This is a genomic window from Pseudarthrobacter sp. C4D7 (genome assembly GCF_013359725.1).
Taxonomy (GTDB): domain Bacteria; phylum Actinomycetota; class Actinomycetes; order Actinomycetales; family Micrococcaceae; genus Arthrobacter.
Genome location: NZ_JABFMW010000004.1, coordinates 112,874 through 169,642, shown reverse-complemented (window position 1 = coordinate 169,642; position 56,769 = coordinate 112,874). Strand labels below are relative to the sequence as shown.

Below are 56,769 nucleotides of genomic sequence, written 5' to 3'. Positions count from 1 at the left end.
TCTCACTGGCACTGGCCGCCGTCGTGGTCGCCCTGGGCGTACTCCGCTACCGGCGGAAGGATGCCGCAGGCGCCGGACAGGCCGCCGCAGCAGCCGAGGCTGCACCGGCTTCAGCGGAGCAGACGCAGCGCTAGACTCGGGACCATGCCTTTGCCTTCCTCTGCCGCAGACCACATCCAGGATCTTGGCGCGTATGTCAGCGCATCGCCGTCGAGCTTCCACGCTGCGCATGAGGGGGGCAGGCGGCTGGAGGAGGCCGGATTCGTCCGCCTGGATGAGCTGCAGCCGTGGGAGGGCGGCGCTGGATCGTTCTTCGTGATCCGCGACGGTGCACTGATCGCGTGGGTGGTCCCGGAAGGAGCAGGGCCGGCCACGGGGTTCAACATCCTGGGGGCGCACACCGATTCGCCGTCGTTCAAGCTGAAGCCCAAGCCCACCACCGGTGCCCATGGCTGGCTGCAGGCCGGGGTGGAAATTTACGGCGGACCACTGCTCAACTCCTGGCTGGACCGCGAGCTCCGGCTCGCGGGCCGGCTGGTGATGCTCGACGGCACGGAGCACCTCACAGCCACGGGCCCGCTGCTGCGCTTCGCGCAGTTGGCCATCCACCTGGACCGTGCGGTGAACGAGGGCCTGGCCCTGGACAAACAACGCCACATGAATCCCGTGTGGGGCCTGGGAAATCCCACGGACTCGGACCTGCTGGGCGTGCTGGCGGCCTCGGTAGCCGGCGCAAGCGTCGACACGGGGCAGATTGGCGGGTACGACGTCGTCATTGCGGACACGCAGGCACCGGCAGTTTTCGGGGGCAAGGGGGAGTTCTTCGCATCCGGGCGGCTGGACAACCTTTCGGCCACGCATGCAGGCCTGGCGGCTTTGGCGGCCCACGCCCAGTCCGGGTCTCAGGGCGGCCCCATCGCAGTCCTCGCCGCTTTTGACCACGAGGAAATCGGGTCCAACTCCCGCTCCGGTGCGTGCGGACCCATCCTCGAAGACGTGCTGGTGCGCATCTCCGACGGCCTCGGCGCCACGGTGAGCCAGCGCCGGCAGGCCCTGGCGGCGTCGTTCTGCCTTTCCGCCGATGCCGGCCACGCCGTGCACCCGAACTACCCCGAGCGGCATGATCCCGCCAACCACCCGGTGCTGAACGGCGGCCCGCTGCTGAAGATCAATGCCAACCAGCGCTACGCCACGGACGCCTTCGGTGCGGCGTTCTGGGCGCGGCTCTGCGGTGAGGCCGGGGTGCCGTACCAGGAGTTCGTCTCCAACAACGTGGTGCCCTGCGGCTCCACCATCGGCCCGCTCACTGCCACCCGGCTGGGCATCCGCACCGTGGACGTAGGCGTGCCGCTGCTGTCCATGCACTCCGCCCGCGAACTGTGCGGCGTGGAGGATCCCCGGCGCCTTGCCGCCGTCACGGAGCTGTTCTTCCGGACTGCGGCATAGTTCCCCTGCTCGCCGGCCACCACAAAGCACCGTGCGGATATCCACATAGTCCTTGCCGCCGTATGGTTCGGCTCCCAAGACCCACCTAGCGTTGGACTGGAGATGCCAGCGGGGTGATTGAGCCAGGTTCCGGCTCCGTCACGTCCTCCTGCCGGCGTCGCTTTGCCAGGTAAGCGACAGCAGGGCCGCCAAGCCGGCCCGCAGGCGTGCCGGGGGAGTGCAGACCCCCTTCATGCCGCTTCGCGAGTGGGCCGCGAACATGGAGCCGGAATGACATCTGCACGAGGAGACCTTCGCCGCCGTATCCACGGGCTGGGGACGGTGGATCGGGTCGCCCCCAAAAGCGTTGCCCACAGAGCGGAACGGCGGCCATCCGCTGCCTCCCGCTCCACGGGTTCCGCCCCCGCCCGGATCCAGGGCATGAAGGTGAACCTCGGTGGGGTCGCCGTTGACCTGATGGGCCGCGACGAGGCCGTGGCGAGCATCATGCAGCGCGCTGTCTCCGGCGGTCCAAAGCCACTGGGTGTGCTGTCCGCAAACCTGGACCACCTGAACCACTTCGGTGCCGGTGGCCGGTGGGAGAACACCCTGGACATCGCCGCCGTCGAATGGATGACGCTGCTGGACGGTGCGCCATTGGTAGCCAAAGCCGCCGAACTCACGGGTCAACGCTGGCCGCGCCTGGCGGGAAGCGACCTGATCGGGCAGATTCTCGACACCGCGGCAGTGCGGGGGCTTTCTGTAGGATTCCTGGGCGGAAGCGAGGAAGCCCAGCGCATGGCCGCGGACCGGCTTGGAACCGAAAAGCCGCTGCTGCGTGTAGCCGGTTGGTGGGCACCAGCCCGGCACGTCCTGACGGACCCGCGGGCATCGCGGCGCCTGTGCCGTGAGATCAGTGCTGCGGGTGCGGACATCCTGTTGGTTTGCATGGGCAAGCCCCGGCAGGAACTCTGGATAGCGGAGTACGGCCATCTCACGGGTGCCAAGGTCCTGCTGGCCTTCGGCGCCGTGGTGGACTTCCTGGCCGGGAACGTCCGGCGCGCGCCGGCGCAAGTGAGCTCCATGGGACTCGAATGGGCCTGGCGCTTGGCCATCGAGCCGCGGAGGCTTGCCAGGCGGTACCTGCTGGAAGGACCCGAATCCTACCTACGGCTCCGCCGGCACAGCGCAACACCCGTGCCCGGCGTGCTATCAGTGCCCAACGCCCCGGCCGGGACTGCCCGGGCCCGCAAGCCCAGGCCCCTGGGCTTTACCCCCGTCGACAGGCATGCCGACGTTGCGGCGCTGGTGGTCACGTACAACAACGGCGCCGATGTATGCCGATTGCTTGAAAGCCTCCTGCAGGAAACAAAAGACCAATCGATCAAAGTGGTCGTGGCCGACAACTCGCCCACCCCTGACACCTTGGCCTGCCTGCAGAAGTACCCGGAGATCATGGCCTTCGCCACGGGGGGAAATCTGGGCTATGCCGGCGGTATCAACGCTGCCTATGCAAAAGCCGGCCCTGCTGACACCTACTTGGTGCTCAACCCGGACCTGCGTGTTCAGCATGGGGCCGTCCAGGCTCTCCGTGCGTCCATGGCGAGGACAGGCGCAGCTGTTGTTGTCCCCCTTCTGCAGGACGAGGATGGGACGCTGTACCCGTCCCTGCGCCGCGAGCCAACCATCCTGCGCGCACTCGGCGACGCCGCCCTGGGCAGCAAATTCCCAAGCCGCCCCGGGTGGCTCTCGGAAATGGATTTCGACGCTGAGAGCTACGCCCATCCGCACAAGGTGGAATGGGCCACCGGCGCTGCCCTGCTGGTCCGGGCTGACGTGGCAGCGCAGGTGGGCAGCTGGGATGAGAGCTACTTCCTGTATTCCGAAGAGACGGACTACCTGCACCGGGTCCGCGACATGAAGGCCGCCATCTGGTTCGAGCCCCTGGCCGCCATGACGCACTGCCGTGGAGGGTCGGGAAGCTCACCGGCGCTTGATGCGTTGATGACCGCAAACCGGATCCGCTACGCCCGCAAGTTCCACAACGTCAGCTATGCGCGGGCCTTCCGGGCGGCTGTCCTGCTGTCCGCGCTGCTGCGGGCGCCCCTTGCCGGACACCGGGGAATCCTGGGGCTTGTTGCCTGGGAGTCCCGCTGGGCGGACCTTCCCCATGCCGTTGCATACCCGACGTCGACTGGCGTTGATGCGGACTTCCCGGCCGGGGCAGTCATTATCCCTGCACACAATGAAGCATCGGTTCTCGGCAGAACCCTCGCGGCTCTCGAGTTACCCCTGGCCACCGGCCGCGTCGAGGTGATTGTGGCGTGCAACGGCTGCAGCGACGGCACCGAGGCAGTTGCACGGTCCACCCCGGGCGTGCAGGTCCTACACGTGGGGGAGGCGTCCAAGGTTGCGGCCCTCAACGCTGCGGACAGGGCAGCCACCCGCTGGCCCCGCATATATGTGGACGCGGATATTGAGGTACCGGCGGAGGCGCTGCGGGCCACCATGGAAGCACTCTCGGCCACACCGGGAGTGCTCTGTGCCCGGCCGGCCTTTGTCTACGACACGTTCGGAGCCTCCTGGCCGGTCCGTGCCTACTACCGTGCCCGGAACCGTCTTCCCCAGGCATCAGGATCGATGTGGGGCGCCGGCGTTTACGGACTCAATGAAGAGGGCCATGAGCGCCTGGGGGCATTCCCTCCAGTAACCGCAGACGACTGCTACATCGACCAGCTCTTCAGCACGTCCGAAAAGCTGGTGGTGGAGTGCGTTCCGGTTATTGTCCGAACACCGCGTTCCACCCAGCTGCTTCTTTCAACGCTCCGCAGGGTGTACCGGGGAAACAGCGAACTGCGGAGCATGGGCGGCGCCCGGACGGGGCGGACGCTGCGTGAACTTTTTGCCGCCGTCGAAGGACCGGCTACCGCCTTGGACGCCCTGGTGTATGCAGCTTTCGCTGTAGCCGGCCGCGTGGCACGGAAACGTCGTCCGGGGAGCGCGTGGGAGCGCGACGAAAGCAGCCGGATCCCGGAACTGTAAAAGCGTGGAGGGGATCCCACATCCCCTTTGCCGCCTGCAGGCCTATGCATCCAACAGGGACTTTTTACCGCGTGGTTTGTTGCGGGCTTTCAGCTTTGCTTTGCCGGTCATGAGGGCTGCCCCACTGGCCAGTGCAAGGGCAAGGACAGTGAGGGCACCCACGGCGGCGGGCCGGTTCGTGCCGTGATAGCTGGTGGTGGGTACGGACGGTGAAAGCTCAGTGGAAATCCGGGCTGTCGGAATGACCCCCAGTGCTCTCTGCTCCTGCCCTGCGGACAAAGTGATGCTGTCCGCCAGTTGCATGGCCCTCTGCGTCGCAGTTGCTTCGTCTTCCGACACGACTTCAATGGACACTACGGCCCTCTTGAAGGAACGCTGCCACTGACTTCCCGCGTTGGGCTGGTAGACGCGATACCCCTCCCGGATTCCTGCTGCGAAAAGACTGGCTCCGTTCAGCTCGATGTCCGGTTCAGCGCTTTTAGTGATGGCCCGTCGTTGAATCACAGCCGCGAACTGCACGACATCCTGGGAATCGGAGCGCAGTGGATTGCCTGCAGCAGCCCCCGCGGGCGGCAGGAAAACCACATCCACACGGGACCAGTAGACGCCCTTGCTCTGGCCGGCCGCAATGATGATCGGCACCATAAGAGCCAGTATGACCAGGGCCGCGGGCCACCGACGAAGCACCGCCCCTCGGGGTGCAGGTTTCATGAAGCGGCTAGCCATGACCTGCCTCCACATCAACATCTTTGAGCCGCCAGAAGGCACCGCACAGGCCGAGAACCAGGAACAACACGCCGGCTGCTTGGGGGAATGACAATGCATCGAAGAAGCCCGTCAGCACTGCTCCCGCTACGACGCTGGCCGCCAGTCCGGGACCGAGGCTCCGGAAGAGTGGCTGTGTAGAGCGCCTTCCTGCCTTGATTGCCACAACGACTGCGGTAGCCGCCACGCCGGCGAAGGCCGCCAGCCCCAGCGCGCCGGTTTCCACCAGCGTGAGCAGGTACTGGTTGTCGAGGATCCGGTACGCAGGCAGGAAGGTGCCAAAGCCGCGGCCAAACACCGGATTGAGCTGCCAAAATGACCAGACAACTGTGTAGCTGTCCGTTCTCGAGTCCACACCCGGATCATGCTCGCCGAACAGATTCAACAGCGTGCCCATCATGCCCGGAACCATGATCCACACGACTCCCAGAAGCCCCAGGGCTGCAACCGCAGCCTTTCGACGAACATCCGCCGTCCAAAAGGGCACAAGAACCACGGTGGCAACGGCCACCCCGACAATTGCCGACCTTGAAACGGAGAGCGCTGCCGCAGTGGCAATGGCGGCCACCGGGAACCAGCGCATGAGTGCGTTCTGCTTCCTGTCGTGGAGGGCCAGGCTGACGGCGATGGGAAAGAACATAGAGAGCACGTAGGCGTACTCCAGGGGATTCCGGGCCGTTGAGGAGGGCCGGTTGAAGCCTCCCCGTTCCTGGAGGGCGCCGAAGTCGCTGACTGCCAGCCCGGGAAGGGAAATACCTTCCACAAAAGACTGTCCTGTGACGAACTGGACAACCCCCAGGGTCGCGTACATCCCGCACAGGAGGCAGCACCAGCGGAGCAGTTGGATCAAACGGCGCCTGCTCGGGATGCCGTCAGCCGCGACCGCCAGGATACCCATGAACGAAGCAGCCCTCAGCAACCCCAGGTTGAGCCCATTGCTTTCGGGGTCTGAGAGGGCACGCAGTGATCCAGCGGCGTAGCTTGCCAGGATGCAGAGCAGGAGAATGACTATGGCGGTCCGCACTGGCTGGGCCGGGGCGGGGAAAAGCCGGGCTTCCCGCTGAGCCGCATACCATCCCCACCACGGCAGGAAGAGCAGCGCGAGAAGCATCGCCGGAACGCCTGCCCCACCAAGGGGCTCGATGGTCCGGTTGGACGGAATGGCAAGCAGAACCAGGAGCAGCAGCGCCAGGGCATCCACGGCATCCCAGCTGCCATCTGCCCGCTTGCGCAAAGGGCGGCGTAATCGCGTCCCTGCAACGGCTGTGCCGCTTGAGATACGTTCAGGGCTTTGCGGCATCCACGTGTTCCCGCCCGTGTGCAGGGTCCTCATCCGTCAACCGGGAGTTGCTGTTGGTCCCGGCCCCGGATCCGGCCCGTGTTGGTCCATGGGTCCTGTTGCGCCTGCCGGCGGCACCCGCGCCAACATGCCGAGGACCTTCAACGACAAAATCCTCCTTCCGTGGAGAGGCCGGCTTCACCGAGGGTTCGCCGACGTTGGGAGGAACGCCGTCGCGGCGCCGGCGGAGAAGGACCTTATCCAGTTGGCCGGTCAAAATGACTGTTCCAGCGATTCCCACTGCAGCCAGGGCCAGGAGGGTCCGGCTTCTGCCGCTGCCGTTGGCCACCGCTTCATCATCTTGCGAAAGCGGGAGCGAGGTCATCCGTGAAGCGGCGCTCAGGTTGAGTGCGTCCTGCAGCGACGTGAGGTTCTCCGGCACCGAGCCGAGGACCTGGCGGAGCACGCTGAGGGTTTCAGTGGCATTGGGTCCGCTGACGGAAATTCGGACAATCGGACCATTCGTGGAGGGTTCCCGTACGGCGGTGTATTCGGTGTCGGGAAAATTGTCCGAGACTTTGTGCTGGACTTCGGGCGAATTCAACTTCACGATCAGCACACCGAGTGCCTGTTCCAGTCCACCCATGTACAGGAACGGGTTGTCTCCCGAAATGACAGCAGTTGCCGGGGGCACCAGGGCAACGCTGCCGGAGGCCTCGTATTTGACGGGAGACTGGCCGTAGGCTAGTCCCGCTATGGCAGCTGTTATCAAAATCCCTGCCGCTACGATGTACCACCGACGCCTAAGGCTGTCGTACAGGTCACGCAAGAACATGGTTTACTCCTTCCTATTTACGACTGACCAGGGCATTGGCCTGTGCACGAACGAGGGTTTTGACACGGTCCAGGCCATCTTTACCGGCCAGCAAGATGATGGTGTCCCGCGTCGCCGACCGCGCGGCGTCCCGGGCTCCGCGGTAGAGGCCAGCGGAGGCTTCCCGCAGCAGCGCGGCTTTCGAGGGGTTTTCGACACCAGCCAGCAGGGAGCCAAAACGCAGGATGTGTTCAGTTCCCACAGCGATTCGTCGTCCGCGGACGCGGTTGCTGACGTTCGTTCCGTGTATGACCTGCAACCAAGCGGCCGGCCCACCGATTTCCGCCACGGACATGGAGAGGCCCAACCGGTTGTGCCAGTCTGCCCAGCACGTTTGGGGATCATCCCAGGACTCCCTGACGGAGCAGAATGCGTTTGCAGCGTCCTTGCGGGCGTAAACCCTTTCGCCGTGGCGGATCAGGCCTTGGGTGAAGTAGACAGCCGATCTTGAATGGCTGTTAGGGAGGTTTTGCAGGCGCTCGACGAAGTCTGCCGCGAGTCCATCATCGTTGTCGAGATTTGTCGTGATGAGGGTCTTGCCGGCGGCGCCCGTGACGGCTTCCAAATCCTGTACACGATCCGCCGCCGAAACTGCGGTTCGGAATACAGGAGTGAAAATCCGCGGCGAGTTGAGGTCATTGAGCCGGTCGAGCAGCCAGTCCGGGCTTTCGGGATCAAGGTAGATAATCCAGTGAAAATCCTGGCGTGTCTGGTCGCGGACCGATGGCAAACAGAATTCCTCAAACAGATCCAATCTGCGTGAAAGCCATCCATCCTGGGCGCGAACGTAGCTTTCCGTGCCTAAAGACGGAAGGTTGAAACGGGTAAGCAGTACGTGATCGATTGACCGGCTCATAGCTTCACCTTGTAGATGTGGTAGGTCGATTCTTTAGGGAACGAATCAGAGAACTTGCCCTGGCTGTCGACGCTTATGGACCGGTTTTCGAAGAGCACTTCCGCGGACGACGTCTTGATTGATCCGGGCAGGGTGAGCGTCCGGTCGCCGGGACGGGAGCCTGCTTCAATCATTGCGAACACGTACGCATATCCCTCATGGACCTTGAGCATTGTGTCCATGCCGTCGCCAAAGCGGTATTCAAAGGACTGGGTATTGATTACTGGCGCCAGCTCGCGGATGTGTGCATTGATGGTGCGCATCGCTTCCATCTGGGCTGCACCGCAGAAGCCTGGAGACACCTGGGCCGCACGAAGTGCGCTTCCCGCCAGGCAGGGCCCGTTAAGGCTCTGGTTGAAATAGACGATTCCCCGCGCCTCGTGAATAACAGAGTTCATGACGGCGCCTTGGAGTTGGTCGGCCGCAATATTTGCAACATGGCTGCCCCCGCCAGGGCCGCCGTTGAGGTTCTCGACGAACTGCCACAAAGGCTGGAGTTTCCCGTCTGCAGCGTCCTGGAGACGCAGGGCGTCGAGGGTCTTTCCGTAGCTTGAGGCGCTCCGGCAACTTTCCCGGCTGATGGGAACAATATTTGTGTTGACGTAGGTGGCGGGATTACAGGTAGGAACCGTGTACCAGTACATATCGACGGAAACCGCGTCGGTGAATTCGTTGACGAATGCCTGCGCATCAGCAGCCTTCATATTGTTTCCAATCACCATATTGGTGAAGTTTGCGTAGCTGAAAAGCCCCGGGGGTACCTCCGCACGCAGTTGGGCGAGGTGTTTCCGGCCCTCTTCCGGGGTGAACCGTCCGTCAACCTCATCATCGAGAATTGCACCCACCCAGTTCCTGCTGGACGACGTAAAGGAGTCATTCAGCTTTCCGCCAATCCAGAAGACGCCATTGCGGTCGAAGATGGAATAGGGGGTGCTGCTATCCATGCCAATGTACGTATTGATGCCGTGATCTTTGTCGAAACGGACTTCATCATCGGTGCTGATGCCGTTGTACCAAATTGCTATCGGAAAAAATGCAGGATCATCCCAGCCGGCCGCATCAGCCTTGGCGAATGACTTCCAGTAGCCGGGACCGCCTTCCCAGGGAATGGTCTTCAGATTGAGTGGTTCCCCGGCGGCGGGGAGTGCATCTGCGCTCGGGGTGCAAGCGGAGCAGCACATGCCGATCAGCGCGAAGATGACCGCCGCAGCCCTAATTGCTTTGATTCCCATGCTCACCGGTCCCTTCAAAACTCCGGATCAGTTGCGCGGCGCGCTCGTCCCACGTGTGGCGCGCGGCAAAGGCCCGGTACTTTCCGGGGGAGAACCCGCGCGGATCGGAGCGGAGAATCCGATGCACCTGCTCAACGAAGTGTGAAGGTCCGCTGGAAATGGACACCAGGTCGGTATCCAGCCACCGCACCGAGGGAAGGTCAGTGGCCACAACGGGCAGTCCCGAGGCCAGGTAGTCGAGGGTCTTGAGCGGAAACGCGGCCCGGTTGAAGGGAGTATCACGGTACGGCGTGAGTCCGACCCGGGCTGAGCGCAGGTGCGCCTGGGTGTCGGCGTACGGCAGTTTGCCCAACCAGGACACATTGTCCGCAGCCAGGAATGCGTCCAATCGCGTCCTGGTCTCCGGGTCCCGCTCAGTGCGGGGACCGATGACGGTCAGGTGGATGCCGGATGCCTGCAAGGCCTCCAATACCGGCAGGTCCAGACGCTCGTTCAACTGACCTACCAGGACGGCTTCTGATGCCTTGGTTCCGGGCTCTTCGCCTGGAACCGGAAGTTCACATCCATTGGGGAGGACGGCGGTCTTTTGCACCGTGGATGGCAGCAGCGCGTCGAGACGGCTGGCCAGGGCGGGTGACACTGCCATTGTTGACTGGGCTGCCTTGAGATTGCACTCAAGCGTCTGCTGGACCAGGCCGCGGTCCAACCCCATCAGGGGGGCCCCGGATACCCAGTCATCCGTGGCGTACAGGACTTTGGTGCCTGGGAGGCCGGTTGGGAAATGCGCCAATGGCGACAGCACCAGGGTTGCGACTGGGGTGAGCCGGAGTTTCGCAATGGTGCGCCGGATGGCTGTATTGACAAGGAACCTCGCGGCCGGTGCCAGTTGCCTTCGTGTGAATCCCGGGACTGTCATGACCCGCAGACGGGTGATGCCAGGATCGACCAGGGAAAGGTCCGTGGGTTTCCGAAGGAGATCCGGCCCGCGCAGGGCGAGGTGGAGTGGCAGCGGGGGGTCGACCCAGAGGACAGGGATCGATTTCGACAGCGACCTGGCCAGGTGATGATCAGTTCCCCTGACATCCTCCCAACGGCTGCCGGCCAGGAGAACAATGGTTCGCGCGGGTGCCATCACGCGTTCCCCCTGGCGGTATGACCGGGACTGGAGGGTGCTGCCAGCACCTTGTCCATTGCGTTGAAGTCGTCCCGGGCAACAGGGCCGAAAAGTCGCCGTGCCTGCTGGGAAAATTGATGGGCGATGTAGCGGCGGGCAGCGTCTGCGTCATTCCGCAACGCCGACCCGGGCTGCCGTGCCGCTATGGCCCTGCCGTAGAACTCCTCCTGGAGTTCCGCAGCCCTGCCCAGTGAAAACCGGTCGGAGACTGTCTTGAGGCAAAAGGTTCCCAGTGCCGCCCGCCTTCCCGGCTCTGACTGCAGGGCGGTCAGGAGTCCAGCCAGCTTTGAGGAGGCACCCAGCGGGTTGTCACCGATGCCGTACCAGCCTTGCCGGAGGAAGAAAGGCAGCGTTTCCGGGGTGACCAACTCCCAGAAGCCACGCTCACCCTGCACAATGGTAGGTTTTCCAAAAGCCATGGCCCGAAGGGCTGAACTTCCCATGCCAATGACCGCATCCGCGCAGGCGTATGCCGGCCGGGGGTCCGCAAGCTGCCCGGTCAATATGACAGCCTCGCGGCCCAGGCCGGCGTTGGCCACGGCCGCGGCTGATGCGACTTCACGGCGGGCTGGGCCGTCGCCGGCGATAAGCAGTTGGACCCGCAGTGCGGGATCTACCTGCCGCACTGTGTCGATTGCAGAGAGGATGCCCTCCAGCTTGAGCTCGGCGGCCAACCGCGTAACGGTGACCACCACGAACGAGCGGTCCTCCAGGCCCCACGTGCGCCTGAAGGCAGTTGCGCCTACGTCAACCGCAGGGTTGTTTTCCGCCAGGTCGACAGGTGGTTCCATCAGTTCAACCGCTGTACGTCCGAAGCCGCGTTCCCTGCAGAGGATTTCCTCCGTGCCTACCAGCAACGGCACATGTTTGGGAATGAAGGGAGCAACGGCCATGGACATCACCGTGGACACGGCTACTGCCCGCGAGCGTCGCGCGGCGAGCAGGCATTCCAGGGCCGGCGGCCATTCATAGCCGTGCAGGACGTCAATGCTGCGTTCTTTCACCAACCTGATGAGGGTCCCCACAATTCTCGGAGTGGGCCGGTGCGAGGGGCGCGGTGCAGCCACGAACTCCAGCCCAAGCTGGGCAATCCTCCCGTTCAGGGCCCCTGGTTGACCGAAAATGACCACCTCGTGTCCGCGGCGTTGAACGCCGGCTGCAATTTCGATGGCGTTGGTCTGGCTGCCGCCGATGCCAAGATCGTGGGGAAATACGAGGATTTTCATGACGCTGCCGCAGTTCTCAGCGGGGCGGAACCTACGCTGCGAAGATCCCGTACAAGGTCGCGGCGCCGATACAGCAGCCATAGTGTCCCGCCGCCAGCCGCCGTTCCGCCGGCAACGAGGGCGAGCACCGGATTTGGTTGCAGGGACGCCGCCAGCCACGCGAGTCCACCAACTGCCAGCCCCACCGTTGCCGGGACGAGCATTCCCCTGAATATGGCGCCCGTGTCCAGGCCGGCTTTGTGCAACTTCCGCAGGTACGAGGGAAGCACGATGAAGCCGGTCACCAGCGCCTGTGCCGCTGCCACTCCGGGGACACCAAAGAGCTTTGATCCCGCGATCAGGGCTGGAACAAGGACCAGCAGGCTTCCGGCCTGGATGTAGAACACCGTGCCTGACTGGCCCAGTACTACAAGGAAGTCATAGGCAAGATCGCAGAAGATCTTTGTGAAGGCGGCCAGGATCAACCAGGAAAGGACTTCTGCCGACGGCAGCCAGGCCCGTCCGTAAAGCAACAGGACCAGCGGCTGGGCGCAGCCCACCAGGAAGAGCATGGCGGGAAGGGCGGCGCATGTGATCACGGAGAAAATTGCCCCTGGAAGGGCGTTCATCCGGCCGCGGTCATGTTGGAGGGATGAAAAGGCGGCCGGTGCGACCCGTCGCAGCGGCTGGGCGAGGATACTGACCGGCCAGCTTGAGAGGTTGAAGGCCAGGACGTAGAAGCCGAGGGCCGTGGAGCCCAGGACTGCCCCGGTGGTCAGCTGGTCCGCGTAGCCCAGGGCAAAGAAGATAATGCTCGTGCCCGCCAGTGGCAGCCCGAACCGCAGCAGTGGCATGACCAGGTCCCGGTCCAGGCCCAACCGGTAGGGGAGCGGTGACGCCCGGAGGAACATCGCGGCGGCGAGCAGGCTGCCGGCCACTCGTCCCAGGGCCAGCGCCATCGCCCCCATACCGGTAAGGGCCAGGACCAGGGAGAGCAGGGCGCCCACCCAGACATTGACCTGGTCGATCCCCAGCCTGGTCTTCTCGCGGAAGTCCCGCTGGAGCAATGCGGCCGGGGACGCCACCACGCCGTTGATCAGGACGCTGAGGATCAACACCCTGATGACATCTGTGGCCTGTGGATCTCCCACGGCGGAGGTAAACAGCGGAGCAGCAACTATGGCCGCCCCGCAGAAGACGGTACTTCCCACCACCGAAATGGTGTTGACGGTAGGCACGATCCGGGCAGGATCCCCGGGCCACCTGACGATGGCCAGTGACACGCCGAGTTCGTTGAAGCTCAACACCGCCATGAGCGCCACCAGTGCCACCGCGAAGGTACCGAACGACTCCGGTCCCAGCACGCGGGCCAGGACGATGCCGATCCCCAGCGTCCCCAGCCGGGAGAGGACGGTGTTCAGCAGGCTCCAGCCGAAGGCACTGGAAGCTCCGGGGCGGGACGCAGTTTCTGTCATGCCGCCCCCACTGCACCTGCAAGCACATCGACCACCCGTTCCTGCTGCTCCGCAGTGATGTGCGGAAACAGCGGCAGGGACAGGATGCGCCGCGCGGCTTCTTCGGCCACGGGGAACGAACCGGAAGCGCCGGCGGCGTAGGCCCCACTCATGTGCACAGGGACGGGGTAGTGGATTCCGGCCTGTATTCCGGCGGCATGCAGGGCCTGGAGGACCGCATCCCGGCGCGGAACCCGCACCACGTACAGGTGCCACACGTCCACGTTTCCGGGCGCCTCCTGCGGGATCTCAACGCCCGGGACGTCGGCCAGCAGCGCGGCGTACCGCTCCGCTGCCGCGCGCCGTCGCAGGTTCCACGCGTGAAGCCTGCCAAGTTTCGCCTTGAGGACCACAGCCTGGACCGTGTCCAGGCGGGAATTGAACCCAATGGCCTCGTGCCGGTATTTTTCCGAGCTGCCGTGCGCTCCCAGCAGCCGAACGCGGGCTGCAAGCGCGGGATCGTTGGTCAGGACCGCTCCGGCGTCCCCGGCGGCGCCAAGGTTCTTTCCAGGGTAGAAGCTGGTCCCCGCCGCTGTACCCAACGTGCCGGCATGCGCACCAAAGCGCGTTGCACCCTGCGACTGTGCAGCATCTTCAATGATTGCGGCACCGCTGGACTGCGCAATGGGCACCAGCCGCTCCACGAAGGCCGTCTGCCCGAACAAGTGGACCGGCACGATGGCCTGCGTTCGTGCCGTGACGGCGGCGGCCACGGCGTCCGGATCGATCAGCAGGTAGCGGGGGTCGACGTCGACTGGTACCGGGACTGCCCCGATCCGGCTGACTGCCTCTGCGGTCGCGATAAAGGTGTTCGCGGGGATGATCACTTCCCCGCCGTGGTGGACACCCCCGGCTCGCAGGGCAAGTTCCAGGGCGTCCGTCCCGTTGGCAACGCCCACGCAGTGCCCGGCGCCCACGAAAGAGGCGTATGCAGCCTCAAAATCTGCAACCGCCGGGCCGCCAATGAAGGAGGCTGTAGAGAAGACGTCTGCCAGTTCGGCCATGACTCCCTCATGGACCTCCGCCTGCTGCGCGGCGAGGTCCACCAACGGGATGGCCTGCAGATCGACACCGGCACTCATGACATCCCCCTGAACGTGGAGTTCGCCCCGCTGATTTCGTGCGCCGGCACACCCACCCACGTCTGTCCATCGGGAACGTCGTTGAGGACCGCCGCGCCCATCCCCACCGTGGCGTAGGCCCCCACGGACGTCCGTTCGCGCACGCTGGCGTTCATGCCCACATACGCTCCCCGGCCAACCCGGACTCCGCCGCCCAGGGATACTCCCGCAGCGAATGTGGCGAAGTCCGCCACGTCGTCGTCGTGCGTGAAGGTCACCGAGGGCATAGCGACCACATGGGCGCCCAGCGTCACGGACGCGGTCATTGTGACGTTACGCAGCAGGATGCTGCCCCTGCCGACGCGGCAGCCCTCCGGGTACTGGACGGAGGGATCCACCGCGATGGCATATCGGGACTCGGTGAGTCCCATCGCAGTCAACCGCTCCACCACGGCTTCACGGACCCGGCCGGACCCGATGCATACCAGGACGAACGCGTGCGTGTACTTCGCCGCGTCATCGATGGTTCCCAGGACGGGTGCCCCGTCCACGGTGACGCCCGCCATCTCCGTGTTGTCATCAAGCAGTCCGACGACGTCGTACTGGCCGCTGCTGCGGACCATCGCCAGGACTTCGCGGGCCAGGCCGCTGGCAGCGATCAGGATCAGCTCACTCATGTGCGCATCCCGGCAGCTGCAGCCCGGATGGTGCTGATGATCCTGGCCAGCCCCTCGTCATCCAGTTCGTGGTAGACGGGGAGGATCAGCGTCCTGTCATTGAGCCGTTCAGTCTGCTGCAGCAGTGCCCGGCCGGCGTTGTGCCACCGGTACGCCGGCTGGCGATGCGCCGCCATGATCCCCCGTCTTGCCGAGATACCGGCTTCCGCCAGGAGCTCCATCAGGCCGTCCCGGGTGGTGCCAAAGCTGGGGAGGACCTCCACCCAGAACGACTGGAAATTGGTGGTGCCGTACGGTGGGTCGGACACCAGCCGCAGGCCCGGCACCCTGGCCAGGCCGGCAACATACTGCGCGGCGATGTCCCGCCGCCGTGCCAGGACTTCCGGTAACCGGCCCAGCTGGACAATTCCGACGGCGGCCTGCAGGTCCGTCATCCGGTAGTTGAAACCCACCTCCAGGTAGGACTCCGGCGGGGCGAGCAGGGAACCGTGCCGGTCCGCCGCGGATACGCTCATCGAATGCTCGCGCAGGGTCCTGGCCCTTGCCGCCCAGTCAGCCCGGTTGGTGGTGAGCATGCCGCCTTCACCGGTGGTCAGGATCTTGCGCGGGTGGAAGGACCACACGGCGACGTCCGCGCCCGCACCCACCGGACGTCCCTTGTAGGTGGAGCCCACGGCACAAGCAGCATCTTCGATGACGGTGATTTCGTGGCGGTCGCACAGCTCGCGGATGGGGTCGATGTCCAGCGGCACGCCGCCCTGGTCCACCACGATCACGGCACGGGTGTCCAGGGTAAGCGCGGCGTGGATGGTTTCCGCGGTCACGTTTCCGGTAGCCGGGTCCACGTCGCAGAACACCGGGCGTGCGCCCACGTACGTGACGGCGTTGGCGGTGGCGATGAACGACAGGGACGGAACAACCACGTCGTCCCCCGGGCCTATTCCAGCGACCACCAGGGCAAGGTGCAGGGCCGTTGTGCAGCTCGACGTGGCAACCGCGTGGCGGACTCCCTGGAACGCGGCGAAGCGTGACTCGAATTCCTTGACCTTCGGTCCCTGTGCCACCCAGCCGGAGGCCACCACTTCAGCCAGGGCACGGGCTTCCTCCTCGCCAAGCCAGGGCTTCATGACGTTGATCCGGGCGAGAACGGGTTCAGCAGTCATCACGCACCAACCTTCCGGGCAGCGCCGATCTCCCCGCGGAGCGGCAGCCACCAGCTGACGAGCTGCCGCAAGCCCTCTTCCAGGTCCACTTCGGCCTTGAAGCCAAGATCGCGTGCGGCTGCCGAGGTGTCAGCCAGCCGGCGCACCACTCCGTTCACCTGTCGCGCGGGCCCGTGCTCCACGGTGAGGCTGGACCCCATGACCCGAAGCAGTGCCTGCGCCATCTCCAGCAGGCTGGTTTCCGTCCCGCTGGCCACGTTGTACGTCCCTTCCACGACGTCACTGCCGGCGGCCAGCACATTTGCGCGTGCCACGTCGGCGGTATGGATGAAGTCCATCGTCTGGAGGCCGTCGCCGAAGATCAGCGGCGGCTCCCCGTCCATGATCCGTTCCATCCACCGCACAAGGACTTCCGTGTAGAGGCCGTGGACGTCCATCCGCGGCCCATACACGTTGAAGTAGCGGAGCATCACATAGTCCAGGCCTGTCATGGCCCGGAAGCTCCGGGCCATGCCCTCATTGAAGGATTTGGCCGCCCCGTAGAAGGTGTCGTTGTTGGCATGATGGTGCCGCTCCGTGGTGGGGAATTCTTCAGCCATCCCATAGACGGAGGCGCTGGACGCGGCGACGACCTTGGCCACCTTGTGCTCCGCGGCCGCCTCCAGGACATTGAAGCTTCCGTCCACCAGCACCTCCAGGGCCAGCCGCGGCTCCTCGGCACACTGCGTGATGCGGATGGCTGCCTGATGGAACACCAGGTCCTTGCCGCGCGTGAGGTCATGCACCAGGTCACGGTCCTGGATGCTGCCCTCCACCAGCCCTACCCGGCCGGATGCCAGGGCGCCGGCCAGGTTGTCCCGCCTGCCGCGGACCAGGTTGTCCAGGACATCGATCCTGCCCACACCGGCGTCCAGGAGCGCGTCCACCAGCGTGGAGCCGATGGTGCCCGCCCCGCCGGTGACCAGGACGCTCGCTCCCTCGAGCCGGCTCACAGGGCTTCCTCCAATTCAGCGCCGGGTCCGCCCAATGCTGCGCCCGTCGCCGCGAAGGGGGATCCGGCCACGGGCTCGGGCCGCCCGTCCTGGGTCAGGCTGCGGGTCACCGCTTCCAGGACGGACAGCACGCGCAGCCCGGATGCGCCGCCTGTCCTGGCGTCCCGGCCGTTGCGGATGCAGGATGCCAGCTCAGCCACTACCTGGCTGAGGGCCTCGCGTTCGGGCAGCGCCGGAGACCAGGTATCACCGAGGCGGTAGGAAACGGCGGTTGAGGCCCTTTCCCCGGCCGATTTCGGTTGCCGGTCCAGGCTCACCCCCCGGTCATAGACGCTGAGCCGCTGCTGCGGGTTAAGGTCATCCCACACCAGTGTCCGCAGGGATCCGCCGATCACCATCTGGCGGATCTTGGTGGGGCTCAGCCAGTTCACGTGCACGTGGGCGGTGGCATCGTTGGGAAGCCGGAAATTCAGGTGCCCCACGCAGTCCCGCCCGGTACCCAGCGGGTCTGCGCCGAAGGCGGACACGGCGGCCGGATTGAGTCCCCCGGGGAGCACAAAATCCAGGATGGACAAATCGTGCGGTGCAAGGTCCCAGAAGACATCCACGTCGGGCTGCACGAGCCCCAGGTTGATCCGGGTGGAATCCACGAACAGTATTTCGCCGAGGGAGCCGGACTGGACCAGTTCCTGCATTTTCAGGACAGCCGGGGTGTAACAGTAAGTATGGTCGGCCATCAGGACCAGCCCGTTCGCATGGGCTTCGGACACCATCTCCAGCCCGTGCTTCCGGCTGTCTGCCAGCGGCTTCTCCACCAGCACATGCTTTCCCGCACGCAGCGCCGTCATGACGGTTCCGTGGTGGGTGCGTGCCGGCGTCGCGATGGCCACCGCGTCCACCTCGAACGTGTCCAGGAGCTCATCCAGGGACTCCACGCAGGGGATGTCCCCAATGGTGGCGGCAAGCTTCCGCGCCCGCTCCACGTCCAGGTCGCAGATGGCCACCAGTTCCCAGTCCGGGCTCGCCTGGAGATTGCGCGCCAGGTTGGGTCCCCAATAGCCGGCACCCACGACGGCGATGCGCAGTTTCGGCGCTGGTTGTGGACGGGCGTCGTGGAATGGATTGCTGAAGGATCTCATGTCAGTTTCTTCCCATTTTGTGGATGTACTAGTAAGCGCCCGATGGCCGGAGTACGGCCCGGAACGTCCGCCAAAGAATCAGCAGGTCGCCCGCGAGGGACCAGTTTTCGACGTAGTAGAGGTCCAGCCGGACCGCTTCCTCCCAGGCAAGGTCGGAGCGGCCGTTGATCTGCCAGAGTCCGGTGATGCCCGGCTTGATCAGGAGCCGGCGGCGGGTATGGCGTTCATAACCGTTGACCTCGCGGTCCAGCGGCGGCCGTGGCCCCACCATGCTCATGTCGCCCAGCACCACATTCCAGAGCTGGGGAAGTTCGTCCAGTGAGTACTTGCGCATCCACCGGCCGCAGCGTGTGACCCTGGGGTCATCCTTCATTTTGAAAAGCACCCCGGCGCCCTGGTTCTGCTGGTCCAGCGCGGCCAGCTTCGCCTCGGCGTCGACCACCATGGAGCGGAACTTAAACATCCCGAAGACCTGGCCGTCCTTGCCGATCCGGTCCTGGCGGAAGAACACGGGACCGGGGCTGTCCCGCCGGACGATCACGGCGAGCAGCAGGAGCAGCGGCGAGAGCATCACGAGGGCTGCCAGGGCAGCGGTGACATCCATCACCCGTTTCAAGGCGTGCTTGGCTCCGGAGTACTGCGGGATATCCACGTGCATGAGCGGGAGGCCGTCAACGGGCCGCCAGTGGACGCGCGGACCGGCAACATTGGTCAGTGTCGCCGCGAGAATCAGCTCCGTTGATGATTCTTCGAGCTTCCAGCCGAGTTCCCGGATGAACTTGTTCCCGCCAGGGAGCGGGCCGGCGATAATCACCGAGTCCGCCTGGACCAGGCGAACGGTCCGGGCAATGGCATCGGTGGAGGAGAGAACGGGAACTGTTTCGTCTTCCACCCGCAGGCCGGAACCCCGCCGCGCCCCTGGAAGGCAGGCCCCCAGGATCTCGTAGACCGCTCCTGATTTCCGGACCTGCCGCACTACGTAGCGGACATCCTCCGGTTCGCCCACCACAACGGCACGCGAAAGGTGCCGTCCCTTTGCTTTTTCGGCGGTGAGCCGGCGGCGGAATGCGTGGCGGTTCACCGTCAGGGCTACCAGCCCCAACGGGAGGGACACGGTGACGAACGCGCTGGCGCCGTGGATGGAGAACACCACGGCAGCCAGGGCCATGATGCCGAAGACGTGCAGCGTTGCCGACGCCACCCGCTTGTACTCGTCGGCCCCGATGCCAAGGACCTTCAGGTCCCTGCTGTGGTAGAGCTCCAGCGCGCACAGCCACGCAGCAGTCAACGCCGCGGCGGCCACCGCCGCTCCGCCGTCCCTGGGGCCTTCAGGGGAAAACTCCGCTTCCGAAAGAACGAACCCGGCGTACGCGGCCGCCATCACCACAGCAGCGTCCGTGCACCTCAGGAGATTGAGGTGCGTGGAAATCCAGGCTGCCGTGGCCTTCCTGGTCCTGGCCTTTACAGCCAGGGAGGTGCGGGCCGCTGGCGGCAGGGTAAAGCGGGTTCCTGCGCTTTCTCCTGCCGCCAGCTGCCCTGTTGCCGCCTGCTGTGCAGCAGCGGGCGGAACAGGCCAGGCGAATGCAGCACGCCGGTTACGGACTACTGGAATTTCAGCCATGGTGCCCCTTTCCGGCGTCACCGCCCGTCCTCTGGCCGTGAAGCAAAACTAGCCGCGGAGAGGCGGGTTTAGGCGGGATCGGGAAGGCCTTTGTGGGTCCCGCGGGGGAAGGATGTGGAAACTGCGGACACCGCAGAACCGGGGGGTATCCGCTACAGGACTGGCAGGACGTACGGCTCCGTTGCCGGCGTCCCCTTGTCCGTGGCCAAAGCCGTCAGCTGTGCCCGGGATTCAACACCGAGCTTGCGGTAGATCGCTGTGAGGCGCACTTCGACCGTACGCACGGACACATACAACGTCCCGGCGATCTCCTTGTTCCGCATGCCCCGTGCCACCATCTTCGCCAGGACCCGCTCATGGTCTGCGAGCATCAGCATGGCAGGGTTTCCCTGCGGATGGACGGGCTCGGCACGGTTGTCCAGCAGGAGGGCGTCCACATGCTGGGTCCATGCGTCGGCGCCGGCCTCATCGAACATCACCTTCGCCCGGAGGAACGCATCGCGTGCCTCGCGGTGCCGGCCAAAGGCATGCAGCCGCTCCGCGTAGCACATCAGTGTCCTGGCCCGCTCCAGCGTGTGCCCGTTCCTGGCTTCCAGCGCCTGGCAGAACAGCTGGAGCGACCGTTCACCGTCGGCCAGCATGGCGCGGCTGCGGGCCACCACCATCATCAGCCAGGGTGAGCGCAGTCCCACCGAGCGGCTCTCCAGGCGCAGCAGTGCCTGGGTGGCTTCCCGATGCCGGTTCAGGCGTACCAGGACCTCCACCAGGTCAGCCTCACAGCGCAGGAGGGTGGGGCTGCCAAACTTCATGCCGATCTCCGCGGCCCGGGACAGCTGGGCCACTGCCTCTGCCAGGTCGCCACGCAGAAGCGCGAAATGGCCCTGGCAGGCAGCCAGTTGGGCGGTGATGGCCGGGTGGCTGTCCGGCCCTGCATAGCGTTGGGCCTCCGCGGTGCAGGCCCGCGCCCGTGCCGCATCGCCCAGCGCGTAGGCCCGCCATACGCGGAAGAAGTACCGCACTCCGCGGTGGTATTTGATTTCGGGTTCGGACAGCTCAAGGTCATCGATAAGCTTCACGGCGGCGCGCACATTTCCTGCGCGGATTTCGTTGTCGACCGCCATGAGGGCGGCGGTCTCCCGCCAGTTGATGTGGGCCGGCTCGGCCGAGTTCCGCAGCATGGCCAGCCCTTCGCGCGCAGCCTCGTAGTGCTCCGCGTAGGTGAGGGCCCTGCCCTGCACCAGGAGGCCGGCGGCCTGCGCAGCCCCGGTCTGGTCGTATTTCCGCCCCAGGTTTGCCGTGTCGCCGCTGACGGATTCGATCAGCATCTTGGCCCGCTCGGCTATTGCCAGGCACTGGGCGGACGCGGAATCCTGGAATCCCCTGGCGAAGTGGAGCAGCTCGGCCGCTTCTTTCGGCTCCCAGCGCTCGGCAAAATAGAGGGCGCCGATGGCCAGGAGGCTGGCGGCATACGCGGGGTCATGCTGCCCGAACTCCTTGACCAGGCGCAGCACCATGCTTGAACGGACCGCGGCGCCCTGGGTGAACTGGATTTCGAAGGACAACCCGGTCAGCCGCAGGATCAGGGCGGGATTGCGCGTTACCCGCTGCGCCCATTCGAGGTAGCGGCGCGCATACACAAACTCGCCGCGGTTGAACAGCAGTTCCGCCACGCTGGTGAGCCGGGCCGCCGTTTCCGCCTCCCAGGGATTGACCGTGAGGGCGCGCTCAATGTACTCAACGGCAAAAGAAACCTCGCCTCCCCGGATCAGGTCCACGGCGTGGCGGAGCAGCTGGAAGGGCGTTTGGCGTTCCAGGGCCGTAAAACTCAGATGCCAGCGCCGGGCATAGGGGTCCGTGTCGGATGCTGCTTCTGCGAGGGCACGGTGGTTGGCGGTGCGGACCGCCGGTGTCATGGCGGTGAAAACATAACCGCGGAGCAGCTGGTCGCCAATGCCCAGGTGCGGTCCGGTCCGCTTCACCAGGCCTGCGCTAAGGAGCTCATCCACACTGGTCCACACATCGCGGTCGATTTTTTCGATGGTGGAGATGTCGCTGCGGCAGGAGAGCGCCAGCAGGTCCAGCACGCTGCGTGCGGCCGGCGTCAGGGAGCCCACCAGGGATGCATATTCCGCGTCGAAGCTCCCACTGGAAGGAAGCGGAACGGGCAGGGCGTACTTGCCTTCGGCGTGACGCTCAATGAGCCGGTCGTAAAGTTCGACGGCGGCCAACGGGTTGCCCGCGGTGGCTGCGGCCACCGCGTGGGCGGCCGCCGTCGTTGTCCGTTTCGTTGGCACGCTCTCCAGCATGCGTACGGTGTCGCTGTAGCCCAGCGGAGCGAGCAGCAGACCGGGAAGGCCGCTGAAGGGGCTCTCCGGGAGGTCTTCCCGCAAGCTGACGAACAGGACGATGTCCGTGCCGGCAAGGCGCCGCGCCAGGAAACCGATAACCGCCTGGCTGCCGGGATCCAACTGGTCCGCGTCGTCAACCACGATGATGGTCCGGGATGACGAGCGCTGGTGCAGGCCGTCCAGAAGCATGCTGGACACGGCGGGGATACTGAGCGCGCCAGCTGTGTCCCGGAGGAGCTCATCCGCTATCCGGTTCAGGACAGGATCGTCCATGCCGTTCAGGAAGGCAGTCAACCCGGACAGGGGCCAGTCCGATTCCGCGGCGCTGGCCGTCAGGAAAACGGTGCGGTAGTCAGTCATGGTGGGAATTTCGGACAAGAGCGCCGATTTTCCGGTGCCCTTGCGGCCGATGACCGCTAAAGTGCTTTCTTTGGGCCCGCGAATTACGGAATTGACGCGGTCCAGTTCTCTCTTGCGGCCAACAAGCGCCATGGCATTCCCCATTCTTTAAAGAAGGAGACCGCTTCCGGCATAACAAACTTCCAACGCGTCGGCACCCGCTCCCCAGCGCTGGTCCGGCCGACACATAGCGAATATAACGCCCCTATAAACAACGGAACCACAGGGTTAGCGCTGGATTGGATCAAGATTTGACCATGCGTGCTTTGAAGTGCGGGTGGCGGGTAGGGGCGGGCTTTCCCTGTCAGCAGCGTCCACTCACCGTTATGCTCGAAAAGGGGCCCGGTTCGAGGATGGAATGGGTCATGGCATCTCGCGGCTTGCGCATCAGCTTTGCAGTCCTGTGGGCCCTGCTGTGCACGGGCCTGGTTTCCTGCCAGCAGCAGCCCTCTCCGGACCGCGGCACGGTGCACTTCACGGCGTCCGGTGACATCGGCATGGGGGACGGTGCGAGGTCGGTTCTCGACGTGGTGTCCCGCCTCGATCCGGACTTCAATATTGCGCTGGGTGACCTGTCCTACAAGGCGGGGGCCGAGAAGGATTTCTGCCGCATGGTCAACCGGAAACTCGGTGCGGAATTTCCTTTCGAGTTGATCACGGGAAACCACGAGAGTGACGGCCACGACGGCCTGATCGACACCTTCGCCGGTTGCCTGCCGAACAGGCTTCCCGGCCTCCACGGCACGTACGGGGTGCAGTGGTACGTGGATGTGCCACAGGAACAGCCTCTGGCACGGATCATCCTGATATCGCCGGGCCTCAAGTTCCAGGACGGCAACGAGTTGGACTATTCGCGCGGCAGTGACCGCTGGAAGTGGACCAAAGCCGCCGTCGTGGGTGCACGGGACGCCGGCATCCCCTGGACCCTGGTGGCCATGCACGCCCCTTGTTTTAGCCTTGGCAAGTATGACTGTGTTGCGGGCCCGGACATCACCAACCTCCTGGTCGGCGAAAGGGTGGACCTGGTCCTTACCGCCCACGAGCATGTGTACCAGCGCACCCACCAGTTGGTGCTGGGCGGGGGATGCCCATGGATTGAGCCGGGCAGCACGCAGGAATCCTGCCTGGCCGGAGCCCGGGACCAGCTGCTCCAGGGCGACGGAACAATCTTTGCCGGCGTCGGCACGGGCGGACTGGGGGGACACCAGGTCAATGCCGGGGATCCCGAAGCTGGCTATTTCGCTTCCTGGTCCGGGGCCAACAAGGATCCCGCCCTGGGAACCCTTGACGTCCAGGTGACCGGTGACCGCCTGGACGCACGGTTCGTACCTGCCGCAGGCTATTCCTTCACGGACAGGTTCATCATTGCCAGGCAATGATGCCCCGTTAAGTGGGAGTGGTTCCGGCCTGCCGTAACGGCTGGCCGGAACCACTCCCTGTTCAGTTGTCTATTCAGTTGTAGATCCCGCTAGGCCGCCGGTTTCAGGGCGGCCCGCCAGGCTGCTACCGCCCGCGCGGCACTCAAGGTCCAGGTAGCAGTCCCGCTGGCGCCCGCCGTCGCCTGCGGCTTGTCCGCCTGCTCGGCGATTTGCCCCGCAGCTGCCTCCCAGCGTTCGGTCCAGCCCGAGGGGGCAGTGACCACCGGGGCGCTGCAGTCGCACGCCACCCCGCCGATCAACATGGCTCCGTTGGTGGCAGTGGTGATGCTGCCAACCGTAATGCTGGTGGCGGAGTAGCTGGTGTCAGCGGCGGTGACCACGGGGCTGTCCAGCGGCGTGGTGGTGTTGACTCCGCGGTAGGCGGTGATGCCGCCGCCCCACTTTGCTGCGGAACTGAGGGCCCAGCTGTAGGTGGCCGGATCAGAGGCGCCCACCACCTTGTAGTAGGCAAACGCCCGCGCGCCGGAGGTTGACGTGCTGTTGATGGACTTTGCATTGACCATTGCCGTCCAGCCCGCCGGTGCGGTCAGGTTCGGGTTGAGGTCCGTGGTGATGGAAGCAACCAGGACGTCGCCTGCTGCCGTCCCGGCCGGAGCCGGAAGTGACGCTGTGGTCACGGCCGTCCCGGAGTTGGCCGTGCTGGAATTGACCACTGTGATGCCACCCGTTGCCGGCGGCGGTGCCGACCCCACGGTGATGGTGGCCGTTGCGGAGGACGAGCCCGTGGCGTTGGTAGCCGTGAGCTTGGCCGTGTAGGTTCCCGCAGCCGTGTATGAGTGGCTTGGATTCTGGGCGGTGGAGGTTCCGCCGTCGCCGAAGGTCCAGGCCCAGGAGGTGGGTGTATTGGTGGACGTATCAGTGAAGGTGACGTTCAGTGGCGCGGCCCCCGAGGTTGGGTTCGCTGTGAACGAGGCTACCGGCGCCTGGCCCGCCGGCGGTGGAGTGCCACCGAGGGACCGGTCCGAGAACCAGTAGCGCTTTGCCACGTTGTCGCTGGCCATGACCACCAGGCCCGTGGTGTTGTTCACGCTCTGCTTGCTGGTGGTCACGTCATTGATGTTCGACGACGAGGCCGCCTGCATGATGGGCGTTCCGCGACCGGAGCCGAAGACGGGGTTGTCCATCGACGCGGTCTTCTCATAGATGCTCCCCGCAACGCCGGAGTAGGCGCAGCCGGAGGTTGAGGTTGGCGGGGCGGTGTGGAAGGCGCGCACCAGGTTGTTTTGGGTGTCCAGGATGATCTGCGGGCGGGACACGCAGTCGCCGGTCTTGGCGATGGTGGATTGCGTGAACGCTCCCGTCCCGGGCTTGAAGACCAGGAGGATCAGCTGGGGGAGGGTCTTGTCGCTCGAGATGTCATTCAGGCTGGTCTTGACTGCCGCGAAGACACGTCCGCTGGTGTCCGCCTGGAGCGTTTTGAGGTTCAGGTGGTCATCGGACTGGCCGTTCCCCCGCAGCGCCGGCTGGAGCTTCCAGGACGCATTGGCCGCGTCTGAATCCTTGTGCGTGGCCCACCAGACAGTGTTGGCCTTGTGGTCACTCCACATCACACCCACCTGGCCCTTGCCAAACGCCACAACTGCCGAAATGTCATCCGGTGCGGGGTTTGGGTTGCTGACGGGCAGGACAAAGGGGGTACCCCATGACGCGCCGCTGTTGGTGGCCGCGTTCACGTACACCGCGTTGGTGTATCCCGACGTTGAGTTTCCGGCGACCTGGGTCCAGGTGGCCCATACGCGGCCGGTGGTGTCGATGTCGATCGTCATTGATTCGCTGGAATTGTTGGTGATGGTGGTGGGGAAACCGGCGTCGAGCGTGTACTTGCCGTTGGCGTAGCTGTACCGGTAGAGCTTGGCGGGGGAATTGGAGAGCGACGGCTTGGGCGTTCCATCACCGGTGATGGTCACCACGTGGGAGGCAATGTAGAGGTGGGACCCGTCCCACATGGTGTCCGCCAGGGTGCTGCCCCTGGTGTCATTGACCACCCCGGTGTCCACCCAACTGTTGGACGTCCTGTCCAGCCGGTAGATGCTCCAGCCGGTGCCGGACTTCCACATATCTGCCCACCACGAGCCGTCGTTCCACCACAGCTTGCTTTGCGGTTTGTCCGACGTCGGCGGATTGGAAACCCCTGAGTAGGAAATACTTTGAGTTCCGTAGACAGGATCCGCTACCGCCGTCCCGGGTACTCCGAGGATGGAGGCTGCCAGAACCAGTGCAACCGCAAGGGCTTGGCCTGTCCGGCTGAAAAAGTTTCTGCGTCTGAGCTTCATAGGGGGAACTCCTGGGACATAGGAAGAATGCGGGGAACGTCTGCCCGTTTGGCCCAGTCACAAAGAGCTCTCAGCCCCCAAGTACCCAGTAGCGTATGCCCGGTGATGGGCAAGGGCAATGCAAGTGCCATACCTAAATAGGGGCGATCCGCACCCCCCTACCTAACGCATTTCCCGCAGGCACGATCCCCTATACCTAATGTTTTTGGCTGCTGCGGAGCCCTTTACTTGCCTAACAGGGGGTGAACCCTAGGTAAAAACTGAGTACCTACTACTCGTGATACCCGCATTAGGTAGGGGATAGTCTTCCGGAACGGCCAGGGGATTGGCGATGGGTTGCTGGGGGGTCAGCACCAGACCATGACCGGATGAAGCGTAAGTGCCACCGCCTAAACGGCCGGCGGCATTGTCAATAATCCGATCCGAACTGTCATGAAGTGGTGAGGCAATTGTCGATTTCGCCCCAACTTCCCGCTCTTTTTTCCGAGCCGGGACATTTATTTCCACAAGCCTCCATCAGCGTGGTCATTCCCACCCTGAACGAGGAGAAGAACCTTCCGTGGGTCCTTCGCCGGATGCCCTCCTATGTGGATGAGGTGATCATCGTGGACGGCCGCTCAAAGGACAAGACTGTTGAAGTGGCCAAGGCCCTGCGGCCGGACGTGGTGGTGGTCAACGAAACACGTAAGGGGAAGGGCGTGGCCCTGCGGGCAGGCTTCACGGCCGCCAAGGGCGACATCATCGTGATGCTGGACGCGGATGGAAGCATGGATCCGCAGGAAATCGGATGGTTCGTGGCACCCCTGCAGCACGATTTCGATTTCGTGAAGGGTTCCCGGCACGTCACCGGTGGCGGGTCGGAAGACCTCACCCGGCTGCGGAAGGCCGGCAACCGGGCACTGACCGGACTGGCAAACGCGGTACTGCACAGCAACTACTCGGACCTCTGCTACGGATACATTGCCTTCCGCCGGGAATGCCTTGAGGTGCTGGAGCTGCAGTCGGACGGCTTCGAGATTGAAACCGAACTTATTGTCCGGGCCGCCAAGGGTGGCCTGAGGATTGCCGAGGTCCCCAGCCTGGAGCTGGACCGGATCTCGGGAGCGTCCAACCTCCAGACCTTCCGCGACGGATGGCGGGTGCTGCACACGCTGGCCCGGGAATGCACGCTGTGGGAGGCACCCACGGCAGGCGCCCGTCCCGAGGCGCTCCGCCGCGTGAAATACACCTACTCCAACGTCCACTTCCCACGGCTTCCGGTGGACCCGCACAGCGTCCTCGCCCCTGCCGTCAAACAGCAGGACAGCCTCGTTTCGGCGGTGAGCCAGCATGCTTGACCGCCTCAAGCCGCTGTCCGTGACAGTGGTCATCTGCGCCTACACCTCCGAGCGGTGGGGCATGCTGCTCGACGTCATCGAATCAGTGCGCAACCAGACCCTTGCCCCGGACCAGATACTGGTGGTGATTGACCACAACGAGGACCTGTACGAACGGCTTATCGAGATCGTCGACGACGTCACGGTTGTTGAGAGCACCGGCCTCCCCGGGTTGTCCGGGGCCCGAAACACGGGCGTTGGGCTCGCCGAATCGGACATCGTCGCCTTCCTTGACGACGACGCCGAGGCGGCGCCCGACTGGCTCGAACGCCTGGTTGCCCTCTATGACGACCCGGACGTCCTGGGGGTGGGCGGCAAGGTGGTTCCGCTCTGGGAGTCCGGCCGGCCGGGGTACTTCGCGGAGGAGCTGGACTGGATTGTCGGCTGCAGCCACCGCGGCCTGCCCCGCGTGGCCTCGGAAGTCCGCAACGTCATCGGTGCCAACATGTCCTTCCGCCTTGACGTCCTGCGCCAGGTAGGCGGCTTCAACCAGTCGTTGGGCCGCAAGGGCACGCTGCCGATGGGTTGCGAGGAGACGGAAATCTGCATCCGCTCCCGGATGGGCCTGCCGGGCTCACGCATCGTCTACGAACCCGCCGCCCTGGTACACCACCATGTTCCCGCCTCCCGCGGAACGTGGCGCTACATGTTGTCCAGGTCCTGGGCGGAGGGTCTGTCCAAGGCACAGGTCAGCCAGCTGGTGGGCCACAAGCGGGCGCTCGGCCCCGAACGCCGCTACGTCCGCAGCGTACTTCCGCGGGCAGTGTTCACCGGACTGACGTCGTGGGGCCGGGATGGCAGCACGGATGGGCTGGGCAGGGCGGGCGCGGTCATCGCAGTCCTGGCCTGCACCGCGGCCGGGTACTTCCGGGGGCGCCGGCTCCAGCATTGGACGGGCCCGGAAGAAGAAGACGTGGTCCTGGTGCCGGCCGGCGGACAGTGGAGGGAAGTGCAATGAGCGAAGGCGCCAGCCAAGTGCTCCAGGATCTCCAGGGCGAGGCGCTGATCCTGGTGCCCGCCATGGAGTCCCTGGCGCCGCCGGTGTGGCCCGGGGCGCGGTGGATCGGGTCGGTGGACCTGGAGGACCTCGCGGACTGTTCGCGCTTTGAACTGGAAAACCATGCCGGATACGAGCGGGCACGGCTGCTGGTGCGTGCGTCGGGGGCTGTGCGCGGATTTGTCGACGTGCCGTCGCCGGCGGGAATCGTGGACCGGGGCGTTTTCGAGGACGCACTGGCGGCGCTGCCACCGGTGACATCCTTCCCGCCGGCGGTAAACACCCCGCACATCACGGTGGTGGTGTGCACCAGGGACCGTACCGAGCAGCTGCGGCGCGCACTGCTGACCATTCTTGCACTGGACTACCCGGGTTTTGATGTGGTGGTGGTGGACAATGCTCCCGCCACGCAGGCCACCGAGGAACTGGTCCGGCGCGAGTTCAGGGACCAGCGGGTCCGGCTGGTGCGCGAACCCGTTCCCGGCTTGTCCCATGCCAGGAACACGGGCCTTCGGAACGCCACCGGTGACCTCGTGGCGTTTACCGATGACGACGTGGTGGTCGACAGGTCCTGGCTGAGCGAGATCGCTGCGGCGTTCGCCGCGGTCCCCGGAGCCGCCTGCGTAACGGGCCTTGTCCCGGCGGGGGAGCTCCGCACTCCTACCCAGGGCTATTTCGATTCGAAGGTCAGCTGGTCAAGGAGCCTGGTCCCGCAGGTGTACTCGCTTAAGAACCCGCCCGCGGCCCTGCCCAAATTCCCGTTCAGTCCGGGGGCCTTTGGTACGGGAGCAAATTTTGCCCTTCGGCGCCAACCGGCACTTCGCCTGGGCGGCTTTGATCCGGCGTTGGGGGTGGGAACCCCTACCGGCGGCGGGGAAGACATCGACATGTTCACGAGGATCATCCTCGAAGGGCACGCCCTGGTGGTCCAGCCGGCCGCGATTGTCTGGCACCGCCACCGCGACGGTCTCGAGGACCTGCGGATCCAGGCGCGGGGCTACGGCAACGGCCTTGGGGCCTGGATGACGAAGGTCATGATGGATCCCCGCACCGCCCGGCTGGCCCTTGCCCGGAGCTGGGGTGTTGGAGTGGAGTTCCTGAACCGGCGCCACCAGTCAACCCAGCCGGCGCTCCAGGGTCCGCCCGTCCACGGTTCCCTCGAAGCCCAGGTCGACCGGCTGGTCTGGCTGCAGCTGCTGGCCGTGGCCGTGGGGCCGTACAAATATCTGCAATCGCGCAGGGCTGCTGCGGGCAGCTGACCGATAGTCCACATATGGGCCGTTGGGGGAAACCCACTCCACCGGCGGCAAGCAATCCAGGAGTTGAAACAGTATGGCGCTTCTCATCAGGGGTGACGTGTCCGGCCCGATGAACTCCCGCACTCCACGCCGGCGCAGGCCAGGGTATTCCGATTACGTCCTGGCACTCATCGGTGCCGTGACGGCGGTCCTGATCCTGTTCGATGTCGGGGGTGAGTCCGTCGCGGGCGCCAAACTCCTGGTGATCCTCGCCATCCCCGGATGGGCCCTGGTGCGGTGGTTCCGGGACGTTGATCCTGTGGCCCGCCTGATCTTCACGGTCGTCGCCGGTGCCACTGCCTTCGCCCTGGTGGCTGCCCTCATGGGCTGGCTCCAGGTCTGGAATCCCCGGCCGGCCGCCGTCGGCATCATGCTGGTATCCGCAGCCGCCCTGCTGGTGCCGCTGCCGCCCGGAGCCCGGGCTGCCGCGCCGCAGCTGCCGCGTCCCGCGATCCGGACCTACGCACCCTGGCTGGTCCTGCTGGCCGCCATGATCCTGTGGGGATTTTCACTGGGGTCCACCAACCCCCGCCTGGGCGACCTCGGGCTGCTCGCAGCCTTCCCGGTCACCTGGTACCTGGCACTGGCGCTGGTGGTTGCACTCTGCATCTGGAGCATCGTCCGGAATGACGCAAACTCCGGGTGGTTTACCGGTGCGTCGATCACGGGACTGGTGGCCATCCTCTACTCTTCCGCCGGCCTGCTGACGGACGTCCCGCGGCTGCCCTGGACCTACAAGCACATCGCCGTCACGGACCTGATCCAGACCACCGGCCAGTTCAATCCCGACATCGACATCTACAACCGCTGGCCCGGCTTCTTCCTGTTCAGTGCGTTCCTGGGTGAATCCAGCGGATACAAGGACGCCATGGCGTACGCCGGGTGGGCGGAGCCGGTATTTGCGCTGATCAACGTGGTGCTTGTCCTGGCCATCGCCCGGACCCTGACCAAGAACCCCCGGATCTACTGGACGAGCACGCTGGTCTTTGCCCTCTCGAACTGGCTGAACCAGAACTACTACTCCCCGCAGGCGTTTGCCTACACCCTCCACCTGACCATGTGCCTGGTGATCCTGACGTTCCTTCGCGGCGATCCTGCCCCCTGGGCGGTCAGGATTGAGGAGCGGCTGTCCCGCCGGCTGTCGCGGGAGGCGCCCGTGCAGGAGGAGATCAGGACATACAGCCGCCGCCAGCAGGCACTGGCAATCGCCGCGGTCCTGGTCCTGCAGGCAATGATTGTGATGAGCCACCAGCTGACCCCCTACCTGGCCATCCTGGGGCTTTTCCCGCTCTTCCTGGCCCGCTATTTCAAGCCTGCCTGGCTGGCGCCCGCGCTGCTGGTGATGGCACTTCTCTACCTCCTGCCCAACGCCGAGTTCGTCAAGGACAAGTACGGGCTGCTCAGCGGCTTCGACTTCCTGGCCAACGCAGGCTACAAGTCCAGCAGCGGCTCTGCGGCCCCGTCCCTGTTCGCCGGACGGTGGCTGGCACGCGAGGCACTGGCCTTGTCCCTGTTCACGGCCCTGCTCGCCGGGCTTGGATTCATCCGGAACTTCCGCCGGGGCAACGTCCGCACCACCCTGATCGTGGGCACGCTCGCGGCAACGCCCATCGTGGGACTGTTTGGCACGTCCTACGGCGGCGAGGGAAGGCTCCGGGTCTTCATGTTTGCCCTTCCCTGGCTTGCGATCGGTGCAGCCTGGCTCTTCTGGTCAGGGAAACTCCCGGGCAGGAAGGCAATAGTGGGGGCTGCATCGGCCATCTCGGTCATGGCCGTGCTCTTCACGGCCGTGTACTTCCAGAATGAAGCCAACGTCCGCGTATCCGCCGCGGACGTAACAGCAAGCCGCTGGCTTGACTCGAATGTCCGCCGGGGCGACGCAGTGGTGGAAACCACCTACCACCTGCCGCTGCTGGTCGGCCCGCACTACGCCTTCTACCTCCGCAACGGACAGCTGGTCTCGGTTGCCGCCAAGCTGCACAACCCCGCCCAGCCGTTCACGGGTGACGACATGCTGGCCTACGTCGACAGGACCAGGTCCGCGGCCCAGCTGCGGCCTTCGGACCGTGTCTTCGTGGTGGTGTCAGACCTGCAGCAGCGCACCTCCACGGGCGTGCTGCGGCAGTTCCCCGAGGATGTCATGGTTCCGCTTGAACACGACCTGGAAGTGGCCCGCGGCACCGAGCTGGTGTTCGAGAACAAGTCGGTGAGGATCTACGAGGTTTCACGTGCTGACTGGGGAAAATAGCGGACGGATGTACCAGCTGTCGCTTGTGACGGTGACGTCGTTGTCCATTGTCGGAGTCGCCCTCCTGGCACTCCACGCCGATTCGGTTAAGGACAGCGGCGCCCCCAAAGGGGACCTGCCGTCCTGGCGGCAGACCATGGTGCAGGACTTCGATGTCCCCGCCCCCCTGGGGGCGGTGGGACAGGTGTACGGGCCTGACATGCGCGGCTACTCCGATTTCTCCGACTCCTCGGGCTTCGGCACCTACACCCCGGACGACGTCCTGTCGGTCCATGACGGCTACCTCGATTTCCATCTCCACTACTCGAACGACAGGCCCCGGGTGGCAAGCGTCATTCCGTTCGGCTACACGGGCCAGACGTACGGACGGTACTCGGTCAGGTTCCGGTACGACGCCATTCCCGGCTACAAGATGGCGTTCCTCCTCTGGCCCTCCAGCGACGACTGGAACGAAGGGGAAATCGATTGGCCAGAAGGGGCCCTGGATGGATCCCTTTACGGTAACTCTGCGATCAAGGGGACCCGCACCACAGACGGGATGGATTTCGATCCGGCTGACAAGACGTACTCCAAGGCCCGCGCGGGTCAGTGGCACGTTGCCACGATCGAATGGAAGCCCGGCCTGGTCCGGTGGTTCCTGGACGACGAGCTGGTGGACCAGACAACCAAACCCAGGGGTGTGCCTGACACGCCCATGCGCTGGACGCTCCAGGTGGAAACCGCAGACGACGCCAAGGCGGACTTTCCCGCCGCCGGCACCGACGGGCACCTGCAGGTTGATTGGGTGGCCCAATATGCCTACACACCGTGAACGAACCAAGAACCGCATCTGCGGTTAGGACGATTTGGGGGATTGAACCATGGATATCACCAGTGACCTTCCGCTTCCCGAAGAGCTGGGGCGTGTGGGTGCCCTGGGCGGGCCGGACCTCCCGGGAAAGCCGCAACTGATCCATCCACGGGTGGCGGCCGTCTTCGGCACCCTTGACGGGACCGGACTGCCCTGGCTCCTGCTCCGCGGAGAAGACGACCTGGCCCTGCCCTCCGGGGACGTGGACATCCTGGTGGACAAGCACCTGCTGTCCCGGCTCGACGATGTCATGGCGGCGGCCGGGTTCTGCAGGGTCCTGGCATGGGGGCATGGCAGCCACAGGTTCTACTTCTCCTACTCCGCCGAGGACGGAGCCTGGATCAAGCTGGACGTAGTCTCCGACCTGGCTTTCGGCTCCTGCCAGCAGTGGCGCACCCCGTGGGCTGCCCGCTGCCTCCGGCGGAGGGTCCGGCGCGGCCCGTACTGGACGCCCGACGCCGCGGACCAGGCCTGGCTGTTCCTGCTGCACCTGTTCATGGACAAGGGTGAGGTGGCCCCGGAACGGCAGGACCTTGCGCGAACGGCTGCCAAGGTGGCGGCCGACGGCGGCAGGATCGCCGAGTCGGTCCGGCGCAGGGTGGGTGCCGGGCTGGCAACCGACATGCTGAACCTGGTCATCGCGGGACGCTTCGAGGACGCGCCCGCCGTGGCCGCACGAATGAAGGCGTCCTGGAGCGGTGGCCCAAGCCCGGCATTCATCGAAGTGCTGAACCGGACACTGCGGCGCTCCGGTGCGCGGCTCCGGGGGCATACTCCGCTGTTGGGTGTCATGGCACCGGACGGGGCCGGCAAGACCACGCTGTTGAACGGGCTCCACGCGGACGTGCCGTTGCCCACAAAATACGTGTATATGGGGCTGTGGGGTGCCGGGCCGTTCGATGCCGTACTCAACCGGATTCCGGGCGGGCGGACAGCCAAGAAGGTGTACCGGCTGGTGCGGGGCGGGGTCCTGGCCAGGTTCTACCGCCGCATGGGCAAGGTGGTGCTGATGGACCGCGTGGCCTATGACGCGCTCCTCGCCGGTCCCGGCGGACCGCTGGCAAGGATCAGCAACGCCCTGGCCCTGGCCGTCATCCCGGCACCGGATGTCCTCCTGGTCCTTGACGTGCCCGGTGCGGTGATGTTCGAGCGGAAGGGTGAACACAGCCCGGAGGTCCTGGAATCGTGGCGCAACGACTACCTCCAGCTGGCGGATCGGCTGCCCGGCAGCCGGGTGGTTGATGCTTCCCAGCCCGTGGAGGAAGTGCAGCGGGTGGCCACCGGCATCATCTGGGACACGTGTTCCCCGGAAGCCGGGACGGCGGCAACCGCCGGCCGCGCTCCCCACCGGCCCACCGCCGTCGACACCTCCACCCACGGTGGCACCTCCGCGGAAGCCGGCGCGGGCGAGGCCCTTTCCCTGCACCTTTGGCGGCTCCTGGACTGGCGCTTCCTGCTCCCTGTGCTGCAGCCGCGGACCCTGGGCTTCGCCGGGAGGATCAGCGCGGAAACCGAATCAGCCTTGCGCCTGCTGGACCCCCGGGCCGTGCGGCTTGACGGGCCGGTGGCCGGGCCGGACGCCGGGAAATGTGACGTCGTGCTGTTGTCGTCACCCGATTCCGGCCAGATCGAAAAGGCCGAACGGGCGCTGGAACCGGGAGGCTGGATCTGCGTGGAGGCCAGCCGCTCCCTCCTCCGGAACCAAGGTCCCCGGACGCTGCGGGGCTGGAAGCGGTCCCTGGAACGCCGGGGGTACCAGGACGTTGCCGTGTACTGGAATGCCCCCAACCGCGACCGGACCGCCCGGCTGGTTCCGGTGCGGTCCAGCGTGTCCATCCGGGACACCCTGGCCCTGCGCAAGGACGTGTGTTTCGGAGCGCTCAAAGCGGCCGCGGTGCACACTGCCCTGGCATTGCGGGTATTCGATCTTTTGGTGCCGGAGGGCACCGTCACCGGCCGCCGGCCGGAGAGGAATGTGGCGCAGTGAGTTTCATCGACCAGTTCCTGCGGGACCACTTCGAGGAGTTCGGCCTCGGCCAGTATGGCCTGGGCAAGAGGTGGGAGACACTGCTGCTGACGCCGCGGTTTGCAACCTCCCGGCATGTTGTTGCCCTGGTGTTCCCGGCCGGGCGCAGCGAGCCCGCCCTGGTGGTGAAGGTGCCGCGGCAGCCAGGTGACAACAGCGGCGTCCAGCGCGAGGCGGCCATGCTGGCCCAGCTCTCCGTGGCAGTCCGCAATTCAGGGGCCGGTGTTCCACGCCTGGTGGGAATCAAGGACGTGGGGCCGTATACGGTCCTGGTTGAAACCGCGCTGACCGGCCTGCCGCTCGATCCCAGGACGGTAGCAGCGGACCTGGCCGCCGCCGTCGCCACAGGGACCGAATTTGTTGGCGCCCTCCCCTGCACGCAGCCCGCCGCCGCGAACGTGGACTGGTACCAGCGTGCCGTCGCCGCGCCGCTGGCGGCCCTGGAGGTACTGGCCGGTGCGGATGCCCAAACCAATGAACTGGTTGAACACACGCATGAACTCCTTGCCCCGCTGCGCCGGTCGCAGCTGCCCGCGGTCATCGAGCACGGCGACCTGAGCCATCCCAACCTGCTCGTCAAACCAGGCGGTGCCCTGCAGGTCATGGACTGGGAACGCTCGCTCACGGACGGCGTTCCCGGGCACGACCTGGTGTTCTACCTCCAGTACCTCAGCGAATCCAATGAACAGGCGTTTGTCAGGGAGGCCCAGGTGGCGGCGTTCGACAAAGCCTTCGGCGCGGACGGCTGGGCGCTGGAACCACTGTCGCACCACCTGGGCATGAGGGGAGTGGACCACGGACTCCTGCCGCTGCTGGTCATCGCCACCTGGGCGCGGTCCACCGCCACGCTCGCCGACCGGCTGGCCCAGGAGGCGGAGGCTGACCCGTCGCAGGGCAACGGAAAAGTGCGGGCCACCCTCCAGGCGGACCGGGATTTCTGGTTGTGGCGCCACGTGGTCGAATCGGCCTAGGGCGCCGGCCTGCCGGGAGGTCCGGCGTCCAGCCGCCTCCCGGCCTTAGTTCTTGTGCCGGAAAAGCCCCAGGATCTCGTCGTGGAGGCCCCGGTAGCCGAATCGCAGTACGGCGTACACGGCGGCTACTCCGGCAACCACCATGACCGCCAGCGTGGGGACGGGCCCCAAGGCGTGCCGGGCAAAGTTCAGCAGGCCCACGAGGCCGACGGCGGCGCCGCACACCAAGCCGGGGAGCGCGGCGCGCATCAGCCGGCGCATCCTGGTCCCCATGACCCTGGCTGCTACCGCCTGCATGCCGAACGCGAAGACTACCGCCACCACCATCTGGGCGCAGGCTACCCCCACGATGCCCCACCGGGTGGCGAAGACCAGGGCCGGGAGGAGCACCACCAGGCGCACCACGGAGATCCAGATGGACAGGCCGGGCCGGCCCATGGCCTTGTAGACGTCGTTGGCTCCGGCGCCGAGGGAACGGGCGGCCGCGTACAGGGCAAGGAACACCAGGGGAGTGACCGATTCCTCCCATTGCTGCCCGAACAGGACCGGGACCAGGACGGGCGCCACCACGGCCAGGCCCACACCTGCGGTAATGCCGTACAGCGCCTGCACGGTGACACTCTTCAGGTAGCCGTCCCGCAGCCGCTGCCGGTCGCCGCGGACCTGCGTATAGAGGGGGAACAGGACAGTGGACAAGACAAAGAAGACGTTCAGGATCAGGGCCTCGGGAAGCCTGAAGGCCAGGGTGTAAAGGCCCAGCGCGTGCGCGCCCAGCACGATGCCGATGACGAGGTAGTCGACGTCGAAGATCGCCCGGGCCAGCATGGTGCTGCCGGCCACCGGCGCGCCGAAGCGGACGTTTTCCCTGATGGCGCTGCGGCTGACCCGCCAGATTTGCCAGGGGGCCTCGTGCCGGACCAGGAACCAACAGGTGGCGGCATAGGCCACGGACCCGGCAGCCGTTCCGACGGCGAGTGACCAGGCTCCGTGGCCCGTGAAGGCCAGGTAGAGGGTCACCGTCCCCATGGTGGCGGCGCGCAGGACCGGAGCCGCCGTGAGCTGCCTGAATTTCAGGTCCCGGCGCATGATGGCTTCCGGGACGGCGCCGCACGCGGTGGCCAGCACGGAAATCCCCAGCACCTGAACCAGCGGCGCCACGCCGTCCAGCCCCAGGAGGTCCTCCACCGTATCGGCGGCGAGGATGGCCGCCACGGCAAGCACTGCGCCCAGAGCAACGGAGAGCAGCAGCGCCGACCTGGCGATGACCGGTGTCTTGGGCAGGTAGACCAGGGCTTGTCCCACGCCGGCGTCAGCGATGGTTTCGGCGTAGGCCATCAGGACGAGGGCCAACGCTACGAGGCCGTATTCCTCGGGTGAGAGGAGCCGTGCCAGGACCACCGTGGTCACCAGGACGATCACCCTGCCCGAGGCGAAGGCCAGTCCCTGCCACAGGGCTCCCCTGACGCCCTTGCGCTCCAATTCCCCCGGCGCGTACGTCATGGTTGCCGGTTCGTCCGGGTGAGCTCCCCCGCCGGGGTTGAGCCTGACATGGCCGCCTGGACTTCCGCCAGGTATTCGGCCGCCACGGTGTCCCAGGTCCGGACTGCGGCTCCGGCAGGTCCCGCCGCCGCGCCGGGGGGTGGATCCTGTGGACGTCCGGGCGCGGTGAGGTGTTCCACCACTTTGCGGGCGAGTGCTTCCTCGCTGTCCAGGACCGCCAGCAGGGGGTGGGAAGGAAGCTCCCTCGCGGCCACCGGCGAGGCCACCACGGGCAGCCCCGCGGCGAGGGCCTCCAGAACGGAGTTCCGGATGCCCACGCCGTGCTCGTCCGGGAAGACCGCCACATCCGACTCCTGGAATACCTCCAGGATGGAGGGAACGTTGGGCAGGACGTCCACGTGCGGTCCGGCCAGCGCCTGGACCGCCGGCGTGGGGCGCCGCCCGGCAATCACGAAACGTGCGCCAGGCACCTCACGCCACACCAGCGGCGCGATCCTGTTGACCAGCACGGTGGCGCTGTCCACGTTTGGCGCATAGTTCAGGCTGCCGGCAAAGCACACCACAGGGGCATCCCGCTCCCGGCGCCGGGCACCGGCGGCTGCCGTTCCGTTGGGGATGCTGGTGACCGCCCTGCCCAGGGCGGCGGACCAGGCCGCCGCGTCCCGGGCTCCCACCGTAAGGAGCCTGGCCCGGGACGGAAGTTGCCGTTCAGCGCGGGCGGCCAAGTGTTCGCGGAGCCGGTAGGCGGGCCGGAAGGTCCGGGCAATGGCGGTGTCCATTCCCGCCCGGATGGACCAGGGGTCCACTGTCTGCAGGACCAAAGGCCCGGTGGCGCAGTGCGACAGGAAAAGGGCGTGGGGGCCGTGGATCAGTGTGGCATCCCGGTCGGCGGACAAGCGGGCGGCTGCCGCACGGGCAGATGGGGTGGACCGCCGGTGTTTCCCCAGCCCGGCAAGGCCGCCCAGGGACCTGGCAAAGGCCGAAAACTCCTCCCGCGGCGCCAGTTCGTACACGGCGTCGCAGCGGTCCCTGATCTCTGGCGGAACAGGTACAGGGCCCGTGAAGGTCAACAGCGTGACCGCGACGTCGGGAGGGAGGTGGCGGATCACTTCATACGGGATCATCGAGCTTCCGTCGCCCAGTTCCGGGTCCCGGTTGGGCACGCTTTCAGTCACGTACAGGAGCTTCATTGCAAGAGTGTACTGGATCACACCAGCCCAAAAGCGTTGCTTTGGGCAACCTTGAGGGAAGCAAAAAGGGCGACGGCGGGAGGTCCCGCCGTCGCCCTTTTCTCCCCGGTGCGGGGCCTGCTACTGCCAGGCGCGGACGTAGTCCACCATCACCTGGGACGGAGCGCCGTAGGCCGGATTGGTGGAGGAGGCGCCGACGTTCAGCACGATGTACTGCGGGGCGTTTCCGTCGTCGGTGGGGTAGGACTTGACCTTCACGCCGTCGAAGTACACGTCGGAGGAGTTGGCCATCCTGTGCAAACCAAAGGTGTGGTATTCGTTGGCCCAGTTGCCACCCACGCCGCCCTGGTTGTGGGAGCCCGAACCGGAGTGGTAATTCACGGTCATCTTGGCCTGCAGCACCTCGGCGATGTCATTCTCGCCGGTGGTGGGCCAGGACTGTCCCGTGGTCCAGAAGGCGGGCCAGTTGTAGAGCCCGTTGGCATTGCCCGGGAACTTGATGCGGGCTTCAACGTAGCCGGTGGTGAACTGGAAGCCCGGGCGTGCGCCGCCCTTCGGGTTGGTCGAAACCAGCGCTCCGGTGGTTGATGAGCTGAGGGTCAGGGACAGGTTTCCGTTCGCCACGGAGACGTTGGCAGGGCTGGTGGAGACCTTGTTCATGGTTCCGCAGCCGGGGGAGAACCAGCACCCGGACCACTTCGCGGCGTCCAGACCGGCACCGTTGAATTCGTCCGCGAAGGTCATGGTCCAGTTCCCGGGGACTCCGGTGGGTGCAGGCGCACCACTGTTGGCCAACTGGGCCGCGGCAGGTGCTACGGCAATGGGCGTTTCCGGCGCCGCAGCGGGAGCGGGCGCGGCAGGGGCGGGTGCTGCTGCCGGAGCGGGAGCCGCAGCAGGGGGAGCGGCGGGTGCGGGAGCAGGTTCGGCTGCGGGGACGGGTGCCGGGGCCGGGGCGGGCGCGGACTCCGGCGCCTGGGCCGGCGCGCTGCTGCCGGCGTCGGTGGCGCTGGCCACTCGGGATACCGCCGGAGCCTCGTCGCCGTTGGCCAGGCCAAGGCCCAGGGAACCCGCGCCAAGGACTGCTGCGGCAAGTCCGGCAGCCAGCGGCCAGCGGCGGCGTGCGCGGACCTGGCCTGCGGACCCCCGTGTCCGGGTTGAACGGGAAGATTCTGTCTCAGTGTGGTGATGGTGCGCCGGTGTGGCGTTGCCATTGGGGAATGCGGGCATGCGGAAGTGAACCTCTCATCGCCTGCGGAGTTAGCTGTCGGGTTCGAATGAGGCCATCCGGCCGCGCGTGGCGGCTTCACCCCAAGGGCAGGCGCCTGGCCGTGCCCGGGACGCTTGGGTCCTCCGTCTCTGCCTGGAACCTGGTGTCAGTCACGGAGCGGCAGAGTTGGGCGGCAGCCGGGACTGGGGCCGGCTGGGGGCGGCCCCGGTAGACCGTACACGATGGGAACGCCCGAATCACAATCAGGTAACGGGCCTCACTGTGGCGGCGTGGCTCCATTGGGCGGTGGGAAGGCCGCGGTAGTGGGGCTCGGATGGCCGGGTTTTCCACATGGAGGCATGCCGCCCTGCTGCACTGTCGTTGCGGACACTAGCCTTGGGTCGAGTACGAATCGCCTGCCGGGTTCAAATGCACTAACATAGTGAAGTCTGTGCTGCGTCCTGCCTCCGTTCCGGCGGCAAGGCATTGCACGGAATCGCAAATGAACCTCCTGTTACGGAAATGCCGTAACCGCTTAGCCCAAAGGAGGTGGGTTCACATATGCGTCCTTACGAATTGATGGTAATCATCGACCCCGAGGTCGAAGAGCGTACCGTTGAGCCGTCGCTTCAGAAGTTCCTGAACGTCATCACCAACGATGGTGGAACCATCGAAAAGGTTGACATCTGGGGCCGTCGCCGTCTGGCTTACGACATCAAGAAGAAGTCTGAAGGTATCTACGCCGTGGTGAACTTCACCGCCAAGCCGGAAACCGCCAAGGAACTTGACCGCCAGCTGTCTCTTAACGAGACCATCATGCGCACCAAGATCACCCGCCCCGAAGAGCAGAAGGTTGTTGCTGAGTAATTCAGCACCGCACTTCATTCTTTACCCCGCAGGAAACGCACTCTTCACCCAGGATCGAACAAGGAGGCAGTAGATGGCAGGCGAGACCACCATTACGGTCATCGGTAACCTCACCAATGACCCGGAATTGCGGTTCACACCGTCAGGTTCGGCAGTAGCGAACTTCACCATCGCTTCCACCCCCCGCACCTTTGATCGCCAGTCCAATGAGTGGAAGGACGGGGAAACCCTGTTCCTCCGCGCTGCCGTCTGGCGTGAAGCAGCCGAGAACGTAGCCGAATCCCTGACCAAGGGCATGCGCGTCATCGTTACCGGCCGCCTGAAGAGCCGCTCCTACGAAACAAAAGAAGGCGAAAAGCGCACCGTTATTGAGCTTGAGGTCGACGAAATCGGCCCCAGCCTGCGCTACGCCAACGCCAAGGTCAACCGCACCCAGCGCTCCGGCGGACAGGGTGGCGGCGGCTTCGGCGGCGGCAACAGCGGCGGTGGCTTCGGAGGAGGCAACTCTGGTGGAAACCAGGGCGGCAACTCCGGTGGAAGCTGGGGCGGCGGCAACCAGCAGGCTGCGCAGGACGATCCCTGGGCTACGCCCGGTGTGTCCAACGCGGGCGGCTGGGGCAATGGCCCCGATTCCGAACCTCCCTTCTAAAACCCAAACAACGGCCCGGCCCGGGGCTGCCGGGGTGCGCCACGCACCCACGGTGATTCCCGCCGTCGGACCACCACCATCCCGTGGATCAATATCCACGGGCTCCATAGAATAGGAGCTCCACGATGGCTAAGGCTGAACTCCGTAAGCCCAAACCAAAGTCCAACCCCTTGAAGGCCGCTGACATCACTGTCATCGACTACAAGGACGTAGCATTGCTGCGCAAGTTCATCTCCGACCGCGGCAAGATCCGCGCCCGTCGCGTCACTGGCGTCACGGTGCAGGAACAGCGCAAGATCGCCCAGGCAATCAAGAACGCCCGCGAAGTTGCTCTGCTGCCTTACTCCGGCGCTGGCCGCGGCTAAGGAAGGGATTAACTAACATGGCAAAGCTCATTCTGACCCACGAAGTCACCGGTCTCGGTGCTGCCGGCGATGTTGTCGAGGTCAAGGACGGTTACGCACGTAACTACCTGCTCCCCCGCAACTTCGCCCTGACCTGGTCGAAGGGTGGCGAGAAGCAGGTTGAGTCCATCAAGGCTGCCCGCGCCGCCCGCGAGCACGCTTCCCTGGAAGATGCTCAGAAGCAGGCCGCTGCACTGTCCGCCAAGCCGGTCAAGCTGGTCGTCAAGGCCGGCGAGTCCGGCCGCCTGTTCGGCACCGTCAAGCAGGGCGACGTCGCCGACGCTGTTGAGGCCGCAGGCCTTGGCAAGATCGACAAGCGCAAGGTTGAACTGCCCGCACACATCAAGTCGGTTGGTTCCTACCAGGCCAACGTCCGCCTCCACGCTGACGTTGCCGCTGTGATCGACCTGGACGTGGTGGCAGGAAAGTAATTTCCCCACCCCACGTCAAGACCCCCGTTGCCGGATTCCGGCGGCGGGGGTCTTTCGTTTGCACGGTGGTAGCCTGCTCCGGTGAACCCGAACCCCCGCCACCGCCCCTTCTGCCAGGTGGATGTCTTCGCCGGCCAGGCCTACCGAGGCAACCCGCTCGCCGTCGTCCTTGATGCACAGGGGCTGGACACGCCAACCATGCAGCACTTCGCCAACTGGACCAACCTCTCGGAAACGACGTTCCTGCTGCCGCCCACGGACCCCCGTGCCGACTACAGGGTCAGGATCTTCACCGGCACCGAGGAATTCCCGTTCGCGGGGCACCCAACCCTCGGCTCGGCGCACGCATGGCTCCAGGCCGGAGGTGTCCCGAAGTCGGCGGACGGGCTCGTCCAGGAGTGCGGGGCGGGGCTGGTGCGGATCAGGCGCGACGGCGGGCGGCCTGCCCTCGCTGCGCCGCCCCTGACCCGCTTCGAACCGGTGGAAGAGTCCGTCCGCCGCCAAGTGGCCGCTGCTCTCCGCGTGCCTGCGGACGCCGTGGTGGACTCCTCGTGGTTGGTCAATGGTCCCGAGTGGATCGGTGTCCTGCTGGACTCGGCCCGGCAGGTCCTGGCCCTGGATCCGGACCCCGCCGCAATGGGAAACCTCAAGATCGGCGTCATTGGCCCCCACGCGCCGGGCGGCGACGCCGATTTTGAGGTCCGGACCTTCATCCCCGGAGATGCCATGGTTGAAGATCCGGTGACCGGCAGCTTCAATGCGGGGGCGGCCCAATGGCTTATCGGGACCGGCCGGGCGCCGGGACGGTATGTGGCCGCACAGGGCACGGTCCTGGGGCGCTCCGGCCGCATCCACGTCTCCTCTGATGGAGGCGACATCTGGATAGGTGGGGATTCCACCACCTGCATTGAGGGAACCGTTCTGCTCTGACCAAGCCGGCCACCAGCGCGCGGGAATACTCCGGACCCGCCGGAAGTTCATGGGTATAGATGCATACGCATGTATGCTCGAGTGAGCAAACCCCAGGAGACTGCCATGGAAACCCGCCGTATTACCGTCCTCTCCGCAGGACTTGGCGTACCCTCTTCGAGCCGCTTGCTGGCGGACCAGCTTTCGGCTGCTGCCGTACGGCAGCTCGAGGCCGGCGGATACCAGGTGACGGTGGACGTCGTTGAGCTCCGCGACCTGGCCGTGGACATCGCCAACAACTTTGTCACCGGCTACGCAGCTCCCGCGCTGGCCGACATCATTGCCGGGGTGGAGGCATCGGACGGGATTATTGCCGTCACCCCGGTCTTCAGCGCCTCGTACAGCGGCCTTTTCAAGTCCTTCATCGATGTCCTGGATCCCAAGTCGCTGGACGGCAAGGCGGTGCTGCTGGGCGCCACGGGCGGGACGGACCGGCACCAGATGGTCCTCGACTACGCGTTGCGGCCACTGTTCAGCTACCTTCGGACGCGGATGGCGGCCACGGGGGTCTTTGCGGGGCCCCAGGACTGGGGAAATACCGTGGAGGGCGGCTCATCCCTGGCGGAGCGTATCGAACGCGCGGCCAGCGAATTCAGCCGGCTCCTGGAAGGGCCCCAGCCGGGCCGTAAGTCCGCCCCGCTGGAATCCCTTCCGTTTGAGCAGCTGCTGGCCGGGATCTCCGGCCCGCGCTAGTCGCCAAGAAGCGCGATGAATTCCCGCGCCTGCGTCAGGGAGATGTCGGAGTGGCGCGTCAGCGCGTTGGCGGCAGCCTCTGTTTCCCCGTTCCGGGCCAGCGTGCGGATCCTGCCGTAGATCTCGTCGTTGAGCATGTTGCTGCTGACTTCCCGGGTTACGTCGCCTTTGCTGGCGATCGCCCTGTAGCGGTACGGGAACCGCTGTGGCCCGTCGTCGTCCTCGCTGACGGCTGCTGCGGGCTCCTGGGCCACGTAGGGCTGAGGGTGGGACGCCAGGGCACCCACGGCGTCGCGCGAGGCCCGCAGGCCCTCGCCGGTGGCCTCGTGGTACAGCTTGATGGCTGCCACGGGCTGGCCCTGGGCAATCAGGGCGTAGATCCGGCGGTGCTGTTCTTCCGACAACCGGCCGGCTGCCTGCCGGGCCAGGTCCGGGGACGTCGGGGCGGGCTGTGAGGTCCCCGTGCCCCGGCCGGACGTGCGGCGGCGGGCAGCGCGGTATGCCAGCATGACAGCCGCAGCCACTGCAAGCAGGATAAGGACAGGGACCACAAGGGATTCCATTTCAGCGAGCCGTTCTGTTGACGTCCTGGCGGTGGCCTGGTGCGGTCGTCCTGATGGCCGCCCGCCCATACCTAGAGCCTAATCCAGATTGGTTATCCACAGCTAAGTTCGAGCGTCCGCATACAGGCCGGAGCAGGTTCCCGTCAAACCACCGCTGTGGAATATGAGGAGCGCCACGGCCTGTCCGCAAACGCTTGCCGGCCGCGCCGGACGCCGTCTGGTGCCGACCCGGCCCCTCAGTGCCTGTGGATGAAATTCCCCCGAAGAAATATTTACTCCACAAGCCGATTCCAGCGTTTTCCCAGGTCAGATGCTCCTAGGCTGCCAAAAAAAGTTAGTTTCCACAGATTTTCCCACAGGCTGTGCACAAGCTATGCCGCATACTGCACAGGTTATCCACAGGGCTCACGGTTTGCTGGCTTTCCTCACGGCGCCATGGCGGTTAGCGTAGCGGAGTACCTGTTCCCCATGGCCGCCGCAGGCCATTCTTCCTGGATTCCGGGCCCCTCGGCTCCGCCGCCCGGGGCTCTCTGTGGAAAAGCTGTGGATACTGGGGATAACCCCGGACCAGAGCTTATTTCCGGATCCCGGGAGCTCAAATGTCAGGGCCTGCGGGTAGACCTGGGTAGGTGGCGGATCCGATTGTCGGAGGCCATGAACAGGATGGACCACCGGGCTGAACGCCCGGTACAAATGGAGGACGGCAGCTTTGTCAATCGCGCATCTGGACCCTGTCGAGGCAACCCGAGGATCGGACGCGAGCCGGAAACCGCCGCAGGACATCCCCGCCGAACAATCGGTCCTCGGCGGCATGATGCTGTCCAAGGATGCCATCGCGGATGTGGTGGAGATCCTCCGCGGCCAGGATTTCTACCGCCCGGCGCACGAGACCATCTACGAGGCCATCATCGACCTGTATGGCCGCGGCGAGCCTGCCGATGCTGTCACGGTGTCCGATGAGCTGACCAAGCGCGCCGAGATCAACAGGATTGGCGGCCCGGCTTACCTGCATGAGCTCATCCAGACGGTGCCCACCGCAGCCAACGCCGGTTACTATGCCGAGATCGTGGCCGAGCGGGCAGTGCTCCGCCGCCTGGTGAACGCAGGCACCAAGATCGTCCAGCTGGGCTACGGCTCGGACGGCGAGGTGGAGGACCTGGTGAACCAGGCCCAGGCGGAGGTCTACGCCGTGGCCGAACGCCGCACCGCAGAGGACTACGTGGTGTTGAAGGACGTCATGGAGTCCACAGTGGACGAAATCGAGGCGTCGGGCCACCGCGGGGAGGGCATGACCGGTGTCCCCACCGGCTTCTACGAACTCGACGAGCTGACCCACGGCCTGCACCCCGGCCAGATGATCGTCATCGCCGCACGCCCCGCCGTTGGTAAGTCAACGTTCGCCCTGGACTTCGCGCGGTCTGCGGCCATCAAAAACAACCTCGCAACCGTCATGTTCTCCCTGGAAATGGGCCGGAACGAGATCGCCATGCGCCTCTTGTCCGCCGAAGCCACCATCGGACTCCAGGACCTCCGCAAGGGAACCATCAAGGACGAGCAGTGGTCCAAGATCGCCACCACCATGGGCCGCATGAACGATGCCCCGCTGTTCATCGATGACAGCCCCAACATGTCCCTGATGGAAATCCGTGCCAAGTGCCGCCGCCTGAAGCAGCAGCATGACCTCAAGCTGGTTATCCTCGACTACCTGCAGCTCATGAGCTCGGGCAAGAAGGTGGAGTCCCGCCAGCAGGAAGTCTCCGAATTCTCGCGTGCGCTGAAGCTCCTTGCCAAGGAACTCCAGGTTCCCGTTATTGCCCTGTCCCAGCTGAACCGTGGCTCGGAGCAGCGCCAGGACAAGCGCCCCATGGTCTCGGACCTTCGTGAGTCGGGGTCCATCGAGCAGGACGCCGACATGGTGATCCTGCTGCACCGCGAAGACGTCTACGACAAGGAATCCCCCCGCGCCGGCGAGGCGGACATCCTGGTGGCCAAACACCGTAACGGCCCCACCAAGGACATTGTGGTGGCGTTCCAGGGCCACTATTCCCGCTTCGCCAACATGGCCGGCGACGCCGGCGGCGGTGGCGGCTTCTAGGAGCCCTCTTCGCCGGCTTCGGACGCAGTTATGCCGGCATGGCCTGCTGCGGCGAGCAGGTGGTTTGGAAGGCGGTTCCCCGGCGCCGTCCCCCGGATTTCCAGGAGCTCGCGGGCGTGGGCATGGAGGCGCTTGTCCTCTTCGCTGACGGGCACCCACGCCGGGACGGGCACTGAGTTGCCCTCGTCGTCGCGCGCCACCATCACTGTGAGGCAATAGGTGGTGAGGTTCAGTTCCCGGCCCTTGGGGTCTCCGGAGCGGACGTGGACGGCAATGTGCATGCCCTTGGTCCCGGTGTAGACCAGGCGGGCCTCCACTTCCACTACATGGCCGATCAGCAGGGGCCGGTAGAAGCGGACGCCGCCGGAGAACACGGCCACGGTATCCATGCCGCAGTAGCGGGAGGCGCACACGTAGGCGGCCTCATCGATCCATTTCATGACGATGCCGCCATGGACCTTTCCGCCCCAGTTCACATCGGTGGGGGCGGCCATGAACCGCAGCGTGACCCGTTCGGCCGTGCCGGCGTCGGTATATTCCTGCCGGTTCATGGCTTCCACGATCTGTTCGCGGACCTTGATCCTGGCAAGCGCGTGGTCCCGCTGCTCGATTTCGGCGGGGGTGGAAGGCTCGAACTGCTGCACCGGGATGGGCTTGCCGTCCTCGCCGACGGCCACGAAGATGACCATGCACTGGCTGCGCATCGTGGCCGGGCCGCCTTTTGGATCCCCGGAGGAGACCACCGTGTGGATATGCATGGACGACCGGCCGGTGTAGACGATGGTGGCTTCCACCTCCACCATGTCCCCGCTGTTCACGGGATCGGCGAAGTGGATGTTTCCCACGTAGGCGGTCACGCAGTAGGACTTGGCCCAGCCCACTGCGGCGGCGTAGGCGGCCTTGTCCACCCACTCGAGCACCGTGCCGGCATCCACCGAGCCGCTGTGCCCCACGTCGGTGGGGGCGGCGAGGAAGCGGAGGGTTACCGAGTTGGGCCGGCGGGTCTCAGTCATGCTGCGATCCTACTGGCGGCCCCGGTTACCGGCCGGTTGACGCTGAAATAAAGCCAAGAGGCAGCTTAAAAGTCCGACGGCGGCAGGGCACCGTGGGTGCCTTGCCGCCGTCGTTGGGGGTCATGCGGGAGTTGCTAGGCGAGGGCTGCCAGCCGGGACTGGGGACGGCGGCCGAACAGGGCGCGGTCCAGGGAGAGCCGGCCGGCCCCAGTCAGGGCCAGGGCGAAGGAGGCCGCGGCCAGCAGCAGCACGAGTTCATAGCCTCCGTTTGCGGCGAAGACGCCGGCGGGGGCGTGTACCAGGAAAAGGGCACCCAGCATGTCCACTACGAGGAGGGCGGCCACGACGCGGGTCAGGACCCCCAGGATCAGGGCAATGCCGCCTGCCAGCTCCAGGACTGCAACGGCGGGGGCCATGAGGTCGGCGGCCGGAACGCCCATCCTGGCGAAGGAGGCCTGGGTCCCGGCGATGGTCCATTCATTGAACTTCTGCCAACCGTGGGCTGCGAAGAGGAAGCCGAGGACAATGCGGAGGGCTGCAAGGGCGGTAGTGGTCAGTGCTTGCTTGTTCATGATTCCACTGTTTCCCATTAATAGTTGAAGTGTCAACTATTAATCAGTGATTGTGGGCTTTGTCATGGCCGGCCGGTCCCCGCCACGCAACGCGGTTAAGCTGGCACCGTGCCCCAACAACCTGCCCCTGCCGCCGCGTCGGCCGGCACCCGGAGCCCTGCCCGCGACATCCTTCGCCTCGCTGTCCCCGCCTTCGGGGCGCTGGTGGCCGAACCCCTTTTCCTGTTGGCCGATTCCGCCATCGTGGGGCATCTCGGCGTCGCCCAGCTGGCGGGTGTGGGCCTGGCGTCGGCGGTGCTGCAGACCGTCGTCGGCCTGATGGTCTTCCTGGCGTATTCCACGACGCCCGCGGTAGCCCGTGCCATCGGCGAGGGGCAGCTGGGCAAGGCCCTCGCTGCGGGCCGCGACGGCGTGTGGCTGGCAACTCTCCTGGGGGTGCTCCTCGCCGTGGCCGGATTCGCCGCAGCTGAACCGCTGATCGGCCTGCTGGGCGCGGAGGGCGACGTCAAGGCATTTGCGGTCGACTACTTCCGGTGGTCGATGCCGGGCCTGGTGGCCATGCTCCTGATTTTCGCCGGCACCGGCGTGCTGCGCGGGCTGCAGGACACCCGGACCCCGTTGGTGGTTGCAACGGCCGGATTCGGCGTCAACATCCTGCTGAACCTGTGGCTTGTCTACGGCCTGGGGTTGTCTGTGGCCGGTTCGGCCATCGGGACCAGCCTGGCCCAGTGGGCCATGGCGGCCGTCTACGTGGTGATGGTGCGCCGCAATGCGGTGCGGCACCGCGTCAGCCTCCTGCCCAGCTGGCGTGGCATCCGGAGCATGACGCGCGTTGGCTCCTGGCTTATGCTGCGCACGCTCAGCCTACGGGCAGCGATCCTGGCCACCGTGCTGGTGGTGACGGCCCAGGGCGAGGTCAATCTCGCCGCCCACCAGCTGGCCATGACCATTTTTTCTTTCCTGGCGTTCGCGCTGGATGCCCTGGCCATCGCCGCGCAAGCCCTCATTGGGAAGGAATTGGGTGCCTCGAATGCCGGCCGGGCCAGGCTCCTGACCGGCACCATGATCAGGTGGGGTGCCGGGTTTGGCGTGGTGACCGGACTCCTCCTGGCAGTGGCTGCACCGTGGGTGGGGGCCTTGTTCACCCCGGATCCGGGCGTCCGGGCGGCCCTCACGGTTGCGCTTTGGGTCCTGGCTGCCGGCCAGCCGATCGCCGGCTACGTCTTCGTCCTGGACGGTGTGCTGATCGGCGCGGGCGATGCGCGGTACCTGGCGCTGGCCGGGCTGGTGAACCTTGCCATCTACGCGCCGCTGCTGGCCTGGGTGGCGGTCTCCGGCGGCGCGGGCGCCGCAGGACTGGGGTGGCTGTGGGCCGCTTTCGGCGTGGGATACATGGCCGCGCGTGCCCTCACCCTGGGCGTGCGCGCCAGGTCCGACCGCTGGATGGTGCTGGGGTCCGCTTGAAAGCCCGTCCGGGCCGGCCGGGGGCTTGGCGGTCCGGTTCGACCTTCCAGCGGCCCCCACTAAACTGGACCGGTGACGCAACCATCCATCCCCGCGGGCGCTGCCCCGGGAACTGCCCCCCGTAACGATCTCTGGAAGCCGGTCCTGCTGCGATCGGCCGCTGCGTTGGCTTTCGGCGCCGTGACGGTTTTTTGGACTTCGCCTTCCGTGGAGGTCATGGGCTGGGCCGGGGGCCTGTACCTGCTGGCCACTGGAGTGGTTTCCCTCCGCATCATCCCTGCCTCGGGGATTGCCCCGAAGTCGCTCTCCGGCAAGCTGCTTTCCGCCGGTGCCGCCGTCCTCGCCGGCGCAGGCTTTGCGGTGATCCTGATGCACAGCGACCTGCTGTTCGGGGTGATTGCTGCCCTGGGACTCGGCGTCGCAGGTGTCCTTGAGCTGGCGTGCGGCCTCCAGCAGAGGGGACGCCACGTCCTGGCCCGGGACTGGATTGCGTCCGGAGCCATCGGAATCGGCACAGCGGCGCTGCTGCCTTTCTTTATCAACCTTGGCGCCCATGCCCTGCTGGGTGTGGCCGGTGGAGGGGCCATAATTTCCGGTGTCCTGTGGGTGTTGTCCGGCCTGACGCTGCGGCACGATGCCCGGGACGGCGCAGGTAAGCCGTAAACTAGGAGAAGTGCCGTTCTACTTTCTGTAGAAAATCCGGTGCGCACCGCAATTCGTACACCAGGCCGGCCATGCGCCGCCTGCAGGGAGGAACCACTGTGGCTGACCAGCATCAAGGAAAACCGCGCAAGCTGCGGACCTCGGTGAAGGGGCCGCTGATGTTCTCGGCGTTCTGGGCCGTCGTCGCCTTCGTTGCAGTACTGATCTTCGCCTCCGGGGGAAGTGCCCGGGCGCCCCGGTTCGACCTCGCCTTCACGGCAGCCGGCATCGCCTTCATCGTCACCCTGGTCATCGCGGCCATGCTATCGATGAGCTACAAGGAGAACGCCGAACACCTGGGCAAGGGATCCGGCGTAAACCTGAGCTCAGCGCCCAGGGCGTCCACCCATGGAGGTTCCAGCCACGGTTTCGGCGCGCCGGGCAGCCAGACTCCGCCTGCACCCGGCGAGAACACCGAAGGTACGCCCCAGCAATAGGGGCGCACCCGCCCCCGGGTCCGCACGCAGGCGGGTAGTGCTAGGTGGCAGCGGCCTGCCGGGCCCGGTAGGCGGCCACGTGCGCCCGGTTGGCGCAGTTCCCCGTATCGCAATACCGCTTGGACCGGTTGCGGCTCAGGTCCAGCACTGCGGCATCGCAGTCCTCTGATTCGCATGTGCGCATCCGGTCCATTTCCTTGCCGCGGATCACGTCCGCCAGGGCCATGGCTGCCTCGGTGCTCATCCGGTCTGCCAGGGGAGCCTCCGGTGCCGTAGCGTGCAGGTGCCAGTCCCAGCCATCGTGCTTCATTAGCTGCGGCAGGGCGTTGGCATCCCGCAGCAGCCGGTTCACGGTCTGGACTGCACCGTCCTCATCCGCCGTCCATGCCGCCGCCAGTTCCCCGCGCAGCTGCAGCACGCTTTCCAGCTCCGCGTCATCACGGCTTCTTCCCCCGGAAAACCCCTCCGCGGCCAGGAAGGCATCCAAATCCGCAATCGAGGACAGCCCCTCCCTGCCGTTGGCAGCGGTGTTGATGAGGTTCACCACCGTGCGCAACGCCACTTCCGTGTCAGGGGCGAAAACCATGTTGACTCCTTACAGTGCCCGGGCGTAATGTCATGAGCATTACCCCACTTTACTCCTGACAGGAGGCGACGGTGCCTGCCGCCAAAAACCACGTCCCCACCACGGAACTCCCAGCCGGGCGCCCCGGCTTCCTGGCCTCCGGCCTGGGGGTGGCGCTGTTCTCGTCGGCGGTCTTCGGCCTGTCCGGATCCTTCGCCAAATCATTGTTGGAGACCGGCTGGTCGCCGGGAGCCGCCGTCACCGCCCGCCTGACTGGCGCAGCCCTGATCCTTGCGTTGCCGGCCGCGTTCGCGCTCAAGGGCCGCTGGCACCAACTGCGGGACAATTGGGTCACCATCGTGCTGTTCGGGCTCATTGGGGTGGCGGCCTGCCAGCTGTTCTATTTCAACGCCGTGGCGCGGCTGTCCGTGGGCGTGGCACTCCTGCTGGAGTACCTGGCCCCGGTGATCATCGTCCTGTGGCTCTGGGCTGCGAGCCGCCGGCGTCCCCGGCTGCTGACCTCCGGCGGGACACTCCTGTCCCTGGCCGGGCTGGTGCTGGTCCTGGACCTCACGGGAGCCGTGAAGGTGGACCTGGTGGGAGTTCTATGGGGCATGGCGGCCGCCGTCTGCCTTGCCGTCTACTTCTTCATTACAGCCCGGGAGAACGACACGCTGCCGCCCATCGTGCTGGCATCAGGGGGACTGCTGACCGGTGCCGCGGTGATGTGGCTTGCTGCCGCCACCGGGCTGCTGCCCATGGCCTTCAGTACTGCGGACACCACGCTCGGACCCTGGACCACGCCCTGGTGGGTGTCCCTGGCGGGGCTGGTGGTGCTGGCCACTGTCCTGGCCTACACCTCGGGCATCATGGCGGCGCGGGCGCTCGGTTCCAAGGTGGCGTCCTTCGTGTCGCTGACCGAGGTCCTGTTTGCCGTGCTGTGGGCATGGCTGCTGCTGGGGGAACTTCCCGGTGCCATCCAGCTCCTGGGCGGTGTCCTGATTGTCGGCGGTGTCATCCTTGTCCGGGTGGACGAACTGCGCGCGGCAGCCGCCGCCGGCGCAGCGGGGCTGACCGTGCAGGCGTCGCCCTTGGAACACGCCAACGACGTCGAGCCCGTCCCCTAGGCCGGCCCGGGCGCCGCCGTCGACCGTCAACAAAAAGAGGGCAGGGACACCGGTTGGTGTCCCTGCCCTCCCGCCAGCGGCGGTAAGCCTAGTGCGAGGCCTGGCTCTGCTCTTCAGCGTTGCGCTTGGCCTGTGAGCCGGCTTCCTTCAGCGCCTCGGCAACCTTGGTGAGCATCGCGGTGTGGGTACCGGACCACTCGTTGCGGAACTTGGTTGCGTCCGGGCCTTCCCAGTTGGTGCTGCTCAGAACCTTGGTGAGAGTGGACTTCTGCGTCTCGATCTCGGACGCACCTGCCTGAAGCTTGCTGCCGAGCTGGCGAAGCTGCTCAACGTCTGCACCCCAAATAGCCATCAGTTTCTCCTTGTTAGGTTGTGGATCCGAACCAGATCGGCATCCCCAGCGGCCCCCCGGCTCATCCGGAAGATCCATTGCCTAAAACCTATCCCGGCCCCCTAACAGTGTCGATGGGCAGCCCTGCCCATGCCGGGCTCCCCATGGACGCCGGGTGGAGACCATGAAAAGGGGTCGATCCCAGGCGTTGGAAGAGCCTAGCATGGCGTTATGTGCCGGAATATCCGAACCCTTCACAACTTCGAGCCGCACGCCACCTCCGAGGAAGTGCACGCAGCCGCCCTCCAGTACGTCCGCAAGATCAGCGGCAGCACCAAGCCGTCCAAGGCCAACCAGGAGGCCTTCGACAACGCTGTCCATGAGATCGCGCACATCACCCAGCACCTGCTGGATGCACTGGTGACGCAGGCGCCCCCCCAGGACAGGGAGGCGGAGGCGGCCAAGGCCAGGGCGCGTGCCACGGAGCGGTACGGCGCGGCCTGACCCTTTTGGGGGTTGCTGGCGCAGCTACTTGCCGAAGCTGCGCAGCCGCAGCGAGTTGGCCACAACCAGGACCGAGCTCGCAGCCATGGCCCCGCCGGCGATCATCGGATTGAGCAGGCCCAGGGCGGCTACCGGGATGCCCACCGCGTTGTAGAAGAATGCCCAGAACAGGTTGGTCTTGATGGTGCCCAGGGTCTTCCGGGACAGCTCAATGGCCTGCGCCACCTGGGCGAGGTCGTTGCCCATGACCGTCAGGTCCGCTGCCTCGATGGCCACATCCGTGCCCGACCCCATGGCAATTCCCAGGTCAGCCTGCGCCAGCGCAGCGGCGTCGTTGACGCCATCCCCGGCCATGGCAACCGTGGCGCCACCGGCCTGGAGCTTGCGGACTGCCGCCACCTTTCCTTCGGGCAGGATGCCGGCGTAGACATCTTCCGGGGCAATTCCGACGGCGGCAGCCACCTGGGCGGCCACCGCGGCGTTGTCCCCGGTCAGCAGGATGGGCCGCAGGCCCAACTCCTTCAACCGTCCGACGGCGGCAGCGGAGCCTTCCTTGATGGTGTCGCGGAGGCTGATGATTCCAGCTGCCTTTCCGTCCACGGAGACGCAGATGGCCGTTGCGCCGCCCTGTTCAGCGGAGGCGAGCATGGCCTGCTGGCCGGCGTCCAGGAAAATGCCGTTCTGCTCCAGCCAGCCGCTCCGCCCGGCCATCACGGACCTGCCCTCCACGGTTCCCGAGACTCCGCCGCCCGGGGCGGAGCTGAACCCCTGCACGGGAGGCAACCCGCCGGCGTCGGCCGTTGCGCCGGTGGATTCTTCCGTGGCTGCTGCTGCGATGGCGCGGGCCACCGGGTGCTCGGATGCGGCCTCGACGGCGCCGGCAAGCCGAAGGACCTCCTGGTCCTGGAAGCCGGGGAACGATGCCGTGGCGTCGACGGCCAGGATGCCGGTGCTAACTGTTCCGGTCTTGTCCAGGAGGATGGTGTCCGCGGTGCGGGTGTCCTCCAGGACCTGCGGGCCCTTGATCAGGATGCCCAGCTGCGCTCCCCGCCCGGTGCCCGTGAGCAGGCCCACCGGCGTGGCCAGGCCGAGGGCGCAGGGGCAGGCAATGACCAGGACGGCGACGGCGGCCGTGAATGCCTGCCGCAGACGGTCCCCGTCCCCGGCCGGGCCGGCAAAGAGAAGCCAGAGCAGGAACGTCAGGACCGCCAGGCCCAGGACCACCGGCACGAAGACGCTGCTGATCCGGTCCGCGAGCCGTGCAATGGGTGCCTTGCCGGTCTGGGCCTGCGACACCAGCCGTGCCATCTGGGCAAGGGTGGTCTCAGAGCCCACCCGGGTGGCCCTGACCAGCAGGCGGCCGGACGTATTGATGGTGGCACCGGTGACGCGGCTGCCCGGGCCCACCTCCACGGGGACGGATTCCCCGGTCACCAGGGAGGCGTCAACGGCCGAGGCGCCGTCCACCACCACCGCGTCGGTGGCGATTTTCTCTCCCGGCCGGACCACCAGGACGTCGCCCACCTGCAGCGTGGCGGCGGAAATTTTCTCCTCTTTGCCGTTGCGCAGGACCGTGGCGTCCTTGGCGCCCAGGTTCAGCAGGGCTTTAAGGGCATCTCCGGCCTTCTGCTTGGCGTTGGCCTCCAGGTACCGGCCCAGGAGCAGGAAGGTGGTAACCACCGAGGCCACCTCGAAGTACAGGCCGCCGGACATGCCTTCCATACCCGGGTTTTCGGTCATCCGCGGATCGGCCAGCAGCTGCCAGGCCGAAAAAAGGTAGGCCGACGCCACTCCGAGGGACACCAGGGTGTCCATCGTGGACGCCAGGTGCCTTGCATTGATGGCCGCCGCGCGGTGGAAGGGCCACGCGGCCCACGTAACCACCGGCAGTGCCAGCACCGCCGCGGCCCAGCCCCAGTTGGGAAACTGGAATGCAGGAATCATGCTGACCAGGAACACCGGGATGGTCAGGGCGGCTGCCAGGATGAGACGGGGGCGGAGTTCCGCGGCGGGCATGGCGGCGGGTTCAATGGCTGGACCACCTTCGCCGCCCGTCGGCCGTTGCTGGCGGACCGTTGCCTTGTAGCCGGCCGCGTTGACCGTGTCCACCAGCTGCTCATCGGTGACGCCGTCCGGGACCGTGACGTAAGCCGACTCCAGGGGCAGGTTGACCGTGGCGGCCACGCCGTCGAGCTTGCCCAGCTTCTTTTCCACGCGGTTGACGCAGGACGCACAGGTCATCCCCTCGATATCGAGTTCGACGACGCGGGTGCCCGGCGGGTGGAGCAGTTCCTGGTGGCTCATGGTGTGCTTTCCGGTAGCGGGGGAAGGGTTCCTAGGCTTCGTTGGCAACCACCAGGTAGCCGGCTTCGGCAACTGCCTCGCCGATCTCCGCGGGGGAGAGTTCCTTGCCCGAGGTGATGGTCACGGTGGAGATGCCGCCGGCGTTCAGGTCGACCGCAACGGCTTCAACGCCGTCGATGGCTTCCAGTTCCTCGCTGACGGCGGAGACGCAATGTCCGCAGGTCATGCCGGAAACACTGACGGTTGTGGTGGTGGGGGACGTGGTGCTCATGGCGTGCTCCTTTTGTGGGGCCGGCGGTGGCCGGCAGGGGACTGCAGGGTGTTCTCAGCGAAGCAGCCGGCCGATGGCGTCAGCGGCTTCCTTCACCTTGGCGTCAATGGCGTCTGCGCGTGCCTCGGGGTCCGGCTCGGCGGCCGCCCCCACTACGCAGTGGCCGATATGTTCTTCCACCAGTCCCAGGCTGACGGCGTGCAGCGCCTTGGTGACGGCGGCAACCTGGGTGAGGATGTCGATGCAGTACTTGTCCTCATCCACCATCCGGGCAATGCCCCGGACCTGGCCCTCAATGCGCTTGAGGCGCCGCAGGTACGCGTCCTTGTTTCCGGTATACCCGTGCTGGGGCGCCGTGCCCTCTCCGGCAGGCTGCTGTCCTGCGGCCGCAACGGCTCCTTCGGTAGCGTTCATGCAGCCAACGTATACCCACTGGGGGTATCTTCGCAAGTACCCCATGGGGGTATACCCGACGTGGTGTTGGCAATGGCGCGCGGGCGGGCGGTCCAGGACACAAAAAAGCTCCGGAGTGCGTTATTGGGGGATACGCACTCCGGAGCAGCTCTTGGGCAAGTCCGGCTTCAGCTGTCTGGATCGGCCTTGCAACATTTAGCTTACTGGCTGGTAC

General features: G+C 65.8%; 50 protein-coding genes and 1 riboswitch (1 of these 51 running past the window's edge). Of the genes, 23 read left to right on the top strand and 27 right to left on the bottom strand.

The genetic code is table 11. The annotated features are described in order from the left end of the window. The 3 genes from HNO81_RS05365 to HNO81_RS05355 all read left to right on the top strand — a co-directional run. Positions 1-134, top strand: the 3' portion of a protein-coding gene (locus tag HNO81_RS05365) for an amino acid permease (RefSeq protein WP_175317100.1). The gene continues 1,285 nt to the left of window position 1, outside the view; only the last 134 of its 1,419 coding nucleotides appear in the window; the start codon falls outside the window, past its left edge; its stop codon occupies positions 132-134. A 10-nt stretch (positions 135-144) separates the two neighbouring features. Further along, the gene (locus HNO81_RS05360; RefSeq protein ID WP_175317099.1) at positions 145-1,446 is read left to right on the top strand and encodes a M18 family aminopeptidase; all 1,302 of its coding nucleotides are present in this window, start codon (positions 145-147) and stop codon (positions 1,444-1,446) included. A 270-nt stretch (positions 1,447-1,716) separates the two neighbouring features. Continuing rightward, on the top strand, positions 1,717-4,467 hold the full coding sequence (locus HNO81_RS05355) for a WecB/TagA/CpsF family glycosyltransferase (protein ID WP_175317098.1): 2,751 nt from the start codon (positions 1,717-1,719) through the stop codon (positions 4,465-4,467). 42 nt (positions 4,468-4,509) lie between these two features. On the opposite strand, the gene HNO81_RS05350 is transcribed toward HNO81_RS05355, so the two are convergent. The 15 genes from HNO81_RS05350 to HNO81_RS05280 form a co-directional block, all read right to left on the bottom strand. After that, positions 4,510-5,112, bottom strand: a complete 603-nt coding sequence (locus HNO81_RS05350) for a hypothetical protein (RefSeq protein ID WP_175317097.1) — start codon at positions 5,110-5,112, stop codon at positions 4,510-4,512. 73 nt (positions 5,113-5,185) lie between these two features. Next, complete coding sequence (locus tag HNO81_RS05345) at positions 5,186-6,466, bottom strand: O-antigen ligase (protein ID WP_175317096.1); 1,281 nt, start codon at positions 6,464-6,466, stop codon at positions 5,186-5,188. Positions 6,467-6,515: 49 nt separating this feature from the next. Then, positions 6,516-7,346: a hypothetical protein gene (locus HNO81_RS05340; RefSeq protein ID WP_175317095.1), complete on the bottom strand. Its 831-nt coding sequence runs from the start codon at positions 7,344-7,346 to the stop codon at positions 6,516-6,518. A 13-nt stretch (positions 7,347-7,359) separates the two neighbouring features. Next, entirely contained in the window at positions 7,360-8,241 is an 882-nt protein-coding gene (locus HNO81_RS05335; protein ID WP_175317094.1) for a glycosyltransferase, read from the bottom strand. Then, entirely contained in the window at positions 8,238-9,512 is a 1,275-nt protein-coding gene (locus HNO81_RS05330) for a hypothetical protein (protein ID WP_175317093.1), read from the bottom strand. Before HNO81_RS05330 ends, HNO81_RS05335 begins: the two co-directional genes overlap by 4 nt. Then, positions 9,493-10,644, bottom strand: a complete 1,152-nt coding sequence (locus tag HNO81_RS05325) for a glycosyltransferase (RefSeq protein ID WP_175317092.1) — start codon at positions 10,642-10,644, stop codon at positions 9,493-9,495. Before HNO81_RS05325 ends, HNO81_RS05330 begins: the two co-directional genes overlap by 20 nt. Further along, the gene (locus HNO81_RS05320) at positions 10,644-11,912 is read right to left on the bottom strand and encodes a glycosyltransferase (protein WP_175317091.1); all 1,269 of its coding nucleotides are present in this window, start codon (positions 11,910-11,912) and stop codon (positions 10,644-10,646) included. Before HNO81_RS05320 ends, HNO81_RS05325 begins: the two co-directional genes overlap by 1 nt. Beyond that, the gene (locus HNO81_RS05315; RefSeq protein WP_254703309.1) at positions 11,909-13,366 is read right to left on the bottom strand and encodes an oligosaccharide flippase family protein; all 1,458 of its coding nucleotides are present in this window, start codon (positions 13,364-13,366) and stop codon (positions 11,909-11,911) included. The genes HNO81_RS05320 and HNO81_RS05315 overlap by 4 nt, the downstream gene beginning before the upstream one ends. After that, complete coding sequence (locus HNO81_RS05310) at positions 13,363-14,487, bottom strand: DegT/DnrJ/EryC1/StrS aminotransferase family protein (RefSeq protein ID WP_175317090.1); 1,125 nt, start codon at positions 14,485-14,487, stop codon at positions 13,363-13,365. The genes HNO81_RS05315 and HNO81_RS05310 overlap by 4 nt, the downstream gene beginning before the upstream one ends. Continuing rightward, positions 14,484-15,143: a NeuD/PglB/VioB family sugar acetyltransferase gene (locus tag HNO81_RS05305; RefSeq protein ID WP_175317089.1), complete on the bottom strand. Its 660-nt coding sequence runs from the start codon at positions 15,141-15,143 to the stop codon at positions 14,484-14,486. The genes HNO81_RS05310 and HNO81_RS05305 overlap by 4 nt, the downstream gene beginning before the upstream one ends. Then, positions 15,140-16,306, bottom strand: coding sequence for a DegT/DnrJ/EryC1/StrS aminotransferase family protein (locus tag HNO81_RS05300; protein WP_175317088.1), 1,167 nt, complete (start codon positions 16,304-16,306; stop codon positions 15,140-15,142). Before HNO81_RS05300 ends, HNO81_RS05305 begins: the two co-directional genes overlap by 4 nt. Next, a complete protein-coding gene (locus tag HNO81_RS05295) occupies positions 16,306-17,298 on the bottom strand; it encodes an NAD-dependent epimerase/dehydratase family protein (RefSeq protein ID WP_175317087.1) in 993 nt (330 codons plus the stop codon). Before HNO81_RS05295 ends, HNO81_RS05300 begins: the two co-directional genes overlap by 1 nt. Further along, entirely contained in the window at positions 17,295-18,437 is a 1,143-nt protein-coding gene (locus HNO81_RS05290) for a Gfo/Idh/MocA family protein (RefSeq protein WP_175317086.1), read from the bottom strand. Before HNO81_RS05290 ends, HNO81_RS05295 begins: the two co-directional genes overlap by 4 nt. Before the next feature lie 28 nt (positions 18,438-18,465). Next, positions 18,466-20,058, bottom strand: coding sequence for a sugar transferase (locus HNO81_RS05285; protein ID WP_175317085.1), 1,593 nt, complete (start codon positions 20,056-20,058; stop codon positions 18,466-18,468). A gap of 152 nt (positions 20,059-20,210) precedes the next feature. Further along, positions 20,211-22,898 carry a LuxR family transcriptional regulator gene (locus HNO81_RS05280; RefSeq protein WP_175317084.1) on the bottom strand — a complete coding sequence of 896 codons (2,688 nt, stop codon included), beginning with the start codon at positions 22,896-22,898 and terminating at the stop codon, positions 20,211-20,213. 272 nt (positions 22,899-23,170) lie between these two features. Between HNO81_RS05280 and HNO81_RS05275 the strand changes: the two genes are divergently transcribed. Further along, positions 23,171-24,184, top strand: coding sequence for a metallophosphoesterase (locus HNO81_RS05275; RefSeq protein ID WP_175317083.1), 1,014 nt, complete (start codon positions 23,171-23,173; stop codon positions 24,182-24,184). Between the two features lie 89 nt (positions 24,185-24,273). On the opposite strand, the gene HNO81_RS20325 is transcribed toward HNO81_RS05275, so the two are convergent. After that, complete coding sequence (locus tag HNO81_RS20325) at positions 24,274-26,517, bottom strand: PKD domain-containing protein (protein ID WP_175317082.1); 2,244 nt, start codon at positions 26,515-26,517, stop codon at positions 24,274-24,276. Between the two features lie 521 nt (positions 26,518-27,038). On the opposite strand from HNO81_RS20325, the gene HNO81_RS05265 reads away from it, so the two are divergent. The 7 genes from HNO81_RS05265 (at position 27,039) to HNO81_RS05235 (ending at position 36,283) form a co-directional block, all read left to right on the top strand. Then, positions 27,039-27,854, top strand: coding sequence for a glycosyltransferase family 2 protein (locus HNO81_RS05265; protein ID WP_371818167.1), 816 nt, complete (start codon positions 27,039-27,041; stop codon positions 27,852-27,854). Then, complete coding sequence (locus HNO81_RS05260; protein WP_175317081.1) at positions 27,847-28,851, top strand: glycosyltransferase family 2 protein; 1,005 nt, start codon at positions 27,847-27,849, stop codon at positions 28,849-28,851. The genes HNO81_RS05265 and HNO81_RS05260 overlap by 8 nt, the downstream gene beginning before the upstream one ends. Then, a complete protein-coding gene (locus HNO81_RS05255; protein ID WP_175317080.1) occupies positions 28,848-30,149 on the top strand; it encodes a glycosyltransferase family 2 protein in 1,302 nt (433 codons plus the stop codon). The genes HNO81_RS05260 and HNO81_RS05255 overlap by 4 nt, the downstream gene beginning before the upstream one ends. A 73-nt stretch (positions 30,150-30,222) precedes the next feature. After that, complete coding sequence (locus HNO81_RS05250; protein ID WP_175317079.1) at positions 30,223-32,436, top strand: hypothetical protein; 2,214 nt, start codon at positions 30,223-30,225, stop codon at positions 32,434-32,436. Positions 32,437-32,443: 7 nt separating this feature from the next. Beyond that, positions 32,444-33,247: a glycoside hydrolase family 16 protein gene (locus HNO81_RS05245; RefSeq protein ID WP_175317078.1), complete on the top strand. Its 804-nt coding sequence runs from the start codon at positions 32,444-32,446 to the stop codon at positions 33,245-33,247. A 49-nt stretch (positions 33,248-33,296) separates the two neighbouring features. Next, a complete protein-coding gene (locus HNO81_RS05240; RefSeq protein ID WP_175317077.1) occupies positions 33,297-35,273 on the top strand; it encodes a hypothetical protein in 1,977 nt (658 codons plus the stop codon). Beyond that, positions 35,270-36,283, top strand: coding sequence for an aminoglycoside phosphotransferase family protein (locus HNO81_RS05235; RefSeq protein WP_175317076.1), 1,014 nt, complete (start codon positions 35,270-35,272; stop codon positions 36,281-36,283). Before HNO81_RS05240 ends, HNO81_RS05235 begins: the two co-directional genes overlap by 4 nt. Before the next feature lie 45 nt (positions 36,284-36,328). Here HNO81_RS05235 and HNO81_RS05230 read toward each other — a convergent pair whose 3' ends face one another. The 3 genes from HNO81_RS05230 to HNO81_RS05220 form a co-directional block, all read right to left on the bottom strand. Beyond that, complete coding sequence (locus HNO81_RS05230) at positions 36,329-37,783, bottom strand: lipopolysaccharide biosynthesis protein (protein WP_175317075.1); 1,455 nt, start codon at positions 37,781-37,783, stop codon at positions 36,329-36,331. Further along, positions 37,780-38,973, bottom strand: coding sequence for a glycosyltransferase family 4 protein (locus HNO81_RS05225; protein ID WP_175317074.1), 1,194 nt, complete (start codon positions 38,971-38,973; stop codon positions 37,780-37,782). The genes HNO81_RS05230 and HNO81_RS05225 overlap by 4 nt, the downstream gene beginning before the upstream one ends. Positions 38,974-39,093: 120 nt before the next feature. Further along, positions 39,094-40,200, bottom strand: coding sequence for a family 16 glycosylhydrolase (locus HNO81_RS05220; RefSeq protein ID WP_175317073.1), 1,107 nt, complete (start codon positions 40,198-40,200; stop codon positions 39,094-39,096). A 7-nt stretch (positions 40,201-40,207) separates the two neighbouring features. Then, positions 40,208-40,356, bottom strand: a riboswitch (cyclic di-AMP (ydaO/yuaA leader). Positions 40,357-40,741: 385 nt separating this feature from the next. On the opposite strand from HNO81_RS05220, the gene rpsF reads away from it, so the two are divergent. From rpsF to HNO81_RS05190, 6 genes are all read left to right on the top strand, one after another. Continuing rightward, complete coding sequence (gene rpsF, locus HNO81_RS05215; protein WP_015939036.1) at positions 40,742-41,047, top strand: 30S ribosomal protein S6; 306 nt, start codon at positions 40,742-40,744, stop codon at positions 41,045-41,047. A gap of 73 nt (positions 41,048-41,120) precedes the next feature. Then, a complete protein-coding gene (locus HNO81_RS05210; RefSeq protein WP_175317072.1) occupies positions 41,121-41,696 on the top strand; it encodes a single-stranded DNA-binding protein in 576 nt (191 codons plus the stop codon). A 125-nt stretch (positions 41,697-41,821) separates the two neighbouring features. Then, positions 41,822-42,061, top strand: a complete 240-nt coding sequence (gene rpsR, locus HNO81_RS05205) for a 30S ribosomal protein S18 (RefSeq protein WP_003800144.1) — start codon at positions 41,822-41,824, stop codon at positions 42,059-42,061. Positions 42,062-42,078: 17 nt separating this feature from the next. Continuing rightward, entirely contained in the window at positions 42,079-42,531 is a 453-nt protein-coding gene (gene rplI / locus HNO81_RS05200; protein ID WP_175317071.1) for a 50S ribosomal protein L9, read from the top strand. An 81-nt stretch (positions 42,532-42,612) separates the two neighbouring features. Continuing rightward, positions 42,613-43,461: a PhzF family phenazine biosynthesis protein gene (locus tag HNO81_RS05195; protein ID WP_175317070.1), complete on the top strand. Its 849-nt coding sequence runs from the start codon at positions 42,613-42,615 to the stop codon at positions 43,459-43,461. Between the two features lie 105 nt (positions 43,462-43,566). Beyond that, a complete protein-coding gene (locus tag HNO81_RS05190) occupies positions 43,567-44,193 on the top strand; it encodes an FMN reductase (protein ID WP_175317148.1) in 627 nt (208 codons plus the stop codon). On the opposite strand, the gene HNO81_RS05185 is transcribed toward HNO81_RS05190, so the two are convergent. Next, on the bottom strand, positions 44,190-44,825 hold the full coding sequence (locus tag HNO81_RS05185) for a GNAT family N-acetyltransferase (RefSeq protein WP_371818166.1): 636 nt from the start codon (positions 44,823-44,825) through the stop codon (positions 44,190-44,192). The genes HNO81_RS05190 and HNO81_RS05185 overlap by 4 nt on opposite strands. 640 nt (positions 44,826-45,465) lie before the next feature. On the opposite strand from HNO81_RS05185, the gene dnaB reads away from it, so the two are divergent. Further along, entirely contained in the window at positions 45,466-46,851 is a 1,386-nt protein-coding gene (dnaB, locus tag HNO81_RS05180) for a replicative DNA helicase (RefSeq protein WP_175317068.1), read from the top strand. On the opposite strand, the gene HNO81_RS05175 is transcribed toward dnaB, so the two are convergent. Together HNO81_RS05175 and HNO81_RS05170 are read right to left on the bottom strand one after the other, a co-directional pair. Further along, complete coding sequence (locus HNO81_RS05175; protein WP_175317067.1) at positions 46,848-47,864, bottom strand: acyl-CoA thioesterase; 1,017 nt, start codon at positions 47,862-47,864, stop codon at positions 46,848-46,850. The genes dnaB and HNO81_RS05175 overlap by 4 nt on opposite strands. A gap of 134 nt (positions 47,865-47,998) precedes the next feature. Then, complete coding sequence (locus HNO81_RS05170; protein WP_175317066.1) at positions 47,999-48,436, bottom strand: DoxX family protein; 438 nt, start codon at positions 48,434-48,436, stop codon at positions 47,999-48,001. A gap of 108 nt (positions 48,437-48,544) precedes the next feature. Here HNO81_RS05170 and HNO81_RS05165 point away from each other — a divergent pair, with 108 nt between their 5' ends. From HNO81_RS05165 to HNO81_RS05155, 3 genes are all read left to right on the top strand, one after another. Then, positions 48,545-49,900: an MATE family efflux transporter gene (locus tag HNO81_RS05165; RefSeq protein WP_175317065.1), complete on the top strand. Its 1,356-nt coding sequence runs from the start codon at positions 48,545-48,547 to the stop codon at positions 49,898-49,900. A 72-nt stretch (positions 49,901-49,972) separates the two neighbouring features. Then, entirely contained in the window at positions 49,973-50,563 is a 591-nt protein-coding gene (locus HNO81_RS05160; protein WP_175317064.1) for a hypothetical protein, read from the top strand. 98 nt (positions 50,564-50,661) lie between these two features. Continuing rightward, complete coding sequence (locus tag HNO81_RS05155; protein WP_175317063.1) at positions 50,662-51,039, top strand: hypothetical protein; 378 nt, start codon at positions 50,662-50,664, stop codon at positions 51,037-51,039. Positions 51,040-51,079: 40 nt separating this feature from the next. On the opposite strand, the gene HNO81_RS05150 is transcribed toward HNO81_RS05155, so the two are convergent. Next, positions 51,080-51,625 (bottom strand): CGNR zinc finger domain-containing protein, encoded by a 546-nt coding sequence (locus tag HNO81_RS05150; protein WP_175317062.1) that lies wholly within the window; start codon positions 51,623-51,625, stop codon positions 51,080-51,082. Positions 51,626-51,696: 71 nt separating this feature from the next. On the opposite strand from HNO81_RS05150, the gene HNO81_RS05145 reads away from it, so the two are divergent. Next, a complete protein-coding gene (locus HNO81_RS05145; RefSeq protein WP_175317061.1) occupies positions 51,697-52,731 on the top strand; it encodes a DMT family transporter in 1,035 nt (344 codons plus the stop codon). 88 nt (positions 52,732-52,819) lie between these two features. Here HNO81_RS05145 and HNO81_RS05140 read toward each other — a convergent pair whose 3' ends face one another. Beyond that, on the bottom strand, positions 52,820-53,083 hold the full coding sequence (locus HNO81_RS05140; protein ID WP_110545130.1) for a WXG100 family type VII secretion target: 264 nt from the start codon (positions 53,081-53,083) through the stop codon (positions 52,820-52,822). Between the two features lie 210 nt (positions 53,084-53,293). Between HNO81_RS05140 and HNO81_RS05135 the strand changes: the two genes are divergently transcribed. Then, positions 53,294-53,566, top strand: a complete 273-nt coding sequence (locus HNO81_RS05135) for a DUF2277 domain-containing protein (protein WP_175317060.1) — start codon at positions 53,294-53,296, stop codon at positions 53,564-53,566. A 24-nt stretch (positions 53,567-53,590) separates the two neighbouring features. Here HNO81_RS05135 and HNO81_RS05130 read toward each other — a convergent pair whose 3' ends face one another. The 3 genes from HNO81_RS05130 to HNO81_RS05120 are packed head-to-tail and all read right to left on the bottom strand — an operon-like array spanning position 53,591 to position 56,555. Further along, positions 53,591-55,870, bottom strand: coding sequence for a cation-translocating P-type ATPase (locus tag HNO81_RS05130; RefSeq protein ID WP_175317059.1), 2,280 nt, complete (start codon positions 55,868-55,870; stop codon positions 53,591-53,593). A 31-nt stretch (positions 55,871-55,901) separates the two neighbouring features. After that, entirely contained in the window at positions 55,902-56,141 is a 240-nt protein-coding gene (locus HNO81_RS05125; protein ID WP_141944900.1) for a heavy-metal-associated domain-containing protein, read from the bottom strand. Between the two features lie 54 nt (positions 56,142-56,195). Continuing rightward, positions 56,196-56,555 (bottom strand): metal-sensitive transcriptional regulator, encoded by a 360-nt coding sequence (locus HNO81_RS05120; RefSeq protein ID WP_175317058.1) that lies wholly within the window; start codon positions 56,553-56,555, stop codon positions 56,196-56,198. Positions 56,556-56,769: the final 214 nt, after the last annotated feature.

What these genes read in the sequence shown, in the direction of transcription:
- HNO81_RS05360 (WP_175317099.1), top strand. Translation starts at nt 145, where the DNA reads ATGCCTTTGCCTTCCTCTGCCGCAGACCACATCCAGGATCTTGGCGCG.
- HNO81_RS05355 (WP_175317098.1), top strand. Translation starts at nt 1,717, where the DNA reads ATGACATCTGCACGAGGAGACCTTCGCCGCCGTATCCACGGGCTGGGG.
- HNO81_RS05350 (WP_175317097.1), bottom strand. Translation starts at nt 5,112, where the DNA reads ATGGTGCCGATCATCATTGCGGCCGGCCAGAGCAAGGGCGTCTACTGG.
- HNO81_RS05340 (WP_175317095.1), bottom strand. Translation starts at nt 7,346, where the DNA reads ATGTTCTTGCGTGACCTGTACGACAGCCTTAGGCGTCGGTGGTACATC.
- HNO81_RS05335 (WP_175317094.1), bottom strand. Translation starts at nt 8,241, where the DNA reads ATGAGCCGGTCAATCGATCACGTACTGCTTACCCGTTTCAACCTTCCG.
- HNO81_RS05330 (WP_175317093.1), bottom strand. Translation starts at nt 9,512, where the DNA reads ATGGGAATCAAAGCAATTAGGGCTGCGGCGGTCATCTTCGCGCTGATC.
- HNO81_RS05325 (WP_175317092.1), bottom strand. Translation starts at nt 10,644, where the DNA reads ATGGCACCCGCGCGAACCATTGTTCTCCTGGCCGGCAGCCGTTGGGAG.
- HNO81_RS05320 (WP_175317091.1), bottom strand. Translation starts at nt 11,912, where the DNA reads ATGAAAATCCTCGTATTTCCCCACGATCTTGGCATCGGCGGCAGCCAG.
- HNO81_RS05315 (WP_254703309.1), bottom strand. Translation starts at nt 13,366, where the DNA reads ATGACAGAAACTGCGTCCCGCCCCGGAGCTTCCAGTGCCTTCGGCTGG.
- HNO81_RS05310 (WP_175317090.1), bottom strand. Translation starts at nt 14,487, where the DNA reads ATGAGTGCCGGTGTCGATCTGCAGGCCATCCCGTTGGTGGACCTCGCC.
- HNO81_RS05305 (WP_175317089.1), bottom strand. Translation starts at nt 15,143, where the DNA reads ATGAGTGAGCTGATCCTGATCGCTGCCAGCGGCCTGGCCCGCGAAGTC.
- HNO81_RS05300 (WP_175317088.1), bottom strand. Translation starts at nt 16,306, where the DNA reads ATGACTGCTGAACCCGTTCTCGCCCGGATCAACGTCATGAAGCCCTGG.
- HNO81_RS05290 (WP_175317086.1), bottom strand. Translation starts at nt 18,437, where the DNA reads ATGAGATCCTTCAGCAATCCATTCCACGACGCCCGTCCACAACCAGCG.
- HNO81_RS05285 (WP_175317085.1), bottom strand. Translation starts at nt 20,058, where the DNA reads ATGGCTGAAATTCCAGTAGTCCGTAACCGGCGTGCTGCATTCGCCTGG.
- HNO81_RS05280 (WP_175317084.1), bottom strand. Translation starts at nt 22,898, where the DNA reads ATGGCGCTTGTTGGCCGCAAGAGAGAACTGGACCGCGTCAATTCCGTA.
- HNO81_RS05275 (WP_175317083.1), top strand. Translation starts at nt 23,171, where the DNA reads ATGGCATCTCGCGGCTTGCGCATCAGCTTTGCAGTCCTGTGGGCCCTG.
- HNO81_RS20325 (WP_175317082.1), bottom strand. Translation starts at nt 26,517, where the DNA reads ATGAAGCTCAGACGCAGAAACTTTTTCAGCCGGACAGGCCAAGCCCTT.
- HNO81_RS05260 (WP_175317081.1), top strand. Translation starts at nt 27,847, where the DNA reads ATGCTTGACCGCCTCAAGCCGCTGTCCGTGACAGTGGTCATCTGCGCC.
- HNO81_RS05255 (WP_175317080.1), top strand. Translation starts at nt 28,848, where the DNA reads ATGAGCGAAGGCGCCAGCCAAGTGCTCCAGGATCTCCAGGGCGAGGCG.
- HNO81_RS05250 (WP_175317079.1), top strand. Translation starts at nt 30,223, where the DNA reads ATGGCGCTTCTCATCAGGGGTGACGTGTCCGGCCCGATGAACTCCCGC.
- HNO81_RS05245 (WP_175317078.1), top strand. Translation starts at nt 32,444, where the DNA reads ATGTACCAGCTGTCGCTTGTGACGGTGACGTCGTTGTCCATTGTCGGA.
- HNO81_RS05240 (WP_175317077.1), top strand. Translation starts at nt 33,297, where the DNA reads ATGGATATCACCAGTGACCTTCCGCTTCCCGAAGAGCTGGGGCGTGTG.
- HNO81_RS05230 (WP_175317075.1), bottom strand. Translation starts at nt 37,783, where the DNA reads ATGACGTACGCGCCGGGGGAATTGGAGCGCAAGGGCGTCAGGGGAGCC.
- HNO81_RS05225 (WP_175317074.1), bottom strand. Translation starts at nt 38,973, where the DNA reads ATGAAGCTCCTGTACGTGACTGAAAGCGTGCCCAACCGGGACCCGGAA.
- HNO81_RS05220 (WP_175317073.1), bottom strand. Translation starts at nt 40,200, where the DNA reads ATGCCCGCATTCCCCAATGGCAACGCCACACCGGCGCACCATCACCAC.
- rpsF (WP_015939036.1), top strand. Translation starts at nt 40,742, where the DNA reads ATGCGTCCTTACGAATTGATGGTAATCATCGACCCCGAGGTCGAAGAG.
- HNO81_RS05210 (WP_175317072.1), top strand. Translation starts at nt 41,121, where the DNA reads ATGGCAGGCGAGACCACCATTACGGTCATCGGTAACCTCACCAATGAC.
- rpsR (WP_003800144.1), top strand. Translation starts at nt 41,822, where the DNA reads ATGGCTAAGGCTGAACTCCGTAAGCCCAAACCAAAGTCCAACCCCTTG.
- rplI (WP_175317071.1), top strand. Translation starts at nt 42,079, where the DNA reads ATGGCAAAGCTCATTCTGACCCACGAAGTCACCGGTCTCGGTGCTGCC.
- HNO81_RS05190 (WP_175317148.1), top strand. Translation starts at nt 43,567, where the DNA reads ATGGAAACCCGCCGTATTACCGTCCTCTCCGCAGGACTTGGCGTACCC.
- HNO81_RS05185 (WP_371818166.1), bottom strand. Translation starts at nt 44,825, where the DNA reads ATGGGCGGGCGGCCATCAGGACGACCGCACCAGGCCACCGCCAGGACG.
- HNO81_RS05175 (WP_175317067.1), bottom strand. Translation starts at nt 47,864, where the DNA reads ATGACTGAGACCCGCCGGCCCAACTCGGTAACCCTCCGCTTCCTCGCC.
- HNO81_RS05170 (WP_175317066.1), bottom strand. Translation starts at nt 48,436, where the DNA reads ATGAACAAGCAAGCACTGACCACTACCGCCCTTGCAGCCCTCCGCATT.
- HNO81_RS05150 (WP_175317062.1), bottom strand. Translation starts at nt 51,625, where the DNA reads ATGGTTTTCGCCCCTGACACGGAAGTGGCGTTGCGCACGGTGGTGAAC.
- HNO81_RS05140 (WP_110545130.1), bottom strand. Translation starts at nt 53,083, where the DNA reads ATGGCTATTTGGGGTGCAGACGTTGAGCAGCTTCGCCAGCTCGGCAGC.
- HNO81_RS05135 (WP_175317060.1), top strand. Translation starts at nt 53,294, where the DNA reads ATGTGCCGGAATATCCGAACCCTTCACAACTTCGAGCCGCACGCCACC.
- HNO81_RS05130 (WP_175317059.1), bottom strand. Translation starts at nt 55,870, where the DNA reads ATGAGCCACCAGGAACTGCTCCACCCGCCGGGCACCCGCGTCGTCGAA.
- HNO81_RS05125 (WP_141944900.1), bottom strand. Translation starts at nt 56,141, where the DNA reads ATGAGCACCACGTCCCCCACCACCACAACCGTCAGTGTTTCCGGCATG.
- HNO81_RS05120 (WP_175317058.1), bottom strand. Translation starts at nt 56,555, where the DNA reads ATGAACGCTACCGAAGGAGCCGTTGCGGCCGCAGGACAGCAGCCTGCC.